We start from the raw sequence: 57,671 nt of genomic DNA, 5'->3' as shown, positions 1-57,671 counted from the left end.
CTCGGTGTCGAGCCGGAGCGGGGGCGCAGGGTGGCGGCGGCGGGTATGAGTCGGGTCGTCCTCAGTTCTACCGGCGCGACGGCGGGGTGCTAGGGACTCAGGTCCCGCCGACCGCGCGTCAGTAGAGGCCGAGTTCGCGGCCGGCCTCCTCGACCTCGCGCATGCGATCGGATGCCGCCGTGCCGAGGCGTTCCGCGCACTCGGCGATCAGGGCCTCGACGATCGCGAGCACCGGCGTCATCGCGTCGAACGCCGCGGAGGGCGAGTCGGTCTCGCTCGGGAGCACGACGTCGGCGTCGCTCGCGATCGGCGAGAGCCAGGCATCCGTGAGGAGGATGACCGACGCCCGGCGTTCGCGGGCGGCGGCCGCGAGTCGGCGCGTCGGCTCCTCGTACCGGCGGTAGTCGAACAGGACGACGACATCGCCTCGCCGCAGCCCGGCGACCGCTTCGATCCGCCCGGCGTCGTGATCGGGCAGCGCGGTCACGCCCGGCCGGACGAGCTGCAGGTGCTGCGCGAGCAGTCGCGCCAGCAGGCCGCTGAACCGTCCTCCCGACACGAGCACCCTGGTCCGCGGCGTGCACAGCAGGTCGACGGCGCGCTCGAACTCGCCGGGGACGAGCCCGTCGAAGGTCCGGACGAGCGTCTCGCCCATGATCGACGCGGCGCGCTCGAGCCCGGAGGCGGGGCCGCCCTCGGATCGGTGGCGCGCCTGCAGGTCGATCGGCGACGCCGAGCGCTCGTCGAGGTCGTCGCGGAGCGCCTGCTGGAAGTCGGGGAACCCGCGGTATCCGAGGCGGTTCGCGAACCGGAGGACGGTCGGGCCGCTCACGCCCGCGCGGGCGGCGAGCTTGAGGTCATCGCCACCGCGGACTGAGCGTCGTCGCGACCGCGGGCGGCGGATGGCACCGGGTGCCGTCCGCCGCCCGTCGGCCTTCCGGGCGGTTTCACAGGCCTGTCAGTCACTGTTGCAGTTACTGCATCTGTTTCTGCACCCAGTGAAAGGAAGAACCGCCATGGCCCCCGCACCCGCACCAGGCGCCCCGCCGGTGCTCAGCGCGCACGCGCTGACCAAGACCTATGGCGCCGGGCACTCCCGGTTCGACGCCCTGAAGGGCGTGTCGCTCGACGTGCACCGCGGGGAGTCCCTCGCGATCGTGGGCAAGTCGGGCTCGGGCAAGTCGACCCTCATGCACCTGCTCGCCCTGCTCGACCGACCCACCACCGGCGCGGTCGAGGTGGACGGCGAGGATGCCGCATCCGCCTCGGCGAAGCGGATCAACCGCCTGCGCAACGAACGGTTCGGATTCGTGTTCCAGCAGTTCTTCCTCACCGCGCAGCAGTCCGTCCTCGAGAACGTCACCCTGCCCCTCCTCGTCGCCGGCGTGGCCCCGCGCGAGCGCGCACGGCGCGGCATGGCGGTACTCGACGCCCTGGGGCTCGCCGACAAGGCGGGCAACCGGGCCAACGACCTCTCCGGCGGCCAGAAGCAGCGCGTCGTGATCGCCCGCGCGCTCGTCAACGATCCCGACGTCATCTTCGCCGATGAACCCACGGGCAACCTCGACACCGCCACCGGGTCGCAGGTCGAGGACATCCTCTTCGGCCTCCAGCGCGAACGGGGCATCACCCTCGTCGTCGTCACGCACGACGACGACCTCGCCGCCCGGTGCGATCGCCACATCACCATCGCCGACGGCCTGACCGTGGAAGGAGCGGAACGATGAGGACCGCCGACCTCATCGCCAACGCCGCTCGGAACGCGTTCCGCAGCAGGCTGCGCACCACGCTCACCGTGCTGAGCCTGTTCGTCGGTGCGTTCACCCTCACGCTCACGACCGCACTCGGCGCCGGCGTGAACGACTACGTCTCCAGGCAGGTCGCGACGGTCAGCACCGGCGACGCGCTCCTGGTCGCCCCGGCGGCCTCGTCGGAATCGACCGAGGGACCGACGCCGTTCGAGGCCGACGGGCGCCAGCAGGCCACGCAACCCAATCCGCTCGGCTCGGGCACGCTGCTCAACTCCGACGACCTCGACGCGATGCGCGGAATGGACGGCGTCGACGAGGTCGAGCCCGTCCGGCAGATCACGATCGACTGGATCACCACCGCGGACGGCGGAGGCGACGACCGCTACGAGATCGACGTCAACCCGAGCTCGTCGCTCGGTCGCAGCGACCTCGTGGCCGGCGACCAGCTCGACAACGAGGCGGATGCCGCGCAGGTGGTCCTCCCGGACGACTACGTCGAGGCCCTCGGCTTCGCCGACGCCGAGGCCGCGATCGGCGAGACCGTCTCCCTCGGGTACACGGACGCTGCTCAGGGCGAGCGGACGATCGATGCGGAGGTCGCGGGGATCGCGCGCATGAGCCTCTTCGCCTCGGGAGCGGGGGCCAACGCGCACCTGACCGACGCCGTCACCGACGCGCAGGCCATCCCCGGGCAGCCCGAAGCCTACGTGCTCGCGGTCGCGCACCTCGACGGGACCGGGCCGGGCGGAGCCGTCACCGACCAGGACGTCGACGACGTCAAGTCCCGGCTCGCCGACGCCGACCTCGCGGGCCAGACCGTGGAGGACCAGCTCGGCGTCATCCAGACCGTCATCAACGGCATCATCGGCGTGCTCAGCGCGTTCTCGGTGATCGCGCTGCTCGCGGCATCCTTCGGCATCGTGAACACGCTGCTCATGAGCGTGCAGGAACGCACGCGGGAGATCGGCCTCATGAAGGCCATGGGGATGTCGAACGGCCGGGTCTTCTCGCTCTTCAGCCTCGAGGCGGTCGTCATCGGCTTCCTCGGATCCGCGATCGGCGCGGTCGCCGCGATCGGGCTCGGCTCGGCGGTGTCGACCGCACTGTCCGCCGGACCGCTCGCCGACCTGCCGGGCCTCACGATCCTGCTGTTCGACCCCGTCAACGTGGCCATCGTGATCCTCGTGATCATGCTCGTCGCGTTCCTGTCCGGCGTGCTGCCCGCCCGCAGGGCGGCACGTCAGGACCCGATCGACTCGCTACGGTACGAGTAATCGACCAGGAGGCGGATCATGTCGACCGAACCCGGACCGCGGCGTCGCGGCGTCGCCGAGACGACCGCCGCGATCGAACGCGCCGCGATCGACCTCGTCGCCGAGCACGGCTACGACCAGGTCACGGTCGACATGATCTGCCACGCCGCCGGCATCAGCCAGCGGACCTTCTTCAACCACTTCAAGACGAAGGATGCCGCGCTGCTCGGCAACGACGAGCCGGTGATCGACCAGCAGGCCGCCCGGGAGTTCATCGTCTCGGAGGGCCCGCTGCTCGCGGAGGCCGCGGGCCTCGTCCGGATCGAGCCCGGCAGCCTGCCGGCGGACCCGGCGCTCCTCGTGCGCCGCATCACCGCGGTCTCGCAGAACCCCGCGCTCCTCGCGCGCCAGATGGAGCGGCTCGCCGCCATTGAGGCGGAGCTCCGCCAGATCCTCGAGTTGCGCCTCCGCCAGGACGCGCTCCGCGACGGGGCGGACGAGGCCGAGCTCGCCGACCTCCCCGAGCAGGCCGAGATCATCACGCACCTGCTCGCCGGGCTCATGCGCTACGTCGGGCTCAGCTGGGCGCGGCGCGGCGCGGACGGTCCGGCCGGCCCGATCGACGCCGACCGCCTCAGCGAACGCCTCGAGCGCGTGATCGGCAAGCTCGGCTGAGCCGCGCAGCCGACGATCGACTCGATCGGCCTGCGGGCCGGTCGAGGTCAGGCCATGGTGTCCAGGATCGCCGTGAGCTGCCCGAAGCTCGTCATCGGGTTGACGATCGCGAACCGCGTGTTCGAACGGCCCGCGTGGGAGCTCGGCGTGACGAACGCGTGCTGCTCGTCGAGCAGCCGGGTCGACCACCGCGCGTAGTCGGCCTTCGTCCATCCCTCGCGCTCGAAGACGACGACCGAGAGCTGCGGTTCGCGCACCAGGCGGAATCCGTCACGGCGTTCGATCTCGCGCGCGATGTCCTGGGCCAGCCGGATCGACGCGCCGATCGCCTCGCGGTATGCCGCCGCGCCGTGCGTCGCGAGCGAGAACCAGAGCGGCAGGCCGCGCGCCCGTCGGGTGAGGTGGGCCGCGTAGTCGGACGGGCTCCACTCGCTCGTCTCGGTGAGCGTGTCGAGGTACTCGGCGTGCTGCGTGTGCGCGCGTCGGCCGGCCTCCGGGTCCCGGTAGATCAGCGCGCAGGCGTCGAACGGTGCGAACAGCCACTTGTGCGGGTCCACGATCACGGAGTCGGCGCGTTCCACGCCCGCGAACCGGTGCCGGGCGATGGGCGAGAGCATCCCGGCCAGGCCGTAGGCCCCGTCGACGTGGAACCACACGTCGAACTCGTCCTTGAGCGCGGCGATCGAGGCGAGGTCGTCGACGATGCCGAAGTTCGTCGATCCCGCCGTCGCGACGACGGCGAAGGCGGATGTCCCGTGCTCGTCGAGCGCGGCCCTGACCGCGGGCCCGCGCAGCACGCCGTCCTCGCCCGGGTCGACGGTGACGACGTCGACGTCCATGACCCGGGCCGCCGACGCGATCGACGAGTGCGCCTCGGCGCTGCAGACCACCTTCCACCGGCTCGGCACCTCGGCCCCGTCGCGGGCGACCGCGGCGCGGGCGTGCTCGCGTGCGGCCACCAGGGCCGAGAGGTTGCCGAGCGTGCCGCCCTGCACGAACACCCCGCCCGCGCTCGACGGCAGCCCGAACTCCGCGGCGAGCCAGGAGAGCACCTCGTTCTCGGCGTACACGGCGCCCGCGCCCTCGAGCCAGGATCCGCCGTACAGCGCGCTCGCCGAGACGACGAGGTCGAACGCGACCGCGGCCTTCGTCGGAGCGGTCGGGATGAAGGAGAGGTACTGCGGATGGTCGGTCGTGATGCAGGCCGGCGCGAGGACGTGCTCGAACCGGGCGAGCGCCCGGTCCGCCCCGATGCCGTGCTCGTCGATGCTGCGCCCCGCGAGGCGTCCGAGGTCGACGGGAGGGATCGGCTTGTCGAGCGGGGTCTGGGTCATGAGGATCCGGTCGCGCGCGTACCGGAGCACGAGCTCGACGAGATCCGAGGTGCGGTCGGAGACCTCGTGCATGGACGCCGGGGATGACGGGGCGACTCGGCGGGACATGATCCTCCTATCTGGGCGGGCAGGCACAAGTGTGCGTCACCCGAGGATTCATCGCAAACTCCGAGCGCGAGTCTGCCATCAGCCGCAATGAACATGCGTCTGGCGTGGTTTCGACGCAATGAAACCCGGGCGGCGCATCACTGCCGCCAAGGGTGCGCGACGCGGCGCGGATCGCCGCTCAGTGCACGTACTCGAGCAGGTCCGCGCCCACGCGCCGCATGCCGTCGAGCACCGCGAGGCGCGACGCGAGCTGCGTGTCGGCGAAGTACATCGACACCGCATAGGCCACGCCCGCGCGGGGGCCGCGCAGCACGCCGACCTCGCTGCGCACCCCACCGTCGGTACCCGTCTTGTTCATCAGGAGCAGGCCGTGGTCGGGGGTGCGGTGGGCGAGCGGGTCGAGGCCGAACGCCGAGGCGACCAACGACAGGTCGGCGTTGAGCGAGAGCCATCCGACGACGCGCTGCGACACCTCGGGGCTCACGATCTCACCGCGGGCGAGCGAGGCGAAGAGCCACGTGAGCTCCTTCGCCGAGCCGATCGACAGCTGCGGCGCGTCGTCCGGACCGCGGTGGTCACGCACGAGGTCGAGCAGCGCGGTGCGCGTGAGCCCGAGCGCCTCGGTGCGCGAACGCACCGACTCGAGCCCGATGTGCCGGATGAGCACGTTCGTGGCGAGGTTGTCGCTCGTCGCGCCGACCATCGCCGCGAGGTCGGACATCGGCAGCGAGGGCGTCTGGAGGTGCTGCCAGATGCCGGAGTCGCCGACCGCGTCGCGAGGCGCCCGGTCGAGCACCGTGAACGCCTCAGCGCTCGCGTGGCCGAGGCGCGAGGCGACCTCGACGAGGAGCAGCACCTTCCCGATCGACGCGGTCGGCATCACGACGTGGTCGTCGACGGAGAACAGCACGCGACCCGTCGCCAGGTCGGTCGCGCGAGCCGACACCTGGACGCCGGTCAGCGCGAGCTCGCCCAGTGAGTCGAAGCCACGCGAGAAATCCTCGACGTGTTCGTCGGTGCGGTGTCGGCTTCGTCGGAAGGATGCGTGCCGAGCACGGCGCTCGGAACCCTGGGACGAGGTCACCACGACAGGAACAGCGGCTTTCGTTCGGGTCTCGCGCTCCCCCACCGCGGCATCGCGGTGCGCTCGACGGGATCGGACGGGGTCTGGGGTGAGGTGCTACCAGATGCGGACGCGGTCGGCCGGGTCGAGCCAGAGCTCGTCATCGGGCGTGACCTCGAACCCAGTGTAGAACTCATCGATGTTCCGGACGATCTGGTTGCACCGGAACTCGTTCGGCGAGTGCGGGTCGATCGCGAGCAGCCGCTCGACCTCGGCGTCGCGCCCCTTCATCTGCCAGGCCTGCGCCCACGAGAGGAAGAACCGCTGCGCGCCGGTCAGGCCGTCGATCACGGGCGCCTTCTTCCCGCCGAGCGAGAGCAGGTACGCCTTCCACGCGATCGCGAGCCCGCCGAGGTCGCCGATGTTCTCGCCGATCGTGAGCGCGCCGTTGACGTGCGCGGGCGCGCCCGCGGCATCCGCCTCGCCATCGCCCGCGCCGTCGGACGCACCGTCGGCGAGCTGCGCCGGCACCAGCACGTCGTACTGCTCGATGAGCGTCTTCGTGCGCTCCTCGAACGCGGCGCGGTCGTCCTCGGTCCACCAGTCGATGAGCCGGCCGTCGCCGTCGAAGCGCGAACCCTGGTCGTCGAAGCCGTGGCCGATCTCGTGCCCGATGACCGCGCCGATCGCGCCGTAGTTCGCCGCGGCGTCACGCGTCTCGTCGAAGAACGGGAACTGCAGGATGGCCGCCGGGAACACGATCTCGTTGAAGCCGGGGTTGTAGTAGGCGTTGATCGTCTGCGGCGTCATGAACCACTCGTCGCGGTCGAGCGGCCTGCCGATCTTGCCGAGCTGGCGCTGGAACTCGAACTCGGCCGCCGCGCGCACGTTCGCGACGAGGTCGGACGCGGACGCCTCGAGCGTGGAGTAGTCGCGCCACTTCACCGGGTAGCCGATCTTCGGCGTGAACTTCTGCAGCTTCTCGAGCGCCTTCGCGCGCGTCTCCTCGCCCATCCAGTCGAGTCCGGCGATCGAATCGCGGTAGGCGTCGACGAGGTTCGCGACGAGCTCGTCCATCGCCTCCTTCGCCGCGGGCGGGAAGTGCCGCTCGACGTAGATGCGGCCGACCGCCTCGCCCATCGCGCCCTCGACGAACGACACGGCGCGCTTCCAGCGCTCGCGCAGCTGCGGCGTCCCCGTGAGGGTGCGACCGTAGAAGTCGAAGTTCTCCTCGACGAAGGCGCTGCCGAGGTACGGCGCCGCGGCGTGGACGACCTGCCACGCCAGCCAGTCGCGCCACGCGGGCAGGCGGTCGGGCGTCATCAGGGCGCCGACGCCCTCGACGAAGCTCGGCTGCCGCACGACGAGCTCCGCGAACGCTCCGTCGGGGACGCCCATCGCATCACGCCAGAGGTCCAGGTCGACGGATGCCGCGTCAGCGACCTCCGACCACGGCATCAGGTTGTACGTCTTCTGGCTGTCGCGCGAGTCGACGTTGGTCCAGTGCACCTTCGCGATCTCGGTCTCGAGGTCGAACACGCGCTTCGCGCGCGCGGCGCCGTCGTCGAGCGCCGCGAGACCGAACATGCGCTCGACGTGGCCGAGGTACTTCTCGCGGATGGGCGCGAAGCGCTCTTCGCGGTAGTAGCTCTCGTCGGGCAGCCCGATGCCGCCCTGCTCGACGAACACGAGGTAGCGCTCGGGGTCGCCGGGGTCGTTGTCGACGAAGAGCTGCGCGAACCCGCCGACGCCCTGCCGCTCGAGGCGCCCGATCGCCTCGAGGAGCTGTGCGACCGTGCCGGGCAGCGAGGCCTCGACGAGCTGGCTCGCAATCGGCGTCGCGCCGAGCATCTCCGCACGTTCCTCGTTCATGAACGACGCGTAGAGGTCGCCGACCTTGCGGGCCTCGGTGCCGGGCTCGGCGGCCTGGGACTCCTCGACGATCTCGCGGACGGCCTGCTCGGCCTCCTCGTAGAGCACGATGAAGCTGCCGTAGCGCGCCTTGTCGTCGGGGATCTCGGTGCGGTCGATCCACTTCCCGTTGACATGGCGGAAGAGGTCGTCCTGCGGACGCACGTCGGCGTCGAGTTCGTCGAGGATGATGCCGCTGGGCTTCGTCGCATCGCTCATCCCCACAGCCTAGGCGGCACCCGGGCGGCAGGGCTGAGCGGATGCCGCGAACCGCGACCGCGCGTCACCTGAGCTGCGCGAACCCCTCCGCCTTGCGCGTGGGTCCGACGACGAGCACCGTGTCGTCCGGCCCGAGCACGGTGTCGGCGTCGGCGTTGCGCCACTCCTCGCCGGGTCGCTTGAACGCGGCGACCGTCACGCCGAGCTCCTTGCGGAGCGCGGTCTGCCCGAGGGGCACGCCGTGAAGCCGCGACGGCGGCGCGGTCTTCACGATCGCGTACCCCTTCTCGATCTCGATGTAGTCGAGCGCGGCGCCGCGGACGAGGTGCGCGACGCGGCGCCCCATCTCCGCCTCGGGGCGGATCACGTGGTGGACCCCGAGCTGCTCGAGGATGACGGCGTGCTGCTCGGTCACGGCCTTCGCCCAGATGACCGGGATCTTCATGCCGAGCAGCACCGAGCACGTCAGGATCGACGCCGTGATGTCGCTGCCGATCGCGACGACGACGCGGTCGAACTCGTCGACGGCGAGCTGCTTCAGCACCTCCGACTTGGTCGAGTCCGCGCGGACGACCTGGGTCAGTTCGCCGTTCAGCCCCTGCACGATCTCCTCGTCGGCGTCGATGCCGAGCACCTCGGTGCCGCCGGCCATGAGCTCGATCGCGAGCGAGCTGCCGAATCGGCCGAGCCCGATCACTGCGACCGAATCGGCCTCGGCGATGCGGCGCGACGTGTCGCTCGCGCCGCCGAACAGGGTGAACCTAGCCAATGGCGGGCCTCTCCTTCGGGAGTTCGTACAGGATCCGGCGGTCGCGGAGCGCGATCGCCGATCCGAGGGTCAGGGGGCCGATGCGGCCCAGGAACATGAGCAGCACGAGCACGATCTCGGCCGCCGGCGGGAGGTCGCCCGTGATGCCGGTCGACAGCCCGACGGTGGCGAAGGCCGACACCGCCTCGAAGGCCACGAGGTCGAGGTCGAGCTTCGTGAGGTGCATGAGCAGGATGATCGCCGTCATCACCGCACCGACCGCGACGAGCGCCACGGTGATCGCCTGCCGGTGGACGGCGCGGCTCAGGCGCTTGCCGAAGATGTTCACGGCGCCCTCGCCGCGGAACTCGGTGAGCAGGATGAAGAAGAGCACGGCGAAGGTCGTCACCTTGATGCCGCCCGCGGTGCCGGCCGGCCCGCCGCCGATGAACATGAGCACGTCCATCACGACCCAGCTCTCGTCGTGCATCTGGCTGACGTCGATGCTGTTGAACCCGGCCGTGCGGGTCTGGGTCGACATGAAGAACGCGGCGAGCAGCCTCGACCCGGGGTCGAGCCCGCCGAGGGTCTCCGGGTTGTTCCACTCGGCGATGGAGAGGTAGGCGAACCCGCCGATCAGGAGCACGAGCGTGCCCCAGAGCACGAGCTTCGTGTTCATCGCCCAGTGCAGGGGGCGCGTGAACTCCTTGCGCAGCTGCATGATCACCGGGAACCCGAGCCCGCCGAGGATGATCGCCGCGCACATCGGCAGGCAGATGAACGGGTCGCCGACGAAGTCCATCATGTTGTCCGTGTACAGCGCGAAGCCGGCGTTGTTGAACGACGAGACCGAGTGGAAGAGCGCGTACCACGCGGCATCCCCCGGGCTGTAGTCGTACGAGAAGAGGAACCGCGGGAACAGGAACAGCCACGTGGCGGCCTCGATGCCGAACGAGATGAGCACGATCCCGCGGACGAGGCCGCGCACGTCGTCGTACCCGACCGCCTTCGCCTCGGCCGCCGTGTTGAGGCGGGAGCGCACGCTCATCTTGCGCGCGAGCACGAGGCCGATGAGCGAGGCGAAGATCATGATGCCGAGGCCGCCGAGCTGGATGAGCAGCAGGATCACGGAGTGCCCGAGCGGGCTCCAGTGCAGTGCGGTGTCGACGACCGTGAGGCCGGTGACGCACACGGCGCTCGTGGCCGTGAACAGCGCATCGGTGAACGAGGTCCCGCCGGGCTCGACGGTCATGGCCGGCAACCACAGGAGGAGGGTGCCGACGATGACGGCGGCGGCGAAGCCGACCACGACGGCCTGCGCCGGGTGGAGCCTGATGCCCCGTCGGAAGCGGTGCGGCCGCCGTTCGCGGACCGACCCTCTGAAGGTCACCGCGGAATCATACGCCCGAACCCGCCCCGGCGCGCCCCTCCGCTTCCGGGGGTTCACCGGCTCGCCGGCCTCGCCGCCCGATGCGATGATCGAGCCATGCTGAACACGATCCTGAACGTCGTCTGGCTGATCCTCGCGGGCATCTGGCTGTGGATCGGGTACATGCTCGCGGGGCTGCTGATGTGCATCCTCATCGTCACCATCCCGTGGGGCATCGCGTCGTTCCGCATCGCGAACTACTCGCTCTGGCCGTTCGGCCGGCAGGTGGTCTCCAAGCCGACCTCCGGCGCGTGGTCGTTCATCGGGAACGTCATCTGGGTGCTGCTGGCGGGCTGGTGGCTCGCGCTCGAGCACCTCGTGACCGGCGTGGTCATGTGCCTCACGATCATCGGCATCCCGCTCGGCATCGCGAACTTCAAGCTGATCCCGGTGTCGCTCGCCCCGCTCGGCAAGGAGATCGTGGACGCGTAGTGCGCTCCTCCATCCGAACCGCCTCCGCACGTCGAGCGGTCGACCGCGACATCCTGCGCCTGGCCGTCCCCGCGCTCGGCGCACTCATCGCCGAGCCCCTCTTCCTCCTCGCCGACACCGCGATGGTCGGCCACCTCGGCGCGGCGCCCCTCGCGGGCCTCGGCCTCGCGAGCGCCGTGCTGCAGACGATCGTGGGCCTCATGGTGTTCCTCGCCTACGCGACGACCCCCTCGGTCGCACGCCGCCTGGGTGCGGGCGACGAGCGCGGCGCCGTCGCGGCCGGCATCGACGGCCTCTGGCTCGCGCTGGGGCTCGGTGCGCTCCTCGCCCTCGCCGGCTGGTTCGCCGCGCCGGTGCTCGTGGGCGCCTTCGGCGCCTCGGCGGAGGTCGCCGCCGAGGCATCCGTGTACCTCTCGATCTCGATGGCCGGGCTGCCTGCGATGCTCGTCGTCTTCGCCGCGACGGGCCTGCTGCGCGGCCTGCAGGACACCCGCACGCCACTCTGGGTCGCCGGGGTGGGGTTCGCGGCGAACATCGCGCTGAACGCGATCTTCATCTACGGCCTCGGCTGGGGCATCGCGGGGTCGGCGATCGGCACGGTCGTCGCGCAGTGGGGCATGGTGCTCGTCTACCTCGTCGTCGTCGCGCGACATCGTGCGCGCGTCGGCGCGAGCCCGTGGCCGCACCACGCGGGCGTGCTGCGCGGCGCGCGCGACGGCGGGTGGCTGTTCCTGCGCACGGCGAGCCTGCGCGTCGCGCTGCTGCTGTCCACGTGGGCGGCGACCTCGCTCGGGCGCGACGAACTGGCGGCGTACCAGGTGGCGATCACGATCTACTTCACGCTCGGGTTCGCGCTCGACGCGCTCGCGATCGCGGCGCAGGCGCTCATCGGCAAGGGGCTCGGGGCGGGCGACGTCGAGGTCGTGCGCGCGGTGCTCCGACGGTGCGTCGAGTGGGGCGTCGGCGCTGGCGCGGTGGTCGGCGCGCTCGTCGTCGCGACCGCGTGGGTGCTGCCCGCGGTCTTCACGTCGTCGGCCGAGGTCGCGGCGCTGCTGCCGCCGTCGCTCGTCGTGCTCGGCCTGTCGGCGCCGCTCGGCGGGCTCGTGTTCGTGCTCGACGGCGTGCTCATCGGCGCGGGCGACGCCCGGTACCTCGCGTGGACGGGCCTGGTCAACCTCGCCGCGTTCGTCCCGATGGCGTTCGGCGTCGTCTGGTGGGCGGATGCCTCCGGCGCCGACGTCCCCGCCGCGGCGGCGCTCGCGGCGCTCACCGCCGCGTTCTCGCTCGGCTACCTCGCCGCCCGCGCGGTGACGCTCTCGCTGCGCGCGCGCGGGCGCGCCTGGATGGTCACGGGCGCGCCGGCGTGAGCGGTGCGCCGCGTGACCCGCGCACCGCGTGACCCGCGCCGCGTGACCCGCTCACCGCGTGACCAAGGGCCCGAGCGCGCGGGCACCCGCGCCCTAGGTTCGAGGCAGCCCCGTTCGAAGGAGGCCGTCATGCCCGCGCGTCGCGCCCTGCCCCGTCCCGCCGCCCCGACCCGTGCGCTCGCGCGCACCTCGGCGGCGGTCCTCGCCGCCGGCGTGCTCGTCGCGCTCACGGCATGCGTTCCCTTCGTGACGGCCGGCGACACCCGCACCGAGACGCGGGAGATCGGCGACGCGTCGGGCGTCGTGCTGCGCGGCGCGGGCGACATGACGATCCGGCTCGGCGAGGCACCGTCGCTCACCGTCACGGGCGGCGAGAACGTGCTCGATCGCCTCACGACCGAGGTCGAGGGCGACCAGCTCGTCATCGACGTGCAGCGCGGGCCCATCGTCGTCGGCGCGCGCGACCTGGTCTTCGACATCACGCTGACCTCGCTCGAGTCGGTCCTCATCTCGGGCTCCGGCGACGTGACCGCCGAGTTCGGCGATGCCGACGACGTGGCGCTCGAGATCCGCGGCTCGGGCGAGATCGAGACCGACGAGCTCGACGCGACGTCGGTGCGCGCCTCGATCAGCGGGTCGGGGTCGATCGTGCCGGCCGGACGGACCGAGGAGCTCCAGGTCCAGGTCGACGGGTCTGGCGACGTCGACGCCTCGGGGCTGCGCGCCGACCGCGCGCGCGTCGTGCTCTCGGGTTCGGGCGAGATCCGGGTGGACGCGTCGGACTCGCTCGACGTCGTGCTCTCGGGCAGCGGCACCGTGCGGTACTCCGGGCGACCGGAGATCCGCAGCACCGTGTCGGGCTCGGGCGAGATCACGCCGTCCTGAGCGCGGCGCGCGCGCCGGGTGCGGCGGAGCGTGCTCCCCTGCGCTTCGGGAGGAGGAGATCACGACACGCCGACGTCGGCGGATGCCGCTGCGGCATGTCGTCCGGAAGTTCCTCCCGGAGAGGCCGGCCGCGCCGGCCGGAGGGGCGGCCGCGTGGGCCGGGCCGGGCCACGCGCGCGCCGGGCGGGAGCACCGCCCGGTCTCAGGCGCGCGGCGGCGCCGTCGTGTCGCCGACGTGCAGCGTGCTCGTGAAGTCGGTGCCGGATGCCGCGTCGCCCGAGAGCATGCGGACGATCGCCTCGCCCGCGGCACGGCCCTTGGCGACCGAGGGCTGCACGAGGGTCGTGAGGTCGTGCTGGAGTCCGTCGACGCGGATGCCGTCGAACCCGACGACGCTGAGGTCGCGCGGCACCTGCAGGCCGAGCTCCTCGGCCGCCTGGATCGCGCCGGCCGCGAGCAGGTCGGACTGGGCGATGATCGCCGTCGGCCGCGTCGCGGCATCCGCCAGCAGGAGGCGCGTCGCCTCCAGCCCCTCCTCGATCGAGCTCGCGCCGGCGACGCTCACCCGGATGTCGGGGAAGACGTCGCGCGCTCCGCGCAGCCGTTCGACCGCGGTGTCGACGGTCGCGCCGGCCTCCATCTCGGGCGTGAGCTCGCCGCGCGCGCGGGTGGGCTCGAACGGGAGCGTGACCGTCGCGACGTCGGTGTGCCCGAGCGAGCGCACGTGCTCGGCGCCGAGGCGCGTGGCCTCGCGGTTGTCGATCGTGATCTCGGGGATGTCGCCGCCCGGCGCACCCTCGATGGCGACGAGGGGGATGCCGCGGCGCTGGAGCGCCTCGACCTGCCGGAAGAACTTCGGACTGCAGCCGATGAGCACGACGGCGTCGACGGGGGCGGTGTCGAGGCTGACGGGTGCCTCGGGGTCGCCCGAGTCGGTGAAGAGGAGGAGGCCGGCGCCGAGCGGCGCGATGCCCTCGGCGAGCCCGTCGAGCGTCTGGATCTTGACCGGGTCGAGGAAGGCGGCGCGCACGCGCTCCTCCAGCACGACGCCGACGATGCCGGAGCGGCCGCGTCGGAGCGACCGTGCGCGGGGGTCGGGGCCCGCGTAGCCGAGCTCGGCGGCGGCGGCGAGCACGCGCTCCTTCGTCGCATCCGACACCGGGCCGGACCCGCTGAAGGCGAGCGACGCGGTCGACGCGGAGACGCCCGCGAGCGCGGCGACGTCGGCGAGCGTCACGCGCGGGATGGCGCCGGTCGTGGCGGCGGGTTCGGGGCTCACCCTTCGATTGTACGGTCGAATCGATTCGATGCGGGAAGCGCGGCTACGGGCGCTCGGCGATCTCCTTCACCTTCACCACGAGCGAGTCCCACACGCGCTTCGCGTGCGCCGCCGATTCGGGCGTCGCGTTGTTGTCCTGCGAAAGCGTCAGCACCGTCGGCGCGTCGCCCCCGCCGTCGATCGTCCAGGTGAGCGTGTGGTGGTCGTCGGGCTCGAGGCCGCTCGTGCGCCGTGGGCTGAAGTGCGTGTGCACGAGACGATGCGGCGGGTCGATCTCCAGCACCGTCCCGTGGTCCTCGTACGGCCGGCCCTGCCACTCGCCCCGCCAGCGCAGGGCGCCGCCGACCATCCAGTCCGCGTCGAGCCGGGTGCCGAACATGTACTCGCGGGCCGCCTCCGGGTCGGTGATGACCGCCCACACGCGTTCGGGCGGCGCATCGATCTCGACCGCCGAGGTCACGACCAGGTCCTCCAGCATCTCGTGCCTCCTGTCGTCATCGGCGCCCGTCGCGCGGCGTCGGGTCGATCGCCGCATCCCCGCCGTCCGACGACCGTGGCGGTCGGCGGCGCAGGCGCCGTGCGCGCGACGCGGATCGCGCGTCGGCGCACCATCGACGCTACGCCGACCGCTCCGAGTCCACAGCCCCCTTGCGTGCCGCGATCCGATCCGTCACGCGGGCGCGGCCGCGAGCACCGCGTCGCGCGCGGCCGAGAACGCCGCGACGCAGCGCCGGATCTCGTCCGGCGAGTGCGCTGCGGAGAGCTGCACGCGGATGCGCGCCTTCCCCTTCGGCACGACCGGGTACGAGAACGCGGTGACGTAGACACCGCGCTCCTGCAGCGCGTCGGCGATGCGCGCGGTGAGCGCCGCGTCGCCGAACATGACCGGCACGATCGGGTGCTCGCCGGGCAGCAGGTCGAAGCCGGCATCCGTCATCAGCTCGCGGAACAGCGCCGCGTTCGACGTGAGCCGCTGCCGCAGCTCGCCCGACTCGCTGACGAGCCGCAGCGCCTCGATCGTGCCCGCGACGATCGCGGGGGCGAGCGTGTTGGAGAAGAGGTACGGGCGGGCGCGCTGGCGCAGCAGGTCGACGATCTCCCGCCGGGCGGCGACGTACCCGCCGGACGCCCCGCCGAGCGCCTTCCCGAACGTGCCGGTCGTGATGTCGACGCGGCCCTCGACCCCGCAGTACTCGGGCGTGCCGCGCCCGTGCTCCCCGACGAAGCCGACCGCGTGCGAGTCGTCGACGAAGACGAGCGCGTCGTACCGCTCGGCCAGGTCGCAGATCTCGCGGAGCGGCGCGATGTAGCCGTCCATCGAGAACACGCCGTCGGTGACGATGACGCGGCGGCGCGCGCCCGACGCGGCGACGAGCTGGGCCTCGAGGTCGGCGAGGTCGCGGTTCCGGTAGCGGAACCGCTGCGCCTTCGACAGCCGGATGCCGTCGATGATCGACGCGTGGTTGAGCTCGTCGGAGATGATCGCGTCGTCGGGCCCGAAGAGCACCTCGAAGACGCCGCCGTTGGCGTCGAAGCACGACGAGAAGAGGATGGTGTCGTCGTAGCCGAGGAAGTCGGACACCGCGCGCTCGAGTTCGAGGTGGAGCTCCTGCGTGCCGCAGATGAATCGGACGCTCGCGAGCCCGTAGCCCCACTCGTCGAGCCCGCGATGCGCGGCCGCGACGATGCGCGGGTCGTCGGCGAGGCCGAGGTAGTTGTTCGCGCAGAAGTTCAGCACCGTGCGCCCCGCGACCTCGATCTCCGAGGACTGGGGGCCGTGGATGCCTCGCTCGCGCTTGGTCAGGCCCGCGGCCTCGATCTCGTCGAGCTCGGCGCGCAGCTGCTCCTTCACCGATCCGTACACGTTCAGACCTCCGTCCAGTCGAGGATGACCTTGCCCGCGCCGCCCGATGCCGCTGCGTCGAACGCGGCCCGCCACTCATCGGCGGGGTAGCGGTCGCTGATGATGGATGCCACCCGCTCGCGCAGCTCGGCGCTCGTCTGCAGCATGGCGCTCATCGAGTTCCACGTCTCGAACATCTCGCGGCCGTAGATGCCCTTGAGCGTGAGCATGTGGGTGACGACCTTGCCCCAGTCGACCGCGAAGGGCTCGCTCGGCAGGCCCAGTAGTGCGATCCGGCCGCCGTGGTTCATGTTGTCGATCATCTCGGGCAGCGCCTTCGCGGAGCCCGACATCTCGAAGCCGATGTCGAAGCCCTCGCGCATGCCGAGTCGCGGCTGCACGTCGCGCACGCGTTCGCGCGAGACGTCGACCGTGGCATCCGCCCCCATGCGCATGGCGAGCTCGAGCCGGGCCGGGCTGATGTCGGACGCGACGATGAAGCGGGCGCCGACGTGGCGCGCGACCGCGATCGACATGAGGCCGATGGGGCCGCAACCGGTGACGAGCACGTCCTCGCCGACGAGGGAGAAGGCGAGCGCGGTGTGCACGGCGTTGCCGAAGGGGTCGAAGATCGCGCCGACCTCGGGGTCGACGGCGTCGTGGTGCACCCAGACGTTCTCGCCGGGCAGCACGACGTACTCGGCGAACGCGCCGTCGCGGTGCAGGCCCACGCCCTTGGTGCGGATGCACATCTGCCGGCGGCCGGCCCGGCAGTTGCGGCACATGCCGCAGACGATGTGCCCCTCGCCCGAGACCCGGTCGCCGACGGCGATGTCGTGCACGAGGTCGCCGACCTCGACGACCTCGCCGTAGAACTCGTGGCCCGGGATCAGCGGCGTGCGGATCTCCGAGGCGGCCCAGTCGTCCCACTTCTCGATGTGGAGGTCGGTGCCGCAGATGCCGGTGCGGAGCACCCGGATCTTGACGTCGGCCGGGCCCGTCTCGGGCTCGGGGCGGTCGACGAGTTCGAGTCCCGCGCCGGGCGCGGACTTGAAGAGGGCCTTCATCGGCGTTGGTGTCCTGACTTCGTACGGGCGCCTCGCGGGGTGTGCGGGTGCCGGGCTCGCCCGCCGAGGGTCACGGCGCGCGTCGAGGTGACCCGATCATCGTAACGAGCGGAGTGAGCGGATGACGCGGTGCGGCTGTCGCGGACGGGCGCGACCCGGGTGCGGACTCGACGGCCGGGCCGCGCGTGCGGGCGGGTCGGGCGGTCGGGTCGGTGCCGCCGGGGACGTGGACGAGGACGGCGCCCCTTCCGGTGGCGTCCGTCCTCGATTGCGGTCATCATCACACGGCCCCCGGGTGCGCCGGTACCCCCCGTTTCGCGCTTCCCGGCGTGTCGCGAGTGCGATCCGGCCCAGGCGGTTGCGCGCGATCCGGCCCAGGCGGTTGCGCGCGATCCGCACCCGCGGCTATTCTCGAATCGATTCGACTCGAATCGATTCGATTGCAGCGCCGATCCCGGCTCGCAGACGACCCCGACGACGAGGCAGTAATGTCGCAGCACCGAGACCACGCAGACACCATGAGCGAGCACGACCAGCACGCCCCCGGAACCGACGACGCCGACACGCGCGCCGCGGCATCCGCCCGCCCGCGCCGCGAGCTGGTCGCGTGGCGCAACGCGATCTTCGCGATCTTCTTCCTCTCCGGCTTCGGCCTCGCGAGCTGGGTCGCCCGCATCCCCGCGCTCCGCGACGCCGTCGGGCTCAGCACCCAGGGCGTCGGGCTCGTCATCCTCATGGGCTCGATCGCCTCGATCGTCGGCCTCGTCGCCGCGCCGTGGCTGATGGCCCGGTTCGGCGCCCGGCTCGGCATGGTCGGCGTGCTCGCCACCGCGGCGGCCGGCCTCGTCTCGGTCGGCCTCGGCGGCTCGGCGCTGCCCAGCGTCGCGCTCATCGTCCTCGGCCTCGCGCTGTTCGGGTTCGGCAACGGCGCGGTCGACGTCATGATGAACGTCGAGGGCGCCGAGGCCGAGCGCGAGCTGGGCAAGACGGTCATGCCGCTCATGCACGCGTTCTTCAGCTTCGGCACGGTCGCCGGCGCGGGTCTCGCGGCCGCGGCATCCGCCCTCGCCGTCCCGACCGCGATCCACCTCGGCGTGATCGCGGGCCTCATCGCCGTGGGCATCGTCGTGGCGGTGCGGTTCGTTCCCCTCCGCGAGGAGCTCGGCGACGACACGCACGGCGACGCCCCGCGCGAGCCGCTCGGCGTCCGCATCCGCCGCAGCCTCTCGGTCTGGACCGACGTGCGCCTGCTCCTCATCGGCGTGGTGATGCTCGGCATGTCGTTCGCCGAGGGCAGCGCCAACGACTGGATCGCCCTCGCCGTCGTCGACGGCCACGGACTCGACGCGACGACCGGCGCCGCCGTCTTCACGGTGTTCACGATCGCGATCACCGCGGCACGCGTGCTGGGCGGCCCGTTCATCGACCGCTTCGGCCGTGTGCTCATGCTGCAGGTGATGGCGGGCATCGGCGTCATCGGCCTCTCGCTCTTCATCTTCGGCACCGAGCCGTGGATGCTCGTCGTCGGCACGCTGCTCTGGGGCATCGGGTGCTCGCTCGCGTTCCCGGTCGGCATGTCGGCCGCGGCCGACGTGCCGGATCGAGCGGATGCCGCGGCCCGCGTCTCCGCGGTCGCGATGATCGGCTACTGCGCGTTCCTCGTCGGCCCGCCGCTCATCGGCTTCCTCGGCGAGCAGTTCGGCATCCTGAACGGCATGCTCGTGCTCCTCGGCCTCATGGTGATGGCCGGCATCGCCGCGCCCGCCGCGCGCGAGCGCAGCCGTCGGATCGGCTGACGCCGTGCGGACCGGCCCGCGTCGACCGAGGCGGGCCGGCTCAGGCCCGGGGCCGGTAGCGCAGGCCCACGACCCCGCCGTCGTACCCGCGCTGCTCGACGAGCTCGAGGCCGACCGGCACGGGGGCCGGGAACGCCGGGGTCCCGCCCCCGACGACGACCGGGTGCACGTGCAGCGAGACCTCGTCGACGATGCCGGACGCGAGCGCCTGCGACGCGAGTTCGGGCCCGCCGACGGCGACGTCGCGATCGGATGCCCCGGCGAGCGCGCGCACCTCGTCGGGGTCGAAGGTCCGTGAGAGCCGCGTGCGCGGCGCGGCGGCGAGGTCCTCCTCGTCGAGCGTGCGCGAGCACACGACCTTGTCGGCGCGGGCCCAGATCCCGGCGAAGTCGCGCACCGCGTCGCCCTGGTCGGCCAGGTCCATCACGTCCCACGCCCGGAGCACCTCCCAGACGCGGCGGCCGAGCACGAACGTGCCGACGTTCCGCACGTCGTCGTTGATGGCCGCATGCACGTCCTCGCCCGGCACCGCCCAGTCGAACCGGCCGTCCCGGTCGGCCACGTACCCGTCGAGCGACATCTGGTTGCCGTAGACCACGCGCCCCATGACGCCCCCGTCCCGTCGTGGGCCGCGCCCCCGGCGGCCGCCTCACGTCCAACGTAGACTCGTCGGGTGCGTCTCGTCATCGCCCGCTGCTCCGTCGACTACGCCGGCCGGCTCTCGGCGCACCTGCCGCTCGCGACCCGCCTGCTCATGGTGAAGGGCGACGGGAGCCTCCTCGTCCACTCCGACGGCGGCAGCTACAAGCCGCTCAACTGGATGAGCCCGCCGTGCACGCTCGCCGCCGCCGAACCGGACGACGACCAGCGCGCGGCCGGCGTCACCGAGGTGTGGAGGGTCACGCACGCGAAGACCGCCGACCAGCTCGTCGTGTCGATCCACGAGGTGCTGCACGACTCCGCGCACGACCTCGGCGTCGACCCGGGGCTCGTGAAGGACGGCGTCGAGTCGCACCTGCAGAAGCTGCTGGCCGAGCAGATCGAGCTGCTGGGAGACGGCTACCGCCTGGTCCGTCGCGAGTACATGACCGCGATCGGGCCGGTCGACATCCTGGCGACGGATGCCACGGGCGGCTCGGTCGCGGTCGAACTGAAGCGCCGCGGCGACATCGACGGGGTCGAGCAGCTGACGCGCTACCTCGAACTCATGAACCGGGACCCGCTGCTCGCGCCCGTGGCGGGGGTGTTCGCGGCCCAGGAGATCAAGCCGCAGGCGCGCACGCTCGCGGAGGACCGCGGCATCCGCTGCGTCGTGCTCGACTACGACGCGATGAGGGGCGTCGAGAGCGGACACGCGCGGCTGTTCTGAGCCGGCGTTCAGCCGGCACCCAGCATTCCCGAGTGTTCCTCGGATTTGGTCGGCCTAGTATGACGCGGTGACTCTCCCCCTCCCCACCACCACCGTCGCTCCCCCGCGCGAGTGGTCCGCCGTGCTGTTCGACCTCGACGGCACGATCGTCGACTCCGCGAGCGAGATCATGGACTCCCTCGCGCACATGTTCACCGAGATGGGCGTGCCGGTGCCCGACCGCGACACGCTGCGCTCGTACGTCGGGCCGCCCCTGCTCGACAGCCTCCGCATGACCGCGGGCTTCAGCGACGTCGACGCGTGGGAGGCGCTGAACGTCTACCGCGACCACTACGACGAGCACCTGCTCCACTCCCCCGTCTTCCCGGGCGTCGAGGGCGTGCTCCAGGCCGTCAAGGCCGCCGGCGTACCGATCGCGCTCGCCACGAGCAAGCCCGAGTCGATGGCGCGCGCCGTGCTCGCCCACACGGGCCTCGAGCGCTACTTCACGGTCGTCGCGGGCGCCAGCGACGACGAGGAGCGCAGCACGAAGGCCGACGTCGTGGCGGAGGCGCTCCGCCGGCTGGACGACCGCGGCGTCGACACGTCCGATGCGGTGATGGTCGGCGACCGCGGGTACGACCTGCTCGGCGCGGCCGCGCACGAGGTGCCGACGATCCTCGTCGAGTGGGGCTACGGCTCCCCGGAGGAGGCCGCCGACGCCCTCGCCGTCGTGCACTCGGCCGACCAGCTCCGGGCCCTGCTCGTCGGCTGACCCGCCCCCGGGCCGCGGCACGCGGCATCCGTTCTCGCGCCCGGCTTCGGCCCCGGCGCGGACGGCCCGAGGCAGGGTGCGACGCGCGCGACCCCGCCGCGCGACCGCCCGGACCGCGGCGCTCCCGGCCTTCCCCTGCACGGGCCATTCCCCACGGATGCTTCGACTCCGCCCCGTCCTGTCGCAGCATCCGCTTCGAAACCCCCTCCAACACGAGAAAACCTCGATAGCAACGATTCGGTGGTCACTCCTTCCGGAGCCTTCCCTCCGCCCCCGTGCGGGGGGCAGGATGCCGGGTACGTCCGCCCACCGGCGGACGACGTTCGTGTCCCGTGATCACCGTCGCGGGCACTCGGAGGGAGAAGCATGTCAGGGAAGACCAGCCGCGCGCGTCGCCGCGCGGTTGCGACGATCCCCGTGCTCGCACTCGCGGCCGCCGGCTTGGCGACCGTGGGAACGAGCACGGCGACCGCCGCACCGGCACCGGTCATCGGTGCCGATGAGTACTACATGAACTACGCCGCACCGCGTGCGGAGGCCGCGTTCACGACCGACGAGGCCGTGGACGCGACCATCGACGGCACCGCGAAGGCGGGCGCCGTGAGCGGCTCGGTGGCCGAACTGTCGGCCGCACTCGACGAGAAGTACGCGCAGGGCAACCCGGCCACGGCTCGCCAGCTCGCGAAGCTCGAGGCGAAGTCGATCGAGACCGGCAAGAGCCCGAAGGCGCTGAAGAAGGCGAAGGCGACCCAGGAGGCCAAGCTCCTGACGATCCTCATCGAGTTCAACGACCAGGCGAACGACGACTTCAGCGACAGCTGGGTTCCGGAGTACTGGGGCGCGTCGACGTGCAAGCCCGGCGAGGTCGTCAACGGACCGCTCCACAACAACATCCCGAACCCCGCGGACTACCCGCTCGAGGACAACAACTCGATGTGGGTCGAGGACTTCTCCCCCGAGCACTTCGACACGATGCTCTACACCGACGAGGGCATCACGGAGCGCGTGCGCCCCGACCTCACGGGCCCCGACGGGAAGCCCGGCATCGACATCTCGGGCTACACCATGAAGTCGATGTACGAGGAGATGTCGCACGGCGCCTACACCGTGACCGGTGAGGCGACCCAGTGGGTCACGCTGCCGCACTCCGAGGGCTGGTACGGTGCCACGCGCTGCTTCCAGAACGACGAGGGCGAGTGGGTCGCCGGCGCCTACCAGGGCATGCAGGGCCACCCCGACAACCCGATGGGCGCGAACCGCCTGCCGATCGACGCCGTGGCCGCCCTCGCCGAGGCGCAGCCCGACTTCCCGTGGGCCGACTACGACATCGAGGACCAGTCCGACCGCGACGGCGACGGCGACTACTACGAGCCCGACGGCGTGATCGACCACGTCGTGCTCGTGCACGCCGGCGAGGACAAGTCCGGCGGCGGCGGCGCCGAGAGCACCTACGCCATCTGGGCGCACTCCTCGGCCGTCCCCGGCGGCGCCGACATCCCCGGCACCGACCTCAAGCTCTCGAACTACATCGTGCAGCCCGAGGACTCGGGCGTCGGCGTGTTCGCGCACGAGTACGGCCACGACCTCGGCCTGCCCGACCTGTACGACGTCTCCGGCGCCGGCAGCTCCGATGTCGACTTCTGGGACCTCATGTCGTCGGGCTCGCACTCCGGCCCGATCTTCCAGTCGATGCCGACCCACATGGGCCTCTGGGACAAGTGGGTCCTCGGCTGGGCCGACCCGAAGGTCGTGAACCCCGGTGACGACACCCAGACCATCAAGGTCGGCCAGTCCTCGCGGCCCAAGAAGGGCACGCAGGACGGCATCAAGGTGAACCTGCCCGACAAGGTGATCACCCTCGCCGAGCCGCACAGCGGCGACAACATGTGGTACACCGGCGCCGACCAGGACTGGGCCGACATCCGCCTCTCCCGCACGGTCGACGTTCCCGCGGCGACCGACGCGAAGTTCTGGATGTGGAACGACTACGTCATCGAGGAGGACTGGGACTACGGCTTCATCGAGGTCTCGACCGACGGCGGCTCCACCTGGACCGAGCAGAAGGTCTACGCCGAGGACGGCTCCGAGGTCACCACGAGTGACGCCTACGGCGACCCGAACGGGCGCCTCGGCGACTACGGCGGCAAGAAGTACGGCCTGACCGGCCACACCGACGGCTGGGAGCACCACTACGTGGACCTCACCCCGTACGCCGGCACCTCGGTGCAGCTGCGCCTCCGCCAGGCCACGGACGCGGCCTACCTCGACCGCGGCTGGTTCGCCGACGACTTCGAGCTGGTCGCCGACGGCGGCACGGTCTGGAGCGACGACGTCGAGTCCGGTGACAACGGCTGGACCAACGAGGTCTCGACCTTCGTCGACTCGACCGGCCCCGGCTGGCGCATCGACACCGGCACCTCGGTCAAGGCGCAGTACTACCTCGTCGAGTGGCGCAACTTCGACGGCTTCGACGAGGGCCTGAAGTACGGCTACAACACCGTCTACAGCGACGGCGCCTGGAAGGTCGAGAAGGTCGCCTACAACGCGCCCGGTGCCCTGGTCTGGTACCGCGACACGACGTACGGCAACTCGAACCAGATCATCTCGAACGAGTCGGCGCTGCCGAGCTACGGCGCGAAGGGCGGCCTGCTCATCGTGGACAGCCACTTCGACCCGCTGCAGCGCACGGGCGACGCCGCGGACGCCGACCCGTCGACGCTCAACGTGATGCCCTCGCGTGCGCAGTCGTCGAACGCGGCGTTCGGCCTCACGAAGACGCACCCCTTCACGGAGTGCTTCACGCTGGCCGACCCCGAGACCGAGTACTGCACCGAGATCCCCGCCCTGCCCGCGGTGAGCACCTTCACCGACGACCAGGGCTGGGTGCCCGGCCTCGCGTACAACCCGGCGAACGGCGGCCTCTACTACCGTGACCGCGACGCCTCGGTGGTCGTGCCGTCGGTCGGCAACGCGATGTACTCGCTGCCGATCTACGACATGGAGGGCAACCCGTTCCCGGCGCTCTACGGAGCCACGGTGGCCGGATTCCCGCTCGGCACGGGCAACCCGGCCGACGACGGCGTGGGCTTCGGCACCGTCATCTCGGTGAAGAAGGCGCTCACGGGCAACACCGCGGCGCTGATCGAGGTGACCCCGCCCTCGGCGGGCTGATCCCGAGCGACCCGAACCGGCGAGGCGCCGGCCCCTTCGGGGGTCGGCGCCTCGTCGCGTACCGGGAGCGTGCGCAGGGGTCGCCGGGTGGGCGACTCAGCCGCGACCGGCGGGAGCGGGCGCGAGCAGCCCGTCGAGCAGGCGCTCGACGCCCCAGGCGAACCGGGCCTCGGCATCGTCGCCGAGCTCGCGCGAGCGATCGCCCAGCGGGAAGGCCTCGGCGTCGTCCCAGAGCGTCGCGGATGCCGCGGGCGACGCCTCCGCGCCGGCGGGCGCGTGGTCGTCGCGCGATCGCTCCTCCTCGGCCGCGTCGAACGCGACGGCGCCGAGCACGTGCACCCGCACCGCGTGGGTCGCGCGGCCCGCCGCGACGGCGTCCAGTCCCGCGTCGGCGAACGACGCGAGCAGGCGTTCGTCGAGCCGTCTGGCGTTGGGCCCGTCGAGCGGGGTCGCGAGCAGCAGTCCGACCGCCCCGGGCCGCTCGACGAGGATCGACCGGAGGCCCTCGGCGAGCGCGACGACGCGAGCGCGCGGGAGTGGCGTCGCCGCGGCATCCGCGTCGCTCGTGTCGAGTCGGCCGAGCAGCTGCTCGACCATCCCGGCGAGCAGCGCGCCCTTGTTCGGGTAGTACGTGTACATCGCCGTCGGCGTCAGCCCGAGCACGCCCGCGACGCCGCGGACGGAGACCGCGTCGAACCCCCTGGTCTCGAGCAGCTCGAAGGCGGCGTCGAGGATCTCTGCGTGCGTGAGGCTGCGTCGGGGTCCGGGTCTCATGGGGCCTTCCGTAGGGGACTCGACACACCGTACAGCGTTGCGCCCGACCGGCGGCGCCGAGTCGCGCGCATGGACGCGAGGGCCGGCGCGTGCCACGCTGGAACGCAGCGGCGGGGGTACCCGCGCCGGGACACCGGACGAGGAGGTCCAGCGGATGGCGCAGTCGGACGCTGCACGGATCACGGTCGTGGGCGACGCCCTCATCGACGAGTTGCGAGACCCCACGGGCTCACGCGAGTTCGTCGGCGGCGCCGCGCTCAACGTCGCGGTCGGCCTCGCCCTGCTCGGCGAGGACGTCACGCTCGTGGCGATGCTCGGCGAAGACGAACCCGCCGCGCGGATCCGCACCTTCCTCGCCGACTACGGCGTGCGCCTGGTCGAGAGCCCGTCGGCGCTCGGCACGTCCCGAGCCGTGTCCGACCGCAGCGAGGGCGGCGAACCGCGCTACGTGTTCAACGACGCCGCGCAGCACCGCCGGCTCTCGTTCGACGACGCGACGCGCGATGCGCTCGGCACGGCCGACCTCGTCGTCGTGAGCTGCTACCCGTTCGACGACGCCCAGCAGGTCGACGCGCTGCTCGATGCCGTCGTCGAGCCGGAGCGACGGCTCGTGGTCGACGGCAACCCGCGTGCGGGGATGCTCCACGACCGGGAGGCGTTCCTCGCCGCATTCGAGCGCGTCGCTGCCGCGTCGCTGCTCGTGAAGGCCGGCGATGAGGACGCGGAGCTCCTCGCCGCCGAGCCCCTCGAGGCCTTCGTCCGGCGACTCCGGTCGGCTCGGCCCGATCGCCCGGCGGTGCTCGCCACGGCGGGGCGGCACGGAGCCGACGTGCACCACGGCGACCTCGACGTCCACGCAGACATCGTCGACCTCCCCGGCCGGGTCGTCGACACGATGGGCGCGGGCGACGCGACGCTCGCGGCGATCGTGCACCACGTGGCCCGCGACGGCATGCCGGCCGATCGAGCGGCCTGGGAGGCCGCGCTCGGCGAGGCGATGACGATCGCGGCCGCGACCGTCCGCCACGAGGGCGCGCTGCTGCGCACCGGCGTGAACTCGGCGCAACTGGGCAGCTGACCCGCCGAACTGGGGTATTGCATCGGCCCCGGGGCCGGGTCGTAGACTCGCCCCAACCGCTGATGGCGACATCGGCGCGGTGCGCACCCCCGATCGGCGCCCACCCCCGCGGACCCCGATCTCGGCACCACGCCACGCCCGAGGCGAGCCCCAGTTCACCGGCGCGCGTCACGAGTCGCCCGTCGGATGCCACGCGATCACCCGCGCGAACGGCACGACGAGAGGAGTGGCATGCCCGATGCCGCCGGCGGCCATCCGGCCACCTCGCCGCTCGCGCTCCCCATCGTCGCCACCCCGACCGACGACCAGCTCATCGCGTCGGCGCGCGCCGGGGACGGCTTCGCAGCGGCCCGGCTCTGGCACCGTCACGAGACGGCGGCGGTCGCCGCCGCCGCTGCGACGCCGGGCTCGGCCGACGTCGAGTTCGTCGTGGAGTCGGCCGCGGCGAGGTTCTCGGCCTCGATCCTCGCGCCGGCCGCCCCCACGGGAGCGATGCGCCCGCACGTCCTCGCCGCGGTGCGCGAGGCCGCAGCCGCCGCCGACGGCCGTGGCGGCACGAACCTCGAACACCGGCCGGCGCTCGTCGCCCCCCGGGAATGGTATGCCGACGACCTCCCGGCCGGGCTCGACGACGGCGAGGCGATCGCGGTCGCCTACACCTCGCTCGCCACCGCCGCCCAGGAGGCGCTCTGGCTCACCGAGATCGACGGGCTCCCGCCGGTGGAGGTCGCGGCCGAGCTCGCGCTCACGCCCGGCGAGACCGAGGCCCTGATCGCCACCGCCCACGACGGCATCCGCAACACCTGGATCCGGCAGTGCGCGGCCGCCGCGCCCGCCAGCGTCGACTGCGGCGCCGTGCTCGACGAACTGGGTTCGTCGAGCAGCGCACGAGGGCGGATCCCCGGCAGGATCCGGTCGCACGTCGACTCCTGCGACGGATGCCGCGCCGCGGCCCTGCCCGCCGCCGAACTCGCCCAGCGGCTCGTCGGGCTGGTCCCGCTCCTCGTGCTCGGCGGTGCCTCCGGCATCGCCTTCCTCGAGGCGACGCGCGCCGGCTCGTCGACGGGTGTCGTCGCACCCATTCCACCGCTCGAGGCGCACCGCCCCGTCTTCGCGGCGATGACCGCGGGCGTGGTCGGGGCCGCGTCGGTGGCAACGCCCGGCGCGACGGCCGCGGTCGCGGCACCGAGCGGCGTCGTGACCGGCATCACGCAGCTCCTCCGTTCCACCGCTCGGGTGCCCCGTGCCGCGCTCGTCGCCGCATCCGCGACCCTCGCGGCGGCGGCCGCGGCGGCGGTGGTCGTCGCGGCGATCTCCGGGGGCACGCCGAGCCTCGGATCGCTCGACTCGGCGGTCGGCGCCGACGGCGGTGCCGCCGACATCTCCGCGGCGCCGCCGGGCATGGCCCCACCCGAGATCGTCTCGACCGACGTCCCCGACGAGCCGAGGGCGACGCCGGACGACGGAGCCACGACCCCGCCGACCGACGCCGCGACCGGGCCATCGGCGCCGGACGGAGCCCCGCCGACGCCCAGTGGCGGGTCCACCGGCGCCGACGACGACGCCGACCAGGTCCCGTCCGCCCCGCCGCAGCCGGAGCCCGGCGGCGCGCCGATCGCGAACCCTGGCGAGGGCGTGACGGCGCCGGTGGGCGACCCCGGTCAGCCGAGCGTCGGGCTCTCCTTCACCGTCGGCGAGCCCGGGGACGCGGGATGGCGGCCCCTCACCGTCACCGGCGACCCGGGTGCGGAGTTCACGATCTTCGACCACGGCAGCGTGTTGATCCAAGGCGTGCTCGACGGCACCGGCACCGCGAACTTCGCCATCCGCGGGTCGGTCAACGGCCTGACGATCGGCTACAGCTCGACCTCGGTCGCGGCGGGCGGGACGGGCTCGTTCGACGGCGTCACCGCGAAGTCGTCCGACGCGGCGTCGCCGGGCGCCGGCCAGCGCACCAGGGTGAAGGAATGAGCAACCCCTACCTCCGCGTCGCATCCGGAGGTTACACTCTCCCCTCGTGACATCGGACGAGCGGGGGGCGCACGTGGGAGACCTGGACATCGAGACGACCGGCGACGCACGGGGGATCAGCCGCCGAACGGTCGCGAAGGCGGCCGCGTGGAGCGTTCCGGCGATCCTCGTCGCGGCACCAGCGCCGGCGTACGCCGCGAGCGGCGACGGCGCTCCCGGGGGTGTGACGCTCGCATCCGTCGTCGGCAGCTGCGCCGGAACCGGAGCGAGCGGCACGATCGCCATCACCCTGCCGAACCTCCCGGTCGGGTCGCTCGTCCAGATCGCCCTGACGCACTCCGGTCAGGGCGGCTTCAGCGCCACGCCGAACTTCACCCCCACCAGCCAGAGCGGTACCACCTCTGTGATCACGGGCGCCGGTGCGACCTTCACGGGGCAGTTCACCATCAACTTCTCGCTCGGCACGAACCAGCAGGGCACCGTGACGGCCACTGTGACGGCCCTCTCGGGCGTGACCGTCGAGGGCGACGCCACCGGCTTCGTCACGAAGCGACGCGACGGCAACAGCAGCAACTACAACCAGTGCTCGGCCGGCTGACCGGCTGATCCCGGCGCCGATCGGTCGGTTCCGACGACGTGACCGCGTTCGAGTCGCTCGCGGCGACGCGCTGCACCGCCCTCACGCCGTCGCATCGACCGACCGCGGCTACTCGGTCCGGCCGGCGTCCTCCGGCAGGACCGGGTCGACCGCATCGGCGTGCCGCGCCGAGATCGCACGCGCCCTGCGCGTGGCGAACTCGATGAGCACGAGGAGGGCGGCCACGGCCAGCACGCTGAGGATCGCGGCCACCGGGTCGCGCTGCGCGGCCTGGATGATCGCGTTCACCGTGGCGAGCCCGAGCACGCCGTAGAGCGTGGCCCACATCGCCCCGCCGACGACCAGTGCGGGGATGTACTTGACGAGCGGCATCCGCAGCACTCCCGCGGCGAGGTTCACCGCGGTCTGGAAGCCGACGGTGAGGAAGGACAGGGCCACGACCGGCGCGCCGAACCGCTCGATCACGGCCTCGGCGCGAGCGAGCTGCGGCGCCATCCGCCCTCGCCGTTCGAGCAGCCGCTTGACGCCGGCGCGAGAGCCCCGACCGAGGGCGTAGGTGCCGCCGGCGCGCAGCAGCACGATCAGGAACAGGACGCCGATCGCCGCCGGAAGGGGCCAGCCCTCGAAGATCTCCACCGCACCGCCTGTCGCCGTCGTCGACCGCCGGGGGCGGCGACCGCCGCCCGGACGTCGCGGTCGTGGGTACGCCTCGAGTCTATCGCCGCGGTCCCTACCGGGCCGGGGTCCGCCCCGATAACGTCGGTCCCGAACCTGGAGGAACCACCATGACGCGCAACCCGGTCAAGCTCATCTCCGAGGGCTTCTCGCCCGTCCCCTCGCTGGAGGCATACGAGGCGGTGGAGGTGTCGGCCGTCGAGGAGTTCGGCGGCGGTACCGGTGGCGTGGGCCTCGACGCGATCGGCGTCCTGGTCTTCGACCAGGGGCCGCTCCCCGAGGGCATCGGGCTCGACCGCGATGCGCTCGCTCGGGCGGGATTCGAGGCGAGGGCCGGGCAGGCCCTCATGCTGCCGCAGCCCGGTCACAGCCTGATCATCGTCGTCGGCGGCGGCCCCGAGCCCGAGGCGACGGAGGCCACGCTCCGCGACGCGGGCGCGGCATTCGTCCGGGCGGTGAAGAAGGCGACGACGGTCGGCCTGCGCGTTCCCTCGATCGGGTCGACGGATGCCGCTGCGGCCGCGCGGGCGCTCACCGAGGGTGTGCTGCTCGGGCGCTACCGGTACGACGTGCTCAAGGCGGAGGCGCGCGAGCCCGCGCTCGAGCGCGTCGAGCTCGTCCTCGACGACGTCGACGTGGAGGTCGCATCGGCGGGCATCGCCGAGGGCGTGGTCGCGGCGCGCGCCACAGCGATCTCGCGCGACCTGTCGAACACCCCGCCCAGCCACCTCACGGCGAGCGACATGGCCGACGTCGCCGAGCTGCTCGGCGGACGCTTCGGGTTCGATGTCGAGGTGTTCGACAGGGAACAGCTCGTCGAACTCGGCTGCGGCGGAATCCTCGGCGTCAACGCGGCGAGCGCGGAGGAACCGCGGATGATCGTCCTCGACTTCATGCCGGAGGGCACGGCGTCCGGGCACCTGGGCCTCGTCGGCAAGGGCATCATGTACGACTCGGGCGGCATCAGCCTGAAGCCGAGTGATCCCATGCACCTGCTCATGAAGATGGACATGGGCGGCGCAGCCGCCGTGCTCGGCGCATTCACCGCGCTCCGCGACCTCGGCGCGACCGCTCGGGTGACGGGCTGGCTGATGTGCACCGACAACATGCCGTCGGGCTCGGCGTACAAGCTCGGCGACGTGCTCACCGCGCGGGGCGGGACGACGGTCGAGGTGAAGAACACCGACGCCGAGGGGCGCCTCGTGATGATGGACGGCCTGGTGCTCGCGGCCGAGCACGGCGTCGACGCGATCGTCGACATCGCGACCCTCACGGGCAGCGCGCTGCGCGCGCTCGGCGAGACGCACTCCGTCGTGCTCGGAACGAGCCAGGCCCTCGTCGATCGCCTCGTCGACGCGGGCCGCGCGACCGACGAGGCGACCTGGCAGTTCCCGCTCGTGCGCAAGTACCGCAAGCTCATGGACTCGGACGTCGCCGACATCGCGAACCTCGGCGGCGTGAACGCCGGCGCGACGACGGCGGCGCTCTTCCTCGCGGAGTTCGTCGGCGAGATCCCGTGGGCGCACCTCGACATCGCCGGCACGATGAGCGCCGACAGCGACGACTCGTGGCGATCGAAGGGCGCGACGGGGTACGGCGCGCGACTGCTCGTCGAGCTGGCGAGGGGGTTCACCCCGGTCGACTGACGGATGCCGCCGGCCGCGGCCGGGTTCGGCGCGGCGCCGTCAGACGGAGGGCTCGGCGTGCGAGGCGACCCAGTCGAGCAGGGGCTCGACCGCGTGCCAGACGCGATCGAGGTCGGCCATCGTCGCCTGCGGCGGGAGCGTGCCGAGGCCCGCGAAGTGCGTCATCCGCAGCAACCGTATGCGCGGGTGGTCACGGTCGTACCCGCGCGGCGCGGTCTTGAGGAACGGGCCGGCGAGCTCGAGGCCGTCACCCTCGAGGCCGCGCACGATCGCATCGAGCTCGGCGGCCGCGGGGCCATCCGCCGCGACGGCCTCGCGAGCCCGCTGGAGCTGCTCGCGGGACGGCTCGTAGAGTCCGCCGCCGGCATGCAGCCCCTCCGCGGAGATGGACACGTACACGCCGCCCACGCGGCCGGCCGTCATCGCGCCGTTCAGCTTGTACGGCGACTTGTCGGCGCTGAAGCGCACGTCGCGGTTCGGGCGGAACACCTTGGCGGGTCCGTAGCGCTCGCCGGCGATCGCGGCGAGCCGTTCGAGCGGCAGCCGCACGTGACGCTCGCAGTCCGCGCGATGCGCCTGCCACCAGTCGCGGGAGTTGTCGGCTTCGAGCTCGGCGTAGAAGGTGAACGCCTCCGGCGCGAACAGGCGCTCGTCGGGCGCGTACGCCTCCCCCGGTCCGGCGGATCCGGCCGGCGCACGATCGGCGGTCACGACGGGCTCCCGCTCAGTCCGCAGCCCGGTCGGCGTCGGCCGCGCCGGCACCGCGGTTCGCGGCTTCGGGCAGGGCCCCCTCGATCGCGGCGATGATCGCCGGGTCGTCGGGGACGGTCGTCGGGCGGAACCGGCGGACCTCGCCGTCGGGGAGGACGAGGAACTTCTCGAAGTTCCAGACGACCCGGCCGGCCTTGCCTGCGGCATCCGCGGTCTGCTTCAGCTCGGTGAAGAGGGGGGCCTCGCCGCGTCCGTTGACCTTCACGCGGTCGAGGATCGGGAAGGTGATGCCCCACGTGGTCGAGCAGTACTCGCTCACGGCCTCGTTCGAGGACAGCTCCTGCAGGAACTGGTTGCTCGGGAACCCGAGCACCGTGAAGCCGCGGTCGGCGTAGGTGCGCTGGAGCTCCTCGAGCTGCTCGTACTGCGGCGCGAGCCCGCAGCGCGAGGCGACGTTCACGACGAGCCTGACCTGACCGGACCAGTCGCCGAGGGTGCGGGTGTCGCCGGACATCGTGCGGAACGGGATCGTCTCGAGATCGGTCATGCGGCGCTGCTCCTCGGTTCGGTGCGTCCACGCTATCGCGGGGCGCTGGGAGCCGCCTCGCAGTCCGGGACCGCCCGGCGAGCGGATGCCGCGTCAGCGGGTCGCGCGCGCCAGGTAGACCGCCTCGGTGCGACTCGACGCGCCGAGCTTGCGCAGGATCGCCGAGACGTGCACGCTCGCCGTCTTGCCGCTGATGTAGAGGCGTTCGCCGATCTGCCGGTTGCTCAGCCCCTCCGCGATGAGGTCGAGCACCTGGCGCTCGCGAGCGGTGAGCTCGGCGACCGCATCGGCCGCGTCGTCGGTGCCGGCCACGCCCGCAGCACCCTGCCGGGTGTCGCGATGGGTCGCGCCGTCGAGCGCGAGGCCAGCCTGCATCGCGACGCGCGCGGTGCGCGTCTGCACGGCCGTGACGCCGCCCTCGACCGCGCCGTCGAACGCCTCCTGGAGCGTGTCGCGCGCGGTCTGCCGGTCGCCCGCCTCGAGGAACGCCTCGCCCAGGCGGAGGAGCGCATACGGCCGGAGGAACCTCGGGGCCGTCTCGGCGGCGGCGCGCTCGGCCGCCGCCCGCCACGCGGCATCGGTCGGGTCGAGCTCGGCCTCGACGAACGCCTTCCACAGCGGATGCGTCGGCCAGAACGAGAGCCGGTCGACGAGGTCGCGGAGGGCGGACGCCGACCCGAGGATCTCTGCGGCCTCGGCCTCGGAGACCCGCGAGGGATCGGCCTTGACGGCGGCGATCACGCGGGCGAGCGCCCAGAGCAGCGGCTCGGCGTAGCCCGCGAGCGGCAGCACCTGCTCGTGGAGCACGCCGCGGCCGTCGCGCCAGGCCTGCGACAGGTCGCCGGCCGCGAGCCCGATCTCGACCGCCACGCGGCCGACCGCGAGGCGGGTCTGCATCTCGACCTGCATCACCGGCATCATCGCCGGGCGGACCTGGCGGAAGCGCTCGGCCGCGTGCTCGGCGTCGCCGCGCCAGACCATCGCCCAGAGTTTCGCCCGTTCGAGGTAGGTGCGGACCGGACCGGGCGGGTCGAGCGCGAGCGCACGCTCGATGAGCGCGTCGGCGCGCTCCCATTCACCGAGCGAGAGGAGCGGGTCGACCGCGTTGGAGGCGAGGATCACGCCGGAGCTGCGCTCGACCCCCTGCGCACGGGCGCGGGCGAGCCCCTCCTCCGCGAGGCGGACGGCCTCGGGGAAGTCGCCCACGAGGTGGCGAAGGTCGGAGGAGTTGACCCAGTACCGCAGCAGCGCCGCACCATCGCCCTCGGCGAGCTCGCGCGCGCGCTCCATGTCGGCGAGTGCGCGCTCGACCTCGCCCCGCGAAGCGCGGCACACCGCGCTGATGTTCATGGACACCGACGCGTACCGGGCGAACCCGAGCGACCTCGCGAGCTCGTACGCGGCGTCGGCCATCTCGACAGCCTCGTCGATGCGGGCCTCGATCATCAGGCGGCCGGCGAGCCCGGTCATGATGGTGGCCCGAAGCTCCTCGGAGTCCTCGTCGGGGACTGCGGCGAGCGCCTCCTCGAGGATCTCGATCGAGCCGCCCCGGCCGACGTTGGCGAGGTAGAGCGCCTTGTCCCGCAGCAGTCGCGCGTACTGCGGGTCGCTCCGCGGGCACTCGGCGAGCGCGAGCTTCACCATCGCGACGCTGCGCTCGCCCTCGCCGGCGTGGCGCAATTGCGAGGCGGTACGGCCCATGAGCTCGAGCTTGGACATGCCGGCGATCTGCTCGGCGTCGGGCACCGTGTCCCAGAGTTCGAGCGCGCGTTCGCCGAGCTGCGAGGAGGTCGCGTAGGCCACCGCGGCGCGCGCCTCGCGCATCGCCTGGATGGTCGCGGGGAACGCCCGCATGGGGTCGCGTGCGCCGAGCCAGTGGTAGGAGATCTCGGCGGCGAGGCGGCGCCCGCCTGCCGACGCCTCGGCCTGCGCCTCGTACGCCTCGGCGTACCGCGCGTGGAACCTCGCGCGCTCGCCGGGCAGCAGGTCGGCGAGGATCGCCTCGCGCACGAGCGCGTGCCGGAACGCGTAGTCGTCGCCGTCGATCACGAGCACGCCGTACGTCACGGACTCGCGTGCCGCCGTCTCGAGCGCCTCGTCGCCGCGGCGGTAGACCGCCGAGAGCAGGGAGTGCGGCACGCGCACGCCCCCCGTGGAGAGCAGCCGCAGCAGTTCCTGTGCGTCGTCGGAGAGCCGCTCGTAGCGCGCGAGCAGCAGGTCGCGGAGGGTGCCGGGCACGAAGCCCTCGTCGCGGCATCCGTCGATGCCCACGAGTTCCTCGACGAAGAACGGCACGCCGTCGCTGCGGCGGAACACGGTCTCGAGCACGCGGTCGCTCGGCGCCTCGTCCTCGATGAGGGTGCCGACGAGTGCGCGGACCTCGCTCTCGTTCAGTCGCTCGAGTTCGCGCCGCTCGACCCACCGGTCGCGCTCGGCCTCGGAGAGGAACAGGCGGAGCGGATGCCCCCTGGTGACGTCGTCGGTGCGGTAGGTCAGCAGCATGAGCAGGCGACTCGAACCGAGCGAGCGGAGCAGGAAGCGCAGCAGCGCGAGGGTCGCGGCATCCGCCCAGTGCAGGTCTTCGATGACGAGGACGATCGGGAGGTCGCGCGAGAGGGTCTCGAGGAGCACTGCGACGGCCTCGTGCAGCTGGCCGCTGCCGGCGCCGCCCGGCGTGATCACGATCTCGCCGTTCGTCAGGGCGTCGGATGCCGCGAGCTCGGGCAGCAGTGCGACGAGCGCCGCACGACCCGGGCCGACCGCCTCGAGCGCGCGCTCCGCGCCGACGTGCGCGACCAGCTGCCGGAGCGCGCCCTTCACCGGGGCGTAGGGTGCCGCGACGTCGCCGAGGTCGACGCACTGGCCGACGACCAGGCGGACCTCGGGGCCGAGGCCCGCCATGAACTCGGCCACGAGCCGCGACTTGCCGATGCCGGCCTCGCCGCCGATCACGGCGGTCGCCGGCGTGCCGGCGCGCACGGCATCGAGGAGGGAGTTGAGCCACTCGAGCTCGGCGTCGCGGGCGATCATCGTGGGGCTCGACGAAGAGCTGGTCACACTCATATCGTCCCACGCACCCACGACAACGGCGCCGGCCCCATCGGGCCGGCGCCGTTGCGTGGTGTCGTCGACTGCGGTCGCGATCGCGGGCTCCGCGGCGCCGCCGCCGGCTTGTGTGCTCACCGCGCGAACTGCGGGAGGTGGAAGCGGCGGTGCGGCGCGTGCACGCGGCGCGCACCGCGCGCGACGGCGGGCGACTCGGCCTCGCGCTCGGCGGCGGCCTGCGCGTGCGCGATCCGCTGCTCGGCGCCGAGGAGGTTCACCTCGTGCACCTGCCGTGCGACGAATCCTGCTGCGTAGTCCATGGTGTCCTCCTGGTCTGGATGATGATCCGAGACTCCTCCCTGAGGTGCCCCGCGTTCATCGGGAGATGTCCCTATTTCCGTGCTGCGGGGCCCTGAGGTGGCCTCAGGGCCCCGTTCGGTCGGATGCGGATGTCCGGGTCGATCCGACCTCAGTGCGAGAGGGTGGGCATGCGGTGGTAGCCGTCCCTGCGGAACTGGATCACCGACGCGATCACGGCTCCTGCCGTGAGGAGCCCGAGCACGAGCATCGCTGCGAACATCACGCACCTCCTTCCGTTTCGTCTGGTTGCGTTCTTCCTGCGGCCCGCCCGGTGTCGGACCGGGGCGATGCCACGATGGTGCGCCCTGAGGCATCGGGCGTTCATCGGGAGTTCGTCGTATCTCTCCGACCGCCCGCCGCTGAGGCGTCCTCAGGCGGCCGGATCCGACGCCTCGTCGAGCGTGGCCGGAGGCGAGGGCGTCGTCGTCAGCGCGCGCACGGATTCGGGGAGGGGCGTGCCCGGAGGCGTGAGCCCGGATGCGATCGGCGCGGCCCACCGGCGCTCGAGCGGCACGACGCCGGCCCAGGTCGCGTGGTCCTCGCCGTCGTCGGGCTCCTCCGAGGGCCCGCCGGAGCGCTGCTTCATGACCACGTCGTCGAGGGCCAGCCGCAGCACCCGCGTGGCGGCGACCTCCTTCCGACGCATGTCGCGCACCTCGGCCGTGCGCCCGGGCATGAGCCGTTCGGAGAGCGCCAGCAGCGCGGCATCCGCCTCGTCGCCGGGAACCGGCTCGAGCACGCCCTGCACGGTCGCGCTGCGGTAGTTCATCGAGCTGTCGAACAGCGACCGCGCGTACACGAGTCCGTCGAGCGCGGTCACGGCGAACGCGACGGGCGTGCGAGCGGATGCCGCGCGCAGCGCGAATCCTCCCCCGGTCGAGCCGTGCAGCACCACGTGATCGCCGACGCGCGCGTAGCCCATCGGGACCACGACCGGCACTCCCCCCGCGACGACCGCGAGGTGTCCGACGAGTTCGGCGTCGAGGAGCTCGTGGAGTGCAAACCGGTCGACGGTCTCGCGGTCGGGCAGGCGGCGGATGCGGCGGGCCGGAGCTGCGGGGCCGGCGGAGGGGTTCGGGGTGCTGGTCATGCGACCAGTGTGCGCGCGAAGCTGGTATGGTGAGCAGACCAGTTCTCGTTCATTCGAGCAGTCCAGTGGAGGATGCGATGGACGGACCGCTGCTCACCATCGACCGCGACGACGCGCGTCCGCTCGGCGTGCAGCTCGTCGACGGGCTCCGCCGCGGCATCCTCTCGGGGCTGCTGCAGACGGGCGACCCGCTGCCGTCGACCCGAGCGCTCGCGGCGGAGCTCGGCGTCGCCCGCAGCTCGGTCGTCGCCGCCTACGACCAGCTCGCGGGCGAGGGATACCTCGAGGTGCGCCAGGGTGCGCCGACCCGCGTCGCGCCGCTCGCGACGACCCCGGCCCCACCCCCCGGCCCGACGCCGACCGCGGCCCCCGGGCGGCGCGTGTCGACGGCCGATGCGGGTGCGGAGACCACCGGCCCCACGGGGGCCGTCGTCGCCGAGGGCGCTGCGGCGCTCGACCTGCGGCCCGGCCGGCCCTCGACGGCGCGGCTCGACGAACGGGCCTGGCGCGCGGCGTGGCGCACCGCGGCGCGCGAGGCAGTGCCCGACGACACCGCGCCCGACTTCGGTGCGCCGCGCTTGCGCGCCGAGATCGCCGAGCACCTGCGGCACGCCAGGGGCGTGACCTGCTCGCCCGACGACGTGGTCGTCACGGCGGGCACGAGCGACGCCATCGCACTCCTCTCGACCGCGCTCCGGATCCTCGTCGACGGCACGCCACGCGTCGCCGTCGAGCATCCCGGCTACCCCTCGGCGCGGCGCGTGCTCGTCCGCCGCGGCGCGCTCGAGACGGTCGCGGTGCCGGTCGACCGCGACGGCATCGAGGTCGACGCGCTCCGCGGCATCCGCCCCGCACCCCACGCCGTGCTCGTGACGCCGAGCCACCAGTACCCGCTCGGCGGACGGCTGCCGGTCGCGTCGCGGCTCGCGCTGCTCGAGTGGGCCGAGGCATCCGACGCACTGGTCCTCGAGGACGACTACGACAGCGAGTTCCGCCACGTCGGGCCGCCGCTCCCCGCGCTCGCCTCGCTCGACCGCTCGGGGCATGCGGTGCTCATCGGCAGCTTCTCGAAGGTGCTCACGCCGTGGCTGCGGCTCGGCTACCTCGTGCTGCCCGCGAACCCCGGCCTGCGCGACGCCGTCGCCGCCGCCCGCGACGACGAGACGTGCCCCGTGCCCGGCATCGCGCAGGCGGCGATGACCGAGCTGCTCGCGACCGGCGCCGTGCGACGGCACATCGCGACGGCGAAGCGCGACTACGCGCACCGCCGCACGCTCGTGGTCGAGGCCCTCGGCGGCATCGACCACGCCCCGCTCTCCGGCCTCGACGGCGGGCTGCACGCCGTCGTCGGGTTGCCGTCGCCCGAGGTCGCCGCGCGGGTCGTCACCCGGCTCGCCGACGACGGGGTCCTCGTGGCACCGCTCTCCGAGTACTCGGCCGTGCCGGGCGCCGGCCCGTCGGGGATCGTGCTCGGCTACGCCTCGCCGCCCGACTCGCGGCTCGCCGACGCGCTCGCGCGGGTGCGGGCGGTGGTCGAGGCGAGCCTCCCGGCCGCCGGGTGAGCCCGGCCGGTCCGTCATCGTCGCGGGCGACAGCTTCCTCGACGTCGCTCACCCTCGACTGGGAGAAGGTCGGCGTCGACTGGGCGCCGTGTCCTCAGTCGAAGAGCGCCTGCCCCACGTGCTCGCCGGGTCGGATGCCGCCCGGCACCGCGAAGACCGCCGAGCCGACGTGCTTCAGGTACTCGTTCAACCCGTCGGCGGCGAGGCTCCGCTGCACCGTGACGAACTGCTCGGGCGAGCGCTGGAACGACAGGAAGAACAGCCCCGCGTCGAGGCGACCGAGCTCGTCGTTGCCGTCGACGAAGTTGTAGCCGCGGCGGAGCATCCGCACGCCGCCGTTCGAGGCCGCATGCGCGAGGCGCACGTGCGAGGTCGCCCCGACGAGGGTCTCGCCGGTGGCCCCGGTCGCCTCGAAGTCGGGCTCGGAGAACTCGGTCCCGCCCGACAGCGGCGCGCCCTCGCCCTTCGAACGGCCCACGAGCTGCTCCTGCTCGCCGAGCTGCACCCGGTCCCAGTTCTCGATGACCATGCGGATCCTGCGCGCGACCAGGTACGACCCGCCGGCGAGCCAGGCGGGCTCGTCCGCGGCGTCGACCCAGACGTGCTCGGCGAGCGCGGCGGCATCCTCGGCCTTCACGTTGGCGGTGCCGTCCTTGAAGCCGAACAGGTTGCGGGGCGTCGACTGCGAGGTCGACGTCGACGACGTGCGGCCGAACCCGAGCTGCGACCACCGCAGGCTCGCGCGCCCGAAGGCGATGCGGCTGAGGTTGCGGATCGCGTGGACCGCGACCTGCGGATCGTCGGCGCACGCCTGGATGCAGAGGTCGCCGCCGGTCCATTCCGCCTTCAGCGCGTCGCCCTGGAACCGCGGCAGCGCCTCGAGCGCCCGCGGGCGGCGCTCGGCGAGGCCGAAGCGGTCGACGCCCGCAGCATCCTCGAACAGCGTCGGGCCGAACCCGAAGGTGATCGTGAGGCCCGCGGCTGGCAGCCCGAGGGCCTCGCCCGTGTCGGCGGGCGGCGCGATGTCGCTCCCGCCGACGGCGCCGCCCTCCTCCACCTCGAGGCCCTGCGTGAGCCGGGCGGCCGCGTTCGTCCAGTCGGCGAGCAGTCCGACGAGGCCGGCGCGGTCCAGCGAGTCGCTCACGTCGAAGGCGGCGAAGTGCAGGCGGTCCTGCGCCGGCGTCGTGATGCCCGCCTGGTGGGTGCCGTGGAAGTCGTAGGCGGTGGCGGATGCCTCGGGCCCGGCGAGCGCGCCCGTGACCGCCATCGCCGCCCCGGCGCCGCCCGCGGTCCCGACGACGGCGCCCGCCGCGCCGGCGCCGAGCAGGCCGAGGAGGCCGCGGCGGCTGATCCCGTCGCGGGGCTCGGGCGCGGCCGCCTGCTCGGTCATCAGGACCCCAGGACCGTCGCGGTCAGCTGCGAGAGCGGCTCGGCGAGCGCGTTCACGGCGTCGCTGAGCCCCTTCTTCTGCGCATCGGTCAGCGTGGCGTAGTCGACGAACCCGTCCTCGAGCGAGCCGTACGCCGCGAGCGCCGCCTCGAGGTCGTCGAATCGGGCGTCGATCCCGGCCGCGAGCTCCGCGCCCTCGTCGGTCGTCTCCGCGAGCGCGCGCACCGCGCCGAAGGCGACCCCGGCACCCTGCACGTTCGCGGCGAAGTCCGACAGGTCGGTCCCCGACCACCAGTCCTCCTCGCCCGTGATCTTGCCCGCGGCGACCTCGTCGAGGAGCGCGATGGCGCCGTTCGAGATCGCGTCGAGCGACACCGAGAAGTCCTCGGCGGTGACGAGGTCGTGCAGCTCCGCGACATCCGCGACGAGCTGGTGGGCGAACGCCCGGCGCTCCTCGGGCGTCGACGGCGCCCAGTCGGCGAACGCGTCCTGGCCGTCGGAGTTCAGGTCGCCGGCGGCCGGCGGCCACAGGTCCTTCTCGATGCGGTGGAAGCCGGTCCACTCGAGTCCGTCGGCCACCGCGTCGACCTCGCGGAAGTCGATCTCCGGGTCGAGGTCGCCGAACGCCTCGGCGGTCGGCTCGATGCGCTCGTACGGGATACGGGCCGTCGCGTAGAGCGAGCGTGCCGCCTCGTCGTCTCCCGCGGCGTACGCGTCCGCGAACTCCTCGACGGCCGGCAGCAGCTCGGCCGCCTGCGAGCGCACGTAGGCGAGGTACTCGGTCACGGCCTGGTCCGCGAGCACCTGGCGGTCCTCGGAGAGCGCGCCCGCCTCGCCGGTGACCGTGAACTCGGCGAGGCCGACGGGGGCGCCGACCTGCTGGAACTTGCACGCGGTGTAGTACGTGCCGGGCTCGAGGTGCGCCGTGAAGTCGACGGTCTGCCCCGGTGCGAGGTTCTCCTTCTCGCCGACGATGCGCAGCTTGTCGTCGGCGAGCACCTCGAACTCGTTCACCTCCGAACCGCTGTTCGTCAGGCGGAAGGTGAGTGCGCCGGCCTCGGCGGTCGCGACCTCGACGCCGCACGCGTCGTCGGTGATCGCCACCGGGATCGCCGCGGCGAGATCGGCCTTGGCGACGCAGCCGGTGAGGGCGAGTGCGGCGACGACGGTGACGGCGGATGCCGCGAGGGCACGGTGAGTCATTCGACCTCCTGGTCGTGGTGATGGTGGTGGTTCGCGGTCCGGCCGCGGGGACGGCCCGGACGGGTCAGGACGCGGGGACGGCCCGTGCGGACGCGGAGGGTCGCACGGCGTTCGGCGCGGGCGCCGCGCCATCCGTCACCCCGACCGGCTTCGGCGTCTGGCGGTGCCGCATGACGCGCAGGTACAGCGGGAGCACGATGCCGACGTACAGCACCCAGCCGATCACCTGCGCCCAGGTCGGCTCGGGCGAGAAGTTGAAGATGCCGGTGAGCAGTGCGCCGTACCAGGAGCCCGGAGGCACGAGCCCGACGAGGTCGTATGCAGGGGCGCCACCCGCGATCACTCCGGCCTCCTGCAGGTCGCCGATGCCGTAGGCGAGCACGCCAGCGGCGACGATCACGAGGAAGACGCCGGTCCAGGTGAAGAACCGCGAGAGGTCGATGCGCACGAGCCCGCGCGCGATGCCCCAGGAGATGCCCACCGCGGTCAGGATGCCGAGCACGGCGCCGAGCGTGCCGAGCAGGGGGTCGCTGCCGCCGGCGACGTTCGCCCACACGAACAGCGCCGTCTCGACGCCCTCGCGACCGACTGCGAGCGCACCGATCAGCACGAACGCGAACCACGACCGGTCCATGGCCGCGTCGACTTGGCCGCGGAGCTCCTTCGACAAGCCCGCGCCGTGCGTGGCCATCCAGAAGATCATCCAGGTCACCATCGCGACCGCGACGATCGAGAGTGCGCCGCCGAGGATCTCCTGCGCCTCGAAGGTGAGCGCGTACGGGCCCCAGGTGAGCACCGCGCCGACCGCGAGCGCCACGGCGACCGCGACGCCGACGCCCACCCACATGCGGCCGAGCAGGTCGCGCCGGCCGAGCTTGCCGAGGTACGCGACGAGGATGCCGACGATGAGCCCGGCCTCGAGGCCTTCGCGGAGTCCGATCAGGTAGGTGGCGAGCACTGTGGTCCTCTGGTTCGTGGTCGGCGGAAGTGAGATTAGGCTAACCTTACTTCGCCCCGATGCCAACACGGACGTCATGCTCCGCAACCCCCGCGACCGAAGACGGATGCCGCGGCGCGACCGGTCGGCGTACGGTTGACCCCGTGCTGACTCCTCCGGTGACCGAGAAACGACCGACCGAACGCAGCCATCACGGCGACGTGGTGATCGACCACTACGAATGGCTGCGCGACAAGGACGACCCCGCGGTCATCGCCCACCTCGAGGAGGAGAACGCCTACACGAAGGCGAAGACCCGGCACCTGTCGCTCCTGCAGGAGCAGGTGTTCGAGGAGATCAAGGACCGCACCAAGGAGACCGACCTCAGCGTCCCGACGCGCGAGGGCGACTGGTGGTACTACTCGCGCACGGTCGAGGGGCTGCAGTACGGGATCCACTGCCGCGTCGCGGCGAGCGCGGCCGACGACTGGGAGCCGCCCGCGATCCCGGAAGACGGCTCGCCGCTGCCCGGCGAGCAGGTGCTGCTCGATGACAACGTCGAGGCCGAGGGCCACGAGTTCTTCTCGCTCGGCAGCTTCGACGTCACCGCCGACGGCTCGACGCTGCTGTTCGGCGTCGACGTCGAGGGCGACGAGCGGTACACGATCCGCCTGCGCGACCTCACCGGTTCGGGTCGCGAATTCGATGACGAGATCCCCGGCACGGCCGCGGGCGCACTCTTCGACCCGAGCGGCCGGTACGTCTTCTACACGACCGTCGACGACGCCTGGCGGCCCGACACCGTCTGGCGGCACGAGGTGGGCACGCCCGCCTCGGCCGACGTGACGGTCTTCCACGAGCCCGACGAGCGCTTCTGGCTCGGCGTCGGCCTCACCCGCAGCCGCCGCTACCTCGTGCTCGAGGCCGGCTCGCACGTCACGAGCGAGTCGTGGCTGCTCGACGCCGACGACCCCACCGGCGAGTTCCGCGTGGTGTGGCCGCGCCGCGACGGCGTCGAGTACGACATCGAGCACGTCGTCGCCGGCGGCCGGGACCGCCTCCTCGTCATCCACAACGAGGGCGACGCGGTGAACTTCGAGCTCGTGAGCGTGGACGCCGACGACCCCCAGGGCGAGCGGCGGATGCTCCTGCCCCACGATCCGCGCATGCGCATCGAGGCGGCGCACGGCTTCCGCGACTTCGTCGCCCTCGAGTACCGCCGCGACGGGCTGCCGCGCGTGGCGATCGCGAAGGTCCCGCCGCAGGGCATCCCGGCCGACGCGACCCCGGACGACACGCTGCACGAGCTCGCCTTCGACGAGGAGCTCTTCTCCACGGGCGTCGGAGCGAACCCGGACTGGGCGCAGCCGTCGCTGCGGATCGGCTACGGGAGCTTCGTCACGCCGTCGATGGTGATCGACGTCGACGTGGCATCCGGCGACCGCACGGTTCGCAAGCAGCAGCCCGTGCTCGGCGACTACCACCCGGAACGGTACGCGCAGAAGCGCGAGTGGGCGACGGCGCCGGACGGCACGAAGGTGCCGATCTCGCTCGTCTACCGGCACGACCTGGTCACGCTCGGCGAGCCCGCGCCCACCCTGCTGTACGGCTACGGCTCGTACGAGCACGCCATCGACCCGGGCTTCGGCATCCCGCGCCTGTCGCTCCTCGACCGCGGCATGGTCTTCGCCATCGCCCACGTGCGCGGCGGCGGCGAGATGGGCCGGCTCTGGTACGAGCACGGCAAGAAGCTGCACAAGAAGCACACCTTCACCGACTTCATCGCCGCGGCCGAGCACCTCATCGACCGCGACGTGACGACGCCCGACCACCTCGTCGCGCAGGGCGGATCGGCCGGCGGCCTGCTGATGGGCGCGGTCGCGAACCTCGCCCCTCGCCTCTTCGCGGGGATCGTCGCCGAGGTGCCGTTCGTCGACCCGCTGACCTCGATCCTCGACCCGTCGCTCCCGCTGACCGTCATCGAGTGGGACGAGTGGGGCAACCCGCTCGACGACCCCGAGGTGTACGCCTACATGAAGTCGTACGCACCGGTCGAGAACGTGCACGCGGTGGGGTACCCGCGGATCCTCGCGATCACCTCGCTCAACGACACGCGCGTGCTCTACGTCGAGCCCGCGAAGTGGGTGGCGAAGCTGCGCGAGGTCGGCGCCGATCCGCTGCTGAAGGTCGAGATGGCGGCCGGGCACGGCGGGGTCTCGGGCCGGTACGCGGCCTGGCGCGAGCGGGCGTTCGCGAACGCGTGGATCATCGACGCGGCGGGGGCGCACCCGAGCGGCGAGTAGCCGCGGCATCCGCTCGCGCCGCGCGCCCCGCTGCATCGCGCTGGAGTGCGATTTCTGCGGTGGAGTGCGATTTCTGCGGTGGAGTCCCGTACCCGGGCGCACTCCACCGCAGAATTCGCACTCGATCGGCAGGATGTCGACGACGCGGCGCCTGAAGTGGGGTCGCGGATGTCGGCGGCCGGGAACAGACTGCCCCCATGTCGTTCGTCACCGAACTGAGTGAGCGGATGCCGCAGCGCGTGCACGCGCCCGGCACCCCCGAGTACGAGGCCGGCGCCCACGTCTTCGCCGGGCAGGGCACGCCCGATGCGGTCGTGCGCCCGACCTCCGCCGACGAGGTCGCCGAGGCCGTCCGCTCCGCCGTCGCCGCGGGCGTTCCCATCACCGTCCGCGCGGGCGGTCACGGATCCGATCCCGCCACGGGCGGTCTCGTGATCGACCTCTCCGGGCTCGCGACGATCGAGGTCGCCGACGGCGCACTCGTCCACGTCGGTGCCGGCGCCCAGTGGGGCGACGTCGCGGCGACCCTCGCACCGCACGGCCTGGGCATCACCTCGGGCGACACGCGCGATGTCGGCGTCGGCGGGCTCGCCCTCGGCGGCGGCATCGGCTGGCTGGTGCGCCTGCACGGCCTGACCATCGACATCCTCCGCGAGGTCGAGTTCGTGACCGCGGCGGGCGACGTGGTCACGCTCGATGCCGAGCACCACCCCGACCTGTTCTGGGCCGTGCGCGGCGGCGGCGGCAACTTCGGCGTCGCGACCCGCTTCACCTTCCAGGCCGCGCCGGTCGACGGACTGGTCGGCGGGCAGGTGATGTTCGACCAGTCCGACCCCCGCGCCGTGCTCGGCGCGTGGCGCGACGTGATGCGCGACGGTCCCGACGAACTGAACTCGACGCTCCTCGTGATGCCGCCGATCATGCCCGAGATGCCCGCGGGTCCGCAGCTCCTCGTCGCCCTGCAGGGCTCGGAGGACGAGCTCCGCCGGCTCCTCGAGCCGCTGCTGTCACTGCCGTCGGTCACCGACGTCTCGCTGGGGCCCGTGGAGTACCCCGACCTGCTCGAGGACGGCCCGCCCGGCAAGCCGCCGTTCGAGATGGTCGGCGGCAACGGCTTCGTGCCCGACCTCTCCGACGCGGCGCTCGACGCGCTCACGGCGACGCTCGACCATGCCCTGCCGACCATGCTGCTGCTCCGCGGGCTCGGCGGTGCGTTCTCGCGCGTCGGGAGCACGGCCACTGCCGTCGCGCAGCGCGATGGCGAAGTGCTCGTGGCGGTGAACCGGCTCATCCCGGACGGCGCAGGACCCGACGCGGTCGCGTCCGCCCACGACGGCGTCGCGGCGGCGATGGCGTTCACGAACGGTCGCTACTCGAACTTCACGCCGGAGTTCGGCGACGACATCGTGACCGAGATCTACCCACCCGAGACGCTCGCCCGCCTCCGGGCGATCAAGCGCGAGGCCGACCCCGACGACGTGTTCCGTCCCAGCCACCACATCACGCCGTAGGGGGCGCGTCGCTGCGAACGGGCCGGGCGGCGCCGGCGGCCTCGTGCGGGTGCACGTGCCGAGCGCGCAGGCGCTTGTCCGCGGCATCCACCGCGATGAGGATCGGCATCGAGGCGAGCGCGATCGCCCAGCCTGCGAGCGGCGGGTTCGCCTGGCCGAGGATCCCGGCCACGGTCGGCTGGAGCAGCACCACGAGCGAGAACGCGAGCTCGACGATGACGCCGACGACGAGAAGGCGGTTGGTGGACCATCCGAGCGCCCCCGGCCACTTCGTCGACGACCGGCAGGCGAAGGCGTTCGCGGTCTGGGCGAGCACGACCGTCATGAAGGCTGCCCCCGACGCCGCCATGAGGTCGGCGCCGGTCGGGAACGCCTCGCCTGGCCGCCACCCGAGCGCGATCAGCGAGACGACGAACGCGGTCATGGTGAGCAGCGCCTCCAGGGGACCGAGCACGCCGAACGCGCGACGCAGCACGGTGCCGTTCATGAGCCGCCCGCCCACGGGCGGGCCCTCGAGGAGGTGGCTCGCGGGCTTCTCCGCGCCGAGCGCGACCGCCGAGAGGGTGTCGGTGCCGAGGTCGAGCGCGATGATCTGCAGCACGCCGAGCGCCAGCGGGAACTGGCCGCCCGAGAGCGCCCACACGACGAACGGCGTGAGCTCGGCGACGTTGTCGGTCAGGTGGTACGTCAGGAAGCGCCGGATGTTCACGTAGGTCGCGCGGCCCTGCTCGATGCCCGCGACGATCCCCGCGAACGAATCGTCGAGCAGCACCAGGTCGGCGGCCTCGCGTGCGACGTCCGTGCCGCCGCGTCCCATCGCGACGCCGATGTCGGCCTCATGCAGCGCCGGGGCGTCGTTGACGCCGTCGCCCGTCATCGCGACGACGTGCCCGCGGGCGCGCAGGGCTCGGGCGATGCGCAGCTTGTCCTCGGGGGAGACGCGCGCGACGACGACCCCGTCGTGGTCGAGCACCGCGCCGAGATGCTGGTCGTCGGCCGGCAGGTCCTCGCCCGAGAGGACCGGGCCGTCGGGGAGCCGCAGGCCGACCAGGTCGGCGATCGCGCGGGCGGTGGCCGGGTGGTCGCCCGTGATCATGGCGACGCGCACGCCCGCCCGACGGCACGCTCGCAGCGAGTCGGCGATGCCGTCGCGCGGCGGGTCCTGCAGGGCGAGGAGGCCCAGCAGGCGCATCCCTTCCTCGGCCTCGAGCTGGGTCGACGGCGTGCGGCCCGCGCGAGGCGCGGCGGCGACGGCGATGACGCGCAGGCCCCGTCCGGTGAAGTCGTCGACGACGGAGGCCGCGTCGTCGAGCGACGCACCCGCGGCATCCGTGCACCGCGGCAGGACCGTGTCGGGCGCGCCCTTCACGACGACCTCGTCGGCCAGCACCACCGCCATGCGCCGGAGCTGCGAGTCGAACGGGAAGCGGAGCTCGGGCGGCGCCGCTCGGCGGTCCGCGTCGGTGTCGATCCCGAGACGACGCGCCAACGCGTCGAACGCGGCCTCCATCGGGTCGCCGTGCGGATGCCAGGAACCGGCGACCTCCTCGGCGTACCCGGTCGAGCACCGCACCGCGGCGATCGCGAGCCCGCGCACGGCGGGTTGCGCGTCGGGCGAGGTCCACGTCGCCGCGGCCTCCGGTCCGTACCCGCCACCGTCGATCGCCACGCCCCCCGCAGGCGTCCACGCGTGCACGACCGTCATCTCGTTGCGCGTGAGCGTGCCCGTCTTGTCGGTGCAGATGAAGGTCGTCGAGCCGAGCGTCTCGACCGCTTCGAGGTTCCGGACGAGGATCGAGCGCCGGGCCATCCGCTCGGACCCGAGGGCGAGCGAGAGCGTGACGGTCGGCAGCAGCGCCTCGGGCACCAGGGCGACCGTGACGCCGATGGCGAAGACGAAGGCGTCCTGGATGGGGTTGCCGACGAGCATCGAGACGAGCAGGAACAGCAGGCCGGCGCCGATCGCGATCGAGGCCGTGAGGCGCACGACCCCGCGGAGGCCGCGCGTGAGCGGCGTGTCCGGCGTGGCGGTCGTCGTCATCCGGGCGATGCCCGCGAGGCGCGTCCGCGATCCGGTCGCGTGCACGACGGCCTGCGCGTCGCCCTCGACGACGAAGGTGCCCGCGAAGAGCGCGCCCCCGGGCTCGACGCTCGCCGCGACGCTCTCGCCGGTCAGCATCGACGTGTCGACGAGCAGTCGGTTCGCCTGGGTCACCTCGGCGTCGGCGGGCACGCGGTCGCCGCTCTCGACGAGGAGCAGGTCGCCCTCGACGACGTCCACCGCGTCGATGCGTCGCCGACGGCCGTCGCGCCGGACGGTCACCCGCGCTGGCAGCATCTCCTGCAGTCGGTCGGCGGCCCGATCGGCACGGGCCTGCTGCACGATCGCGAAGATCGCGTTCACGACGATCACGGCGATGATCGCGACCGCGAGTTCTGGGAGGCCGGCGACGAGGGCGAGGGCGGCGGCGCCCCAGAGGAGCAGCGCGAAGAAGTGCGTGAGTTCCCCGACGAGTCGGCGGAGGACGGATGGGCGCTTGGCGCCGGGCAGCGCGTTCGCCCCGTCGCGGGCGCGCCTGGCCGCGGCATCCGCGCTCGTCAGGCCGTCGGATGCCGAGACTCCCCCGAGGCTCGGCTCGTCCATGCGCGGCCAGCGTAGGCGGCGCGGTCGCGGTGCGACGGGACCGTGGTCCCGTTCCGTCGGACGGTGCGGAACGGTCGCCCCGGCCCGTCGGATCGGGTCAGGCGGTCGGCGGGTCCTCGTGCAGGTCGACGTCGGCCGCCACGAACGCCCAGCCCGTGAACCGCACCTCGAGGCCGCCGCGCGTTGGGGCGCACGCCATCGGGCCTGCGGTCGCGGCATCCGCATCGAACGGGGCGACGCGGATGGTGCGCCACGGCCCGTCGCCGGCGCGCGCCCGCAGCGTGACGGCATCGCCCTCGACGCCCGAGCGACTCGCCCGCACGGTGACGATCTCGCCCGCCCACTCGGGGACCGGCGCGAGCGACCAGTCGGACACGCGGTTCGTCACGACCGCCCCGACGTGGAGCACGCCGTCGTTCATCTCGAGCCCCGCCTTGATCCACAGCTCCTCACCGCCGAAGAGGAGGAGCCCTGCCTGGTCGTAGAGCTCCGTGAGCGTCGACGTGTCGACGGAGACCTCGACCGCCGCATCCGCCGGCCACGGGCCGAGGAGCGCGTGCCCGTCGTCGTGGATGAAGCCGTACTGGGTCGTGCGCCAGAAGTCGCTGCCCTCGGCGGCTTCGACGACGATCCCGTCGCCGTCCGCGCGGACGGCGACGGGCTCACGGGTCCAGATTCCCGCATCCCAGGGTGCGGCGGGTGCGGTCTCGGCGTCGGTCATGCGACCAACGCTAGCCCCGTGGTCGGCGTCCGACGACGATTCGGTGGAGCCGGATCACGGTCGGCGCCGAGTCGCCGGCGCATCACGCAGCGCCGCCAGGCGCCGCTCGCGCATCGCGAGCCAGAGCGGGAACGTGAAGGCGAACGCCGTGAGCGCCGACCCGACGATGTACGCCCACGCGAAGCGCATGCCGAGCCGACGCGACTCGACGACGATGAGGATGCTGCCGGCGACCGCGACGACGAGCAGGTCCGTCGTGATCGACGACACCGCCGGCCCGCTCGAGACGAGGTCGCCGAGGAAGTCGTTCCGTTCGGCGATGGCGATCGCGTTGTACGTCCAGGTGCCGACGAGGCCGGCGACCGCCACGACGAGGTAGACGACGGCGAGCGGGGTCCAGTGACGGGTCATGCGCCCAGTGTGCCGGTCCGGCCGGGCCGGGCGACGGATGCCGCGGGGGCGCGTCAGTACTCGGGGATCTCCTCGACGGCCCGCTGCGCCGCGTGCCGCGCGAGGTCGCGCATGAGGTCGTCGCCCACGACCGACATGCGCTCGGTGCGGTGCTCCGCGTAGTCGGGCTCCTCGTCGTAGCGCGGCCAGCGGCGGTCGAGTTCGTGCTCGATCGCGGTGCCGAGCTCCTGCCAGGCGTCGTCGCGGGCGCGCTCGACGAACCGTGCGACGTACGCGTCGTCCGACCGCTTGGTCCAGAGCTCCTTCGCGACCGACGCGTAGACCTTCTCGCGACGGCGGAGGTTCAGCAGGTCGTCGCGGTGGTAGTCGTGCTGGTGCTGCGAGCGGCCCTCGCGCTTGCCGGCGGCGGTCCGCTCCTCGGCGACGTGCTCGGCGGCCTCGTCGGCCTCCTGCACCAGCTCGTACAGCACCGCGCGCGCCTCGGATGCGGCGTGCTCGTCGGAGAACGGCTCGTCGGTGCGCAGGGCGTGCACGATGAGCCGGTTCTTCAGCGCCATCCGCCCGGCCGACTCGGCCATGAGCATGCCCTCCTCGAGCATCTCGTCGAAGGTGGCGAGACGCGCCTCGGGCAGCCGCGAGCGGTCGAACGGCGCCATCTTGACCCGGCGACGCCCACGCCGCCAGGGCCACGGGAATCCCCCCATCCGCACCTCCTCGCGTCGCCACTGTCGAGGGTACCCAGATCGAGGTGAACGGATGCCGCGAGCTCGCGCCCCCTCAGCCCTTGACCGCTCCCCCGAGGCCCGCCCCGCGGAGGAACAGCCGCTGGAACAGGAGGAACAGCACCACGGGGATGAGCGTCGAGATGGCGAGCGCCGCGAGGAACACGTCGAGCTCGGTCTGCGACTGCACCGCGGGCAGCCGCACCGACAGCGGCTGCACGGCAGGGTCCGGCAGCACGAGCAGCGGCCAGAGGAAGTCCTTCCACGCCGCGATGACGGCGAACACCGACACGACGCCGAGGATGGGCTTCGACATGGGGAGCACGATCGACCAGAACACCCGGAAGGGCCCCGCGCCATCCGTCTTCGCCGCTTCGAACACCTCGCGCGGCAGGCCGTCGAAGAAGCGCTTGACGAGCAGGATGTTGAACGCGTTCGCCGCCGCCGGGAGCCACACCGCCCAGTACGTGTTCAGCAGCGACGTGCCGATCACGGGCGGGTTCAGGATCGTCAGGTAGAGGGGCACGAGCAGCACCACCGCGGGGATGAACAGCGTCGCGAGCACGAGCGCGTTGAGGATCGGCGCGTACTTGGGCCGCAGCACCGACAGCGCGTAGCCCGCGGTCGTCGCGATGAGCAGCTGGAAGAACCAGGAGCCTGCGGCGACCCAGATCGTGTTGAGGAAGTACTGGTCGATGTGGATGTCGTTCCACGCGGTCTCGAGGTTCGCCCAGTCGACGCCGTTCGGCCAGAGCGCGAACGGCTGCGAGAGCGTGTCCTGCGTGGGCGTCACCGCGGCCTTCGCGAGCCACAGCAGCGGCCCGAGCCCCGCGACGACCAGCCCGACGAAGAGGAAGCCGTGCACGAACGTCATCGACGCGCGGACGCTGCCGCGGCGGCGGTCGGCGGTCGAGAGCACGCCGCGGTCGCCCTGCTCGTCGGTCGATGCGGCGCGACCGCGGCGTGCGAGGCCGAGGAGGCGCGGACGCGGGGCCGCGCCGTGCGGGCGGTCGAGCAGGGGCTGGTCGGGTGCGCCGGTCAATTCGTGCTCCAACGTTCGGTGAGCTTGAAGTACGCCCAGCTGAGGAGCGCCAGGAAGATCGCGAGCATGAGGCTGAGCGCGGTCGCCTCGCCGTACGCCCCGCCGAGGCTGTTCTGGAATGCGTACCGGTAGATGAGCAGCAGGATGGTGAGGGTCGCGTTGTTCGGCCCGCCGCCCGTGAAGAGGAACGGCTCGAGGAACACCTGGCTCGTCGCGATGACCTGCAGGATCAGCATGATGAAGAGCACGCCGCGCAGCTGCGGCAGCGTGACGTGCCAGATCTTGCGCCAGATGCCGGCGCCGTCGACCTCGGCGGCGTCGTACAGCTCCGGCGGCACGGCGATGAGCGCGGCGAGGTAGATGATGATCGCGCCGCCGGCGGCGGCCCACGTCGCCTCGAGCACGAGCGAGGGCATGACGGTGGCCGACGACTGCAGCCACGGCTGCGGCGGGATGCCCACCCAGCCGAGGATCGTGTTGAACACGCCGTCGGGGCTGGCGTTGTAGAACACCTTCCACAGCAGCACCGCGACGACCGGCGGGATGACGACCGGCAGGTAGGCGAGCGCGCTGTACAGCCCCTTGCCGCGGCGCACCTCGCTCATCATCACCGCGAGCAGCAGCGGCAGCGGGAAGCCGAACAGCAGCGCGAGCAGTGCGAAGTACAGCGTGTTCACGACGGCCGTGCCGAGGTTCGGGTCGGAGAGCACGCGCACGAAGTTGTCGATGCCGACGAACACCGGCGGCGAGACGAGGTTCGTCTTCTGGAAGCTCATCACGACCGCCTGGACGATCGGCCCCCAGCTGAAGACGGCGAAGACGACGAGCATCGGCGCGACGAACGCGAGGTTCGACAGTCCGCCGCCGCGGAGCCAGGTCATCGGCGTGCGACGCCGCTTCCGGTGGGCCGGCACGTCCGACGGCGGCCGGGGCGGCCGGTCGGCGGCCGCGTCGGCGACCTCCGGGTCTCGGGTCATCGTCATCGGTGCTCCTGGGTCGGGGCGAGGGTGGCGGATGCCGCGGGGCGGCGGGGGTGGGGCGGATGCCGCGGCCGCGCGGGGAGGTCGCGGCCGCGGCATCCTCGCGCGGGCTACTGGTCGAGCAGGGCCTGCGCGTCGGCGTCCACCTGGGCCAGGAGGGCGTCGATGTCGGCGTTCTCATCGGTGAGGACGGCCTGGACGAGGTTGTCCATGAGCGCGTAGATCGGCTGGGTCTGGCCCTTGAACTCGCCGATCGGCGTCTGGTCGAAGATGCCCTCGGTGAAGCCGGCCATCTGGTCGAGCGGCACGTTCACGTACGGCTCGATCCAAGTGAGCGACTCCTCGTACGTGGCCTGGTCGAGCACCGGCAGCACGGGCGTCCCGACGGCCTGGCCCGCCTCGGAGAGCGCCTTCGCGTCGGCGACCGCGGCGTCCTCGTCGAGCAGCTTCTGCATGTAGTACCAGTCGATCCAGGCGACGGCCGCGGCCTGGGTCTCGTCGTCGAGGTTCGGCGGCATCACGGCGATGTCGCCGCCGCCGAGCACGCCGCCGCCGTCCTCCGTCGGGATGACGGTCAGGCCGTAGTCGTCGGGCTGCATGCCGAAGTCGCGCACGAGCGCCGTGTAGACGTCGGAACCCGAGGTGTACATGCCCAGGTTGCCCGCGGCGAACTCCTGGTTGATCGTGCCCCAGTCGAGGTCGAACGTGGCGCCCATCGAGTCGTCCTCCCAGCGGAGGTCGTGCAGGTACTGCAGCGTCGCACGAGTGGCGTCGTCGTCGATCGTCGACGTGTAGGTGCCGTCGTCGTTCGCCGTCTGCAGCGATGCGCCGCGCGAGTCGGCCTGCACCGAGAGCTGCCAGCCGCCGGTGTTGCCGGTCGCCATGGTCGCGTACCCGGCCTTGCCGGTCGCCTCGGAGATCTGCTTCGCGGCCTCGCGGACCTCGTCCCACGTCGTCGGCGGGCTGTCGGGGTCGAGCCCGGCCGCTTCGAACAGCGCGCGGTTGTAGTGCAGGCCGTCGGCGTAGGCCTGGCGTGGGAAGCCGAAGACGCGGCCGTCGGCGTCGGTGACCTCCTCGAGGATGATCGGGTTGAACTTGTCGGCGTAGCCGAGCTCCTCGACCTCGTCGGTCACGTCGGCCAGCTGCCCGTTCTCCAGCAGGGTCTTCGAGTCGGTGAAGGGGACCGTGAAGACGTCGGGGAGGCTGCCGCCGGCGAGCTGGGCCGCGAACGTCGGCGCCGTCCACTCGTACTCGACGCCGACGATGTCGATGTCGGGGTTCGCCTCCTCGAACTGCGCCTCCTGCTCGGCGAAGGCGTCGTAGGCCGCCTGGTCGGCGCCGGGCGGGAACGTGGCGACGCGGAGCTCGAGCCTGCCGTCCTCCGAGCCGCTTCCGGACGTGCATCCGGCGAGGGCGCCCGCGACCGCCAGCGCGGTGATGCCCGCGATCGCGATCCTGCGTGATGACTTCATTGTCGTGGTCCTTTCGGTGCTGTGTTCAGGTGGTGGTGCGGAGGTGGGTGCGTTCCGCGGCGGCGGGCCGCGGCCTCTCCGTCCCGGTCCGCACGCGGAGCCAGGCCGTCGAGTCGGGTGCGAGCAGGCCGCCCGCGAGCGGGGCGCTCGCGAGCAGGATCCGCTCGTGATCGGGGAGCTCGACCGGCGTGCGGCCGAGGTTGGTGACCGAGACGAGGTCGTCGCCCCGGGAGAACGCGAGTACGTCGGGCGCGAGGTCGAGCCACGCCATGGGGCCGTCGCCGAATCCCGTTTCGCGGCGACGGATGCGCAGCGCGTCGCGGTAGAGGCGGAGCATCGAGCCGGCGTCGGCCTCCTGCGCCTGCACGCTGAGCGACGCCCACTCGGCGGGCTGCGGAAGCCAGGGTGCGGCGCTCGCCCCGTCTGGGCTGAAGCCGAAGGGCGACGCGGTGCCACGCCAGGGCAGCGGCACGCGGCATCCGTCGCGCCCCGGGTCGACTCCGCCCGAGCGGAAGTGCATCGGGTCCTCCAGCACCTCGCGCGGCAGGTCGACCTCGGGCAGGCCGAGCTCATCGCCCTGGTACAGGTAGAGCGAGCCGGGCAGCGCGGCGGTGAGCAGCGCCGCGGCGCGGGCCCGGCGGGTGCCGAGCCCGACGTCGGTCGGGGTGCCGAAGCGCTTGCGGGCGAACGCGAAGCCCGAGTCCTCGCGGCCGTACCGGGTGACCGGGCGCGTCACGTCGTGGTTCGAGAGCACCCAGGTGCTCGGGGCGCCGACCGGGGCGTGCGCGTCGAGCATCAGGTCGATCGAGGCGCGCAGCTCCGCGGCATCCCACGGGCGAGCCATGAAGTCGAAGTTGAAGGCCGTGTGCATCTCGTCGGGGCGCAGGTAGGCCGCGAAGCGGGCGGCATCCGGCACCCACACCTCGCCGACGAGCACGCGCGTGCCCTCGTACGAGTCGGCGATGCGCCGCCACGAGCGGTAGACCTCGTGGACGTCGTCGCGGTCCTCGGTCGGGTGGCCGCCGGGCTCGACGAGCTCCGGCACCTCGGGCAGCGAAGGGTCCTTGATGAGGAGGCCCGCGGAGTCGATGCGGACGCCCGCGACGCCGCGGTCGAACCAGAACCGCAGGATGTCCTCGTGCTCGGCGCGCACGTCGGGGTGGTTCCAGTTGAGGTCGGGCTGCTCGGGCGCGAAGAGGTGGAGGTACCACTCCCCCGGCGTGCCGTCGGGGTTCGTCGTCCGCGTCCACGTGCCGCCCTGGAAGTTCGAGACCCAGCCGGTCGGCGGCTCGTCGCCGTTCGGGCCCTTGCCGGGGTGGAACCAGAAGCGCTCGCGCTCGGGGCTGCCGGGGCCTGCGGCGAGCGCCGCGCGGAACCACGGGTGCTCGTGCGAGACGTGGTTCGGGACGATGTCGATGATGGTGCGGATGCCGCGCTCGAGGGCCGCGCCGATGAGCTCCTCGGCGTCGGCGAGCGTGCCGAAGGCGGGGTGGATGTCGCGGTAGTCGGCGACGTCGTAGCCGCCGTCGGCGAGGGGGCTCGGGTACCAGGGGTTGAACCAGAGCGCGTCGACGCCGAGCTCCTGCAGGTGGTCGAGGTGCGCGAGCACCCCGCGGAGGTCGCCCGTGCCGTCGCCGTCGGAGTCCGCGAAGCTGCGCACGTAGACCTGGTAGATCACGGCGCTCCGCCACCAGAGCGGGTCGGCCGTGAGCGCCACGTGGGTCGTCGCCGCTGCGATCGCGGATGCGGAGACGTCGGCTGCGGCGGCCTCGGTGAGGGGCGTGGTCACGGCGGTCGTGCTCCTGTCGTCGGCGGGCGGCGCGCCGCGTCGGGAGGACCGCGGCGTCGATGCCCGTCAACGTAATGAGAGCAACAGGATGATGCAACTTTTCAACATTGGAACAAAAGTTTGCGACGGCTTGCGTCCGATTGCGGCATTCGCTTGCGGATCGGCGACCCGCGGCGCGCACCCGACCGGTCGGACGCGATGCGGCTGGGCGGCGTCCACGCCCGGTGCTCGACGCCCGACGCCCCGACGCGGGGCGCGGGGCGCGGGGTCAGCGCCTGGCGGGTGCCGTCGAGGCGCGCACGACGAGCTCGGGGGCGAAGAACACCTCGTCGCCGGCGGCGCCGTCGCTCGTCATCTGCCGCATGAGCAGCTCGATGATCATCTTGCCCATCGACTCGATCGGCTGGCGGACGGTCGTCAGCGGTGGCTCGGTGCAGTTCATGAGCGCCGAGTCGTCGTAGCCGATGACCGACACGTCCTCGGGCACGCGCAGGCCCGCGCGGCGCACGGCTCGCACCGCGCCGAGCGCCATCGGGTCGCTCGCGCACACGATGCCGGTGACGCCCGCGGCCAGCAGCTTCGCGGCGGCGGTCTGCCCCGACTCGAGGGAGTAGAGCGAGTGCACGACGAACTCGTCGGGCAGCTCGACGCCGTGCCGCTCGGCCATCGCGAGTGCCGCGGCGTGCTTGCGCTGCGAGGGCACGTGGTCGCGCAGCCCGAGCAGGATGCCGATGCGCTCGTGTCCGAGCTGGAGCAGGTGGCCGAACGCCTGCTCCATCGAGACGACGTCGTCGCACGACACCGTCGCGAACCCGAGCCCGTCGACGGGCGCGCTCACGAGCACGGTCGGCAGCTTCAGCTCGCGCAGTCGCTCGTAGTGGTCGTGGTTCGCCTCGGCCTGCGTGTAGGCGCCGCCCGTGAAGATGACGCCCGACACCTGCTGGTGCAGCAGGAGCTCGACGTAGTCGGACTCGGAGACCCCGCCCGCGGTCTGGATGCACAGCACGGGCGTGAAGCCGTTCTGCGCGAGGCCGCCGCCGATGACCTCGGCGAGCGCGGGGAAGATGGGGTTCTGCAGCTCGGGCATCATGAGCCCGACGAGCCGCGCGCGTTCGCCGCGCAGCTTCGTGGGCCGCTCGTAGCCGAGCACGTCGAGCGCGGTGAGCACGGCGTCGCGCGTCGATGCCGACACCCCCGGCTTGCCGTTGAGGACGCGACTGACCGTCGCCTCGCTCACGCCGACCTTGCGCGCGACGTCCGCCAGCCTCCTCGACACGGCGGCAATGCTACGCGAGCGAGCGCAAGAACTCGACGAACACCTGCCGCGACTACGCCTGCGGATCGAAGCCCGGCGTCCGGCCGTCGCGGCCGACGTACTTCACGACCAGGCTGCAGTCGAGGTCGCCGTAGCCCTCGTCGATCAGGCGCGTGAACCGCTCCATGGCAAGGCGGCCCGCGGCGAGGTCGAGGCCCGCCGCGTCGCCCGCCTCGAGTGCGTACGAGAGGTCCTTCTCGGCGAGGCGCGTGGTGAACGTCGCATCGAAGTTGCGGTTCGCCGGACTCGTCGGCACGACGCCGGGCACGGGGTACCAGGTGCGCAGCGGCCACGAGTCGCCCGAGGACACGGTCGCGATGTCGTGGAACACCGCCGGATCGAGCCCGAGGGCCTCGGCCAGCCGTGCACCCTCCGACGAGGCCTGCAGCGTGATGAACAGCATCAGGTTGTTGGCGAGCTTGGCCGCGATGCCCGACGTCGGCCCGCCGACGACGAACACGTGCCCCGCCATGGGCTCGACGAGCCGAGCGGCTTCGCCCGTCCCGGCCTCCTCGCCGCCGAGCATGAACGTGAGCGTCCCGGCGTGGGCGCCGGCGATCCCGCCCGACACGGGCGCGTCGACGAAGCGGAGGCGACGCACGAACGCCGCGTCGTGGCTCGCGCGCGACGTGGCGACGTCGACGGTCGACGTATCGAGCACGAGGGTGTCGGGGCGCACGACATCGAAGACGCCGACCCGCCCGCCCGCTCCCCCGATGAG

The 57,671-nt window shown here is 72.6% G+C and carries 48 protein-coding genes (1 of these 48 running past the window's edge); 17 read left to right on the top strand and 31 right to left on the bottom strand.

Annotated elements, in window-relative coordinates; genetic code table 11:
* Nucleotides 1-118: 118 nt before the first annotated feature.
* Nucleotides 119-904 carry a MurR/RpiR family transcriptional regulator gene (locus tag ABME02_RS10145; RefSeq protein WP_353815333.1) on the bottom strand — a complete coding sequence of 262 codons (786 nt, stop codon included), beginning with the start codon at nucleotides 902-904 and terminating at the stop codon, nucleotides 119-121.
* A gap of 112 nt (nucleotides 905-1,016) precedes the next feature.
* On the opposite strand from ABME02_RS10145, the gene ABME02_RS10140 reads away from it, so the two are divergent.
* From ABME02_RS10140 to ABME02_RS10130, 3 genes are read left to right on the top strand one after another with little or no spacing between them, the layout of a single operon-like run.
* Nucleotides 1,017-1,727, top strand: coding sequence for an ABC transporter ATP-binding protein (locus ABME02_RS10140; protein WP_353815170.1), 711 nt, complete (start codon nucleotides 1,017-1,019; stop codon nucleotides 1,725-1,727).
* Complete coding sequence (locus tag ABME02_RS10135; protein ID WP_353815169.1) at nucleotides 1,724-3,025, top strand: ABC transporter permease; 1,302 nt, start codon at nucleotides 1,724-1,726, stop codon at nucleotides 3,023-3,025. The genes ABME02_RS10140 and ABME02_RS10135 overlap by 4 nt, the downstream gene beginning before the upstream one ends.
* 18 nt (nucleotides 3,026-3,043) lie before the next feature.
* Nucleotides 3,044-3,679, top strand: coding sequence for a TetR/AcrR family transcriptional regulator (locus ABME02_RS10130; protein ID WP_353815168.1), 636 nt, complete (start codon nucleotides 3,044-3,046; stop codon nucleotides 3,677-3,679).
* A gap of 47 nt (nucleotides 3,680-3,726) precedes the next feature.
* Here ABME02_RS10130 and ABME02_RS10125 read toward each other — a convergent pair whose 3' ends face one another.
* The 5 genes from ABME02_RS10125 to ABME02_RS10105 form a co-directional block, all read right to left on the bottom strand.
* The gene (locus ABME02_RS10125) at nucleotides 3,727-5,121 is read right to left on the bottom strand and encodes a pyridoxal phosphate-dependent decarboxylase family protein (RefSeq protein WP_353815167.1); all 1,395 of its coding nucleotides are present in this window, start codon (nucleotides 5,119-5,121) and stop codon (nucleotides 3,727-3,729) included.
* A 178-nt stretch (nucleotides 5,122-5,299) separates the two neighbouring features.
* Entirely contained in the window at nucleotides 5,300-6,205 is a 906-nt protein-coding gene (locus ABME02_RS10120; RefSeq protein WP_353815166.1) for a serine hydrolase, read from the bottom strand.
* A gap of 96 nt (nucleotides 6,206-6,301) precedes the next feature.
* Entirely contained in the window at nucleotides 6,302-8,314 is a 2,013-nt protein-coding gene (locus ABME02_RS10115; protein WP_353815165.1) for a M13 family metallopeptidase, read from the bottom strand.
* A gap of 64 nt (nucleotides 8,315-8,378) precedes the next feature.
* Nucleotides 8,379-9,083 carry a potassium channel family protein gene (locus ABME02_RS10110; protein ID WP_353815164.1) on the bottom strand — a complete coding sequence of 235 codons (705 nt, stop codon included), beginning with the start codon at nucleotides 9,081-9,083 and terminating at the stop codon, nucleotides 8,379-8,381.
* Nucleotides 9,076-10,452, bottom strand: coding sequence for a TrkH family potassium uptake protein (locus tag ABME02_RS10105; RefSeq protein ID WP_353815163.1), 1,377 nt, complete (start codon nucleotides 10,450-10,452; stop codon nucleotides 9,076-9,078). The genes ABME02_RS10110 and ABME02_RS10105 overlap by 8 nt, the downstream gene beginning before the upstream one ends.
* Before the next feature lie 99 nt (nucleotides 10,453-10,551).
* Between ABME02_RS10105 and ABME02_RS10100 the strand changes: the two genes are divergently transcribed.
* The 3 genes from ABME02_RS10100 (at nucleotide 10,552) to ABME02_RS10090 (ending at nucleotide 13,175) form a co-directional block, all read left to right on the top strand.
* Entirely contained in the window at nucleotides 10,552-10,923 is a 372-nt protein-coding gene (locus ABME02_RS10100) for a YccF domain-containing protein (protein WP_353815332.1), read from the top strand.
* Nucleotides 10,923-12,290 carry an MATE family efflux transporter gene (locus ABME02_RS10095; RefSeq protein ID WP_353815162.1) on the top strand — a complete coding sequence of 456 codons (1,368 nt, stop codon included), beginning with the start codon at nucleotides 10,923-10,925 and terminating at the stop codon, nucleotides 12,288-12,290. Before ABME02_RS10100 ends, ABME02_RS10095 begins: the two co-directional genes overlap by 1 nt.
* Before the next feature lie 129 nt (nucleotides 12,291-12,419).
* On the top strand, nucleotides 12,420-13,175 hold the full coding sequence (locus tag ABME02_RS10090; RefSeq protein WP_353815161.1) for a head GIN domain-containing protein: 756 nt from the start codon (nucleotides 12,420-12,422) through the stop codon (nucleotides 13,173-13,175).
* Between the two features lie 202 nt (nucleotides 13,176-13,377).
* Here the strand turns inward: ABME02_RS10090 and ABME02_RS10085 are convergent, their stop codons facing one another.
* The 4 genes from ABME02_RS10085 to tdh all read right to left on the bottom strand — a co-directional run bounded on the left by ABME02_RS10085 (nucleotide 13,378) and on the right by tdh (nucleotide 17,364).
* The gene (locus tag ABME02_RS10085; protein ID WP_353815160.1) at nucleotides 13,378-14,454 is read right to left on the bottom strand and encodes a LacI family DNA-binding transcriptional regulator; all 1,077 of its coding nucleotides are present in this window, start codon (nucleotides 14,452-14,454) and stop codon (nucleotides 13,378-13,380) included.
* Nucleotides 14,455-14,497: 43 nt separating this feature from the next.
* Nucleotides 14,498-14,932, bottom strand: a complete 435-nt coding sequence (locus ABME02_RS10080) for an SRPBCC domain-containing protein (RefSeq protein ID WP_353815159.1) — start codon at nucleotides 14,930-14,932, stop codon at nucleotides 14,498-14,500.
* Between the two features lie 192 nt (nucleotides 14,933-15,124).
* Nucleotides 15,125-16,318, bottom strand: a complete 1,194-nt coding sequence (locus ABME02_RS10075) for a glycine C-acetyltransferase (protein WP_353815158.1) — start codon at nucleotides 16,316-16,318, stop codon at nucleotides 15,125-15,127.
* Nucleotides 16,319-16,320: 2 nt separating this feature from the next.
* Nucleotides 16,321-17,364: an L-threonine 3-dehydrogenase gene (gene tdh, locus ABME02_RS10070; RefSeq protein WP_353815157.1), complete on the bottom strand. Its 1,044-nt coding sequence runs from the start codon at nucleotides 17,362-17,364 to the stop codon at nucleotides 16,321-16,323.
* Nucleotides 17,365-17,852: 488 nt separating this feature from the next.
* On the opposite strand from tdh, the gene ABME02_RS10065 reads away from it, so the two are divergent.
* On the top strand, nucleotides 17,853-19,160 hold the full coding sequence (locus ABME02_RS10065; protein ID WP_353815156.1) for an MFS transporter: 1,308 nt from the start codon (nucleotides 17,853-17,855) through the stop codon (nucleotides 19,158-19,160).
* Nucleotides 19,161-19,200: 40 nt separating this feature from the next.
* On the opposite strand, the gene ABME02_RS10060 is transcribed toward ABME02_RS10065, so the two are convergent.
* Nucleotides 19,201-19,767: a dihydrofolate reductase family protein gene (locus ABME02_RS10060; RefSeq protein WP_353815155.1), complete on the bottom strand. Its 567-nt coding sequence runs from the start codon at nucleotides 19,765-19,767 to the stop codon at nucleotides 19,201-19,203.
* Nucleotides 19,768-19,833: 66 nt separating this feature from the next.
* Here ABME02_RS10060 and nucS point away from each other — a divergent pair, with 66 nt between their 5' ends.
* From nucS to ABME02_RS10045, 3 genes are all read left to right on the top strand, one after another.
* Nucleotides 19,834-20,529: an endonuclease NucS gene (gene nucS / locus ABME02_RS10055; protein ID WP_353815154.1), complete on the top strand. Its 696-nt coding sequence runs from the start codon at nucleotides 19,834-19,836 to the stop codon at nucleotides 20,527-20,529.
* A 67-nt stretch (nucleotides 20,530-20,596) separates the two neighbouring features.
* A complete protein-coding gene (locus tag ABME02_RS10050) occupies nucleotides 20,597-21,283 on the top strand; it encodes an HAD hydrolase-like protein (protein WP_353815153.1) in 687 nt (228 codons plus the stop codon).
* Between the two features lie 366 nt (nucleotides 21,284-21,649).
* Complete coding sequence (locus ABME02_RS10045) at nucleotides 21,650-24,454, top strand: immune inhibitor A domain-containing protein (RefSeq protein WP_353815152.1); 2,805 nt, start codon at nucleotides 21,650-21,652, stop codon at nucleotides 24,452-24,454.
* A 96-nt stretch (nucleotides 24,455-24,550) separates the two neighbouring features.
* Here the strand turns inward: ABME02_RS10045 and ABME02_RS10040 are convergent, their stop codons facing one another.
* Nucleotides 24,551-25,228: a TetR/AcrR family transcriptional regulator gene (locus ABME02_RS10040; RefSeq protein WP_353815151.1), complete on the bottom strand. Its 678-nt coding sequence runs from the start codon at nucleotides 25,226-25,228 to the stop codon at nucleotides 24,551-24,553.
* A 154-nt stretch (nucleotides 25,229-25,382) separates the two neighbouring features.
* On the opposite strand from ABME02_RS10040, the gene ABME02_RS10035 reads away from it, so the two are divergent.
* From ABME02_RS10035 to ABME02_RS10025, 3 genes are all read left to right on the top strand, one after another.
* Entirely contained in the window at nucleotides 25,383-26,306 is a 924-nt protein-coding gene (locus ABME02_RS10035) for a carbohydrate kinase family protein (protein ID WP_353815150.1), read from the top strand.
* Nucleotides 26,307-26,537: 231 nt separating this feature from the next.
* Nucleotides 26,538-28,277 carry a hypothetical protein gene (locus ABME02_RS10030; RefSeq protein WP_353815149.1) on the top strand — a complete coding sequence of 580 codons (1,740 nt, stop codon included), beginning with the start codon at nucleotides 26,538-26,540 and terminating at the stop codon, nucleotides 28,275-28,277.
* A gap of 73 nt (nucleotides 28,278-28,350) precedes the next feature.
* Nucleotides 28,351-28,875, top strand: a complete 525-nt coding sequence (locus ABME02_RS10025) for a hypothetical protein (RefSeq protein ID WP_353815147.1) — start codon at nucleotides 28,351-28,353, stop codon at nucleotides 28,873-28,875.
* A 108-nt stretch (nucleotides 28,876-28,983) separates the two neighbouring features.
* On the opposite strand, the gene ABME02_RS10020 is transcribed toward ABME02_RS10025, so the two are convergent.
* Entirely contained in the window at nucleotides 28,984-29,511 is a 528-nt protein-coding gene (locus tag ABME02_RS10020) for a DedA family protein (RefSeq protein ID WP_353815146.1), read from the bottom strand.
* 149 nt (nucleotides 29,512-29,660) lie between these two features.
* Between ABME02_RS10020 and ABME02_RS10015 the strand changes: the two genes are divergently transcribed.
* Nucleotides 29,661-31,196, top strand: a complete 1,536-nt coding sequence (locus ABME02_RS10015) for a leucyl aminopeptidase family protein (RefSeq protein WP_353815145.1) — start codon at nucleotides 29,661-29,663, stop codon at nucleotides 31,194-31,196.
* A gap of 39 nt (nucleotides 31,197-31,235) precedes the next feature.
* Here ABME02_RS10015 and ABME02_RS10010 read toward each other — a convergent pair whose 3' ends face one another.
* The 5 genes from ABME02_RS10010 to ABME02_RS09990 all read right to left on the bottom strand — a co-directional run bounded on the left by ABME02_RS10010 (nucleotide 31,236) and on the right by ABME02_RS09990 (nucleotide 36,949).
* Nucleotides 31,236-31,907 (bottom strand): DUF2461 domain-containing protein, encoded by a 672-nt coding sequence (locus ABME02_RS10010; protein ID WP_353815143.1) that lies wholly within the window; start codon nucleotides 31,905-31,907, stop codon nucleotides 31,236-31,238.
* Between the two features lie 13 nt (nucleotides 31,908-31,920).
* Nucleotides 31,921-32,454 carry a glutathione peroxidase gene (locus ABME02_RS10005; RefSeq protein ID WP_353815142.1) on the bottom strand — a complete coding sequence of 178 codons (534 nt, stop codon included), beginning with the start codon at nucleotides 32,452-32,454 and terminating at the stop codon, nucleotides 31,921-31,923.
* A 93-nt stretch (nucleotides 32,455-32,547) separates the two neighbouring features.
* Nucleotides 32,548-35,511 (bottom strand): helix-turn-helix transcriptional regulator, encoded by a 2,964-nt coding sequence (locus ABME02_RS10000; protein WP_353815141.1) that lies wholly within the window; start codon nucleotides 35,509-35,511, stop codon nucleotides 32,548-32,550.
* Between the two features lie 122 nt (nucleotides 35,512-35,633).
* Entirely contained in the window at nucleotides 35,634-35,819 is a 186-nt protein-coding gene (locus ABME02_RS09995) for a hypothetical protein (protein ID WP_353815140.1), read from the bottom strand.
* A gap of 410 nt (nucleotides 35,820-36,229) precedes the next feature.
* Entirely contained in the window at nucleotides 36,230-36,949 is a 720-nt protein-coding gene (locus ABME02_RS09990; RefSeq protein ID WP_353815139.1) for a pyridoxamine 5'-phosphate oxidase family protein, read from the bottom strand.
* 77 nt (nucleotides 36,950-37,026) lie between these two features.
* Between ABME02_RS09990 and pdxR the strand changes: the two genes are divergently transcribed.
* Nucleotides 37,027-38,511 (top strand): MocR-like pyridoxine biosynthesis transcription factor PdxR, encoded by a 1,485-nt coding sequence (gene pdxR / locus ABME02_RS09985; protein ID WP_353815138.1) that lies wholly within the window; start codon nucleotides 37,027-37,029, stop codon nucleotides 38,509-38,511.
* Between the two features lie 94 nt (nucleotides 38,512-38,605).
* On the opposite strand, the gene efeB is transcribed toward pdxR, so the two are convergent.
* The 3 genes from efeB to efeU all read right to left on the bottom strand — a co-directional run bounded on the left by efeB (nucleotide 38,606) and on the right by efeU (nucleotide 42,061).
* Entirely contained in the window at nucleotides 38,606-39,901 is a 1,296-nt protein-coding gene (gene efeB / locus ABME02_RS09980; RefSeq protein WP_353815137.1) for an iron uptake transporter deferrochelatase/peroxidase subunit, read from the bottom strand.
* Nucleotides 39,901-41,103 (bottom strand): iron uptake system protein EfeO, encoded by a 1,203-nt coding sequence (efeO, locus tag ABME02_RS09975; RefSeq protein ID WP_353815136.1) that lies wholly within the window; start codon nucleotides 41,101-41,103, stop codon nucleotides 39,901-39,903. The genes efeB and efeO overlap by 1 nt, the downstream gene beginning before the upstream one ends.
* A gap of 64 nt (nucleotides 41,104-41,167) precedes the next feature.
* Complete coding sequence (gene efeU, locus ABME02_RS09970; RefSeq protein WP_353815135.1) at nucleotides 41,168-42,061, bottom strand: iron uptake transporter permease EfeU; 894 nt, start codon at nucleotides 42,059-42,061, stop codon at nucleotides 41,168-41,170.
* A 143-nt stretch (nucleotides 42,062-42,204) separates the two neighbouring features.
* Here efeU and ABME02_RS09965 point away from each other — a divergent pair, with 143 nt between their 5' ends.
* Together ABME02_RS09965 and ABME02_RS09960 are read left to right on the top strand one after the other, a co-directional pair.
* Nucleotides 42,205-44,343, top strand: coding sequence for a S9 family peptidase (locus ABME02_RS09965; protein ID WP_353815134.1), 2,139 nt, complete (start codon nucleotides 42,205-42,207; stop codon nucleotides 44,341-44,343).
* 197 nt (nucleotides 44,344-44,540) lie between these two features.
* Nucleotides 44,541-45,854, top strand: coding sequence for an FAD-binding oxidoreductase (locus ABME02_RS09960; protein WP_353815133.1), 1,314 nt, complete (start codon nucleotides 44,541-44,543; stop codon nucleotides 45,852-45,854).
* On the opposite strand, the gene ABME02_RS09955 is transcribed toward ABME02_RS09960, so the two are convergent.
* From ABME02_RS09955 to ABME02_RS09910, 10 genes are all read right to left on the bottom strand, one after another.
* A complete protein-coding gene (locus ABME02_RS09955) occupies nucleotides 45,844-48,498 on the bottom strand; it encodes a cation-translocating P-type ATPase (RefSeq protein ID WP_353815132.1) in 2,655 nt (884 codons plus the stop codon). The genes ABME02_RS09960 and ABME02_RS09955 overlap by 11 nt on opposite strands.
* Nucleotides 48,499-48,595: 97 nt before the next feature.
* On the bottom strand, nucleotides 48,596-49,219 hold the full coding sequence (locus tag ABME02_RS09950) for a DUF1349 domain-containing protein (RefSeq protein WP_353815131.1): 624 nt from the start codon (nucleotides 49,217-49,219) through the stop codon (nucleotides 48,596-48,598).
* A 54-nt stretch (nucleotides 49,220-49,273) separates the two neighbouring features.
* Nucleotides 49,274-49,630: a DUF2834 domain-containing protein gene (locus tag ABME02_RS09945; RefSeq protein ID WP_353815130.1), complete on the bottom strand. Its 357-nt coding sequence runs from the start codon at nucleotides 49,628-49,630 to the stop codon at nucleotides 49,274-49,276.
* A gap of 53 nt (nucleotides 49,631-49,683) precedes the next feature.
* Nucleotides 49,684-50,334 (bottom strand): hypothetical protein, encoded by a 651-nt coding sequence (locus tag ABME02_RS09940; protein ID WP_353815129.1) that lies wholly within the window; start codon nucleotides 50,332-50,334, stop codon nucleotides 49,684-49,686.
* A 73-nt stretch (nucleotides 50,335-50,407) separates the two neighbouring features.
* Complete coding sequence (locus ABME02_RS09935; protein WP_353815331.1) at nucleotides 50,408-51,271, bottom strand: carbohydrate ABC transporter permease; 864 nt, start codon at nucleotides 51,269-51,271, stop codon at nucleotides 50,408-50,410.
* Nucleotides 51,272-51,390: 119 nt separating this feature from the next.
* A complete protein-coding gene (locus tag ABME02_RS09930; RefSeq protein WP_154346122.1) occupies nucleotides 51,391-52,377 on the bottom strand; it encodes a carbohydrate ABC transporter permease in 987 nt (328 codons plus the stop codon).
* A gap of 107 nt (nucleotides 52,378-52,484) precedes the next feature.
* Complete coding sequence (locus ABME02_RS09925; protein ID WP_353815128.1) at nucleotides 52,485-53,846, bottom strand: extracellular solute-binding protein; 1,362 nt, start codon at nucleotides 53,844-53,846, stop codon at nucleotides 52,485-52,487.
* A gap of 25 nt (nucleotides 53,847-53,871) precedes the next feature.
* Nucleotides 53,872-55,584, bottom strand: coding sequence for a glycoside hydrolase family 13 protein (locus tag ABME02_RS09920; RefSeq protein ID WP_436408259.1), 1,713 nt, complete (start codon nucleotides 55,582-55,584; stop codon nucleotides 53,872-53,874).
* Nucleotides 55,585-55,903: 319 nt separating this feature from the next.
* Nucleotides 55,904-56,911 (bottom strand): LacI family DNA-binding transcriptional regulator, encoded by a 1,008-nt coding sequence (locus ABME02_RS09915; RefSeq protein ID WP_353815127.1) that lies wholly within the window; start codon nucleotides 56,909-56,911, stop codon nucleotides 55,904-55,906.
* A gap of 52 nt (nucleotides 56,912-56,963) precedes the next feature.
* Nucleotides 56,964-57,671 carry the 3' portion of an NAD(P)-dependent oxidoreductase gene (locus ABME02_RS09910; protein ID WP_353815126.1) on the bottom strand. The gene runs 222 nt beyond the window's last position, so the window shows 708 of its 930 coding nt (coding positions 223-930); the start codon falls outside the window, past its right edge — the gene reads right to left on this strand; the stop codon is at nucleotides 56,964-56,966.

The organism is Agromyces zhanjiangensis, from assembly GCF_040496055.1.
Classification (GTDB): domain Bacteria; phylum Actinomycetota; class Actinomycetes; order Actinomycetales; family Microbacteriaceae; genus Agromyces; species Agromyces zhanjiangensis.
This window is presented reverse-complemented; position numbering and strand designations above follow the sequence as displayed.

What these genes read in the sequence shown, in the direction of transcription:
- ABME02_RS10090 (WP_353815161.1), top strand. Translation starts at nt 12,420, where the DNA reads ATGCCCGCGCGTCGCGCCCTGCCCCGTCCCGCCGCCCCGACCCGTGCG.
- ABME02_RS10080 (WP_353815159.1), bottom strand. Translation starts at nt 14,932, where the DNA reads ATGCTGGAGGACCTGGTCGTGACCTCGGCGGTCGAGATCGATGCGCCG.
- ABME02_RS10015 (WP_353815145.1), top strand. Translation starts at nt 29,661, where the DNA reads ATGACGCGCAACCCGGTCAAGCTCATCTCCGAGGGCTTCTCGCCCGTC.
- ABME02_RS09995 (WP_353815140.1), bottom strand. Translation starts at nt 35,819, where the DNA reads ATGGACTACGCAGCAGGATTCGTCGCACGGCAGGTGCACGAGGTGAAC.
- ABME02_RS10040 (WP_353815151.1), bottom strand. Translation starts at nt 25,228, where the DNA reads ATGAGACCCGGACCCCGACGCAGCCTCACGCACGCAGAGATCCTCGAC.
- ABME02_RS09990 (WP_353815139.1), bottom strand. Translation starts at nt 36,949, where the DNA reads ATGACCAGCACCCCGAACCCCTCCGCCGGCCCCGCAGCTCCGGCCCGC.
- ABME02_RS10140 (WP_353815170.1), top strand. Translation starts at nt 1,017, where the DNA reads ATGGCCCCCGCACCCGCACCAGGCGCCCCGCCGGTGCTCAGCGCGCAC.
- pdxR (WP_353815138.1), top strand. Translation starts at nt 37,027, where the DNA reads ATGGACGGACCGCTGCTCACCATCGACCGCGACGACGCGCGTCCGCTC.
- efeB (WP_353815137.1), bottom strand. Translation starts at nt 39,901, where the DNA reads ATGACCGAGCAGGCGGCCGCGCCCGAGCCCCGCGACGGGATCAGCCGC.
- ABME02_RS09925 (WP_353815128.1), bottom strand. Translation starts at nt 53,846, where the DNA reads ATGAAGTCATCACGCAGGATCGCGATCGCGGGCATCACCGCGCTGGCG.
- ABME02_RS10125 (WP_353815167.1), bottom strand. Translation starts at nt 5,121, where the DNA reads ATGTCCCGCCGAGTCGCCCCGTCATCCCCGGCGTCCATGCACGAGGTC.
- ABME02_RS09930 (WP_154346122.1), bottom strand. Translation starts at nt 52,377, where the DNA reads ATGACGATGACCCGAGACCCGGAGGTCGCCGACGCGGCCGCCGACCGG.
- ABME02_RS09960 (WP_353815133.1), top strand. Translation starts at nt 44,541, where the DNA reads ATGTCGTTCGTCACCGAACTGAGTGAGCGGATGCCGCAGCGCGTGCAC.
- tdh (WP_353815157.1), bottom strand. Translation starts at nt 17,364, where the DNA reads ATGAAGGCCCTCTTCAAGTCCGCGCCCGGCGCGGGACTCGAACTCGTC.
- ABME02_RS10115 (WP_353815165.1), bottom strand. Translation starts at nt 8,314, where the DNA reads ATGAGCGATGCGACGAAGCCCAGCGGCATCATCCTCGACGAACTCGAC.
- ABME02_RS09945 (WP_353815130.1), bottom strand. Translation starts at nt 49,630, where the DNA reads ATGACCCGTCACTGGACCCCGCTCGCCGTCGTCTACCTCGTCGTGGCG.
- ABME02_RS10005 (WP_353815142.1), bottom strand. Translation starts at nt 32,454, where the DNA reads ATGACCGATCTCGAGACGATCCCGTTCCGCACGATGTCCGGCGACACC.
- ABME02_RS10130 (WP_353815168.1), top strand. Translation starts at nt 3,044, where the DNA reads ATGTCGACCGAACCCGGACCGCGGCGTCGCGGCGTCGCCGAGACGACC.
- ABME02_RS09955 (WP_353815132.1), bottom strand. Translation starts at nt 48,498, where the DNA reads ATGGACGAGCCGAGCCTCGGGGGAGTCTCGGCATCCGACGGCCTGACG.
- ABME02_RS10135 (WP_353815169.1), top strand. Translation starts at nt 1,724, where the DNA reads ATGAGGACCGCCGACCTCATCGCCAACGCCGCTCGGAACGCGTTCCGC.
- ABME02_RS10035 (WP_353815150.1), top strand. Translation starts at nt 25,383, where the DNA reads ATGGCGCAGTCGGACGCTGCACGGATCACGGTCGTGGGCGACGCCCTC.
- ABME02_RS10030 (WP_353815149.1), top strand. Translation starts at nt 26,538, where the DNA reads ATGCCCGATGCCGCCGGCGGCCATCCGGCCACCTCGCCGCTCGCGCTC.
- ABME02_RS09950 (WP_353815131.1), bottom strand. Translation starts at nt 49,219, where the DNA reads ATGACCGACGCCGAGACCGCACCCGCCGCACCCTGGGATGCGGGAATC.
- ABME02_RS10045 (WP_353815152.1), top strand. Translation starts at nt 21,650, where the DNA reads ATGTCAGGGAAGACCAGCCGCGCGCGTCGCCGCGCGGTTGCGACGATC.
- ABME02_RS09940 (WP_353815129.1), bottom strand. Translation starts at nt 50,334, where the DNA reads ATGGGGGGATTCCCGTGGCCCTGGCGGCGTGGGCGTCGCCGGGTCAAG.
- efeO (WP_353815136.1), bottom strand. Translation starts at nt 41,103, where the DNA reads ATGACTCACCGTGCCCTCGCGGCATCCGCCGTCACCGTCGTCGCCGCA.
- ABME02_RS10065 (WP_353815156.1), top strand. Translation starts at nt 17,853, where the DNA reads ATGTCGCAGCACCGAGACCACGCAGACACCATGAGCGAGCACGACCAG.
- ABME02_RS10060 (WP_353815155.1), bottom strand. Translation starts at nt 19,767, where the DNA reads ATGGGGCGCGTGGTCTACGGCAACCAGATGTCGCTCGACGGGTACGTG.